This window comes from Saccharopolyspora sp. NPDC000995, from assembly GCF_053599315.1.
The window spans coordinates 1-54,869 of the sequence record NZ_JBSFLZ010000024.1 but is presented as its reverse complement, the minus strand read 5'-3'; the positions used below and the strand labels follow the sequence as shown (position 1 = coordinate 54,869).

56 protein-coding genes, 1 tRNA gene and 2 pseudogenes (1 of these 59 running past the window's edge) are annotated in these 54,869 nt (G+C 68.3%); 42 read left to right on the top strand and 17 right to left on the bottom strand.

The annotated features are described in order from the left end of the window. A protein-coding gene (locus ACWDKQ_RS11425) for a deoxyribonuclease IV (RefSeq protein WP_450138653.1) crosses the window boundary here: on the top strand, nt 1–573 show its 3' portion. It extends 195 nt beyond the left edge of the window; only the last 573 of its 768 coding nucleotides appear in the window; its start codon lies off the left edge, out of view; its stop codon occupies nt 571–573. 118 nt (nt 574–691) lie between these two features. Continuing rightward, a complete protein-coding gene (locus ACWDKQ_RS11420) occupies nt 692–2,053 on the top strand; it encodes a glycosyltransferase family 87 protein (protein WP_450138652.1) in 1,362 nt (453 codons plus the stop codon). Nucleotides 2,054–2,066: 13 nt separating this feature from the next. On the opposite strand, the gene ACWDKQ_RS11415 is transcribed toward ACWDKQ_RS11420, so the two are convergent. After that, a complete protein-coding gene (locus ACWDKQ_RS11415) occupies nt 2,067–2,270 on the bottom strand; it encodes a hypothetical protein (protein ID WP_450138651.1) in 204 nt (67 codons plus the stop codon). A 6-nt stretch (nt 2,271–2,276) separates the two neighbouring features. Between ACWDKQ_RS11415 and ACWDKQ_RS11410 the strand changes: the two genes are divergently transcribed. Next, the gene (locus tag ACWDKQ_RS11410; RefSeq protein ID WP_450138661.1) at nt 2,277–2,618 is read left to right on the top strand and encodes a DUF3224 domain-containing protein; all 342 of its coding nucleotides are present in this window, start codon (nt 2,277–2,279) and stop codon (nt 2,616–2,618) included. Nucleotides 2,619–2,685: 67 nt separating this feature from the next. Here ACWDKQ_RS11410 and ACWDKQ_RS11405 read toward each other — a convergent pair whose 3' ends face one another. Together ACWDKQ_RS11405 and ACWDKQ_RS11400 are read right to left on the bottom strand one after the other, a co-directional pair. Continuing rightward, the gene (locus ACWDKQ_RS11405) at nt 2,686–4,530 is read right to left on the bottom strand and encodes an acyl-CoA dehydrogenase (RefSeq protein WP_450138650.1); all 1,845 of its coding nucleotides are present in this window, start codon (nt 4,528–4,530) and stop codon (nt 2,686–2,688) included. A gap of 144 nt (nt 4,531–4,674) precedes the next feature. After that, complete coding sequence (locus ACWDKQ_RS11400; protein WP_450138649.1) at nt 4,675–5,631, bottom strand: nucleoside hydrolase; 957 nt, start codon at nt 5,629–5,631, stop codon at nt 4,675–4,677. 454 nt (nt 5,632–6,085) lie between these two features. On the opposite strand from ACWDKQ_RS11400, the gene ACWDKQ_RS11395 reads away from it, so the two are divergent. The 10 genes from ACWDKQ_RS11395 to ACWDKQ_RS11350 all read left to right on the top strand — a co-directional run bounded on the left by ACWDKQ_RS11395 (nt 6,086) and on the right by ACWDKQ_RS11350 (nt 13,835). Continuing rightward, complete coding sequence (locus tag ACWDKQ_RS11395) at nt 6,086–6,841, top strand: MerR family transcriptional regulator (RefSeq protein ID WP_450138648.1); 756 nt, start codon at nt 6,086–6,088, stop codon at nt 6,839–6,841. A gap of 107 nt (nt 6,842–6,948) precedes the next feature. Further along, entirely contained in the window at nt 6,949–7,386 is a 438-nt protein-coding gene (locus ACWDKQ_RS11390; RefSeq protein WP_450138647.1) for a fluoride efflux transporter FluC, read from the top strand. Next, nucleotides 7,386–7,727, top strand: coding sequence for a DUF190 domain-containing protein (locus tag ACWDKQ_RS11385; RefSeq protein ID WP_450138646.1), 342 nt, complete (start codon nt 7,386–7,388; stop codon nt 7,725–7,727). The genes ACWDKQ_RS11390 and ACWDKQ_RS11385 overlap by 1 nt, the downstream gene beginning before the upstream one ends. Then, nucleotides 7,724–8,098 carry a fluoride efflux transporter CrcB gene (gene crcB / locus ACWDKQ_RS11380; protein WP_450138645.1) on the top strand — a complete coding sequence of 125 codons (375 nt, stop codon included), beginning with the start codon at nt 7,724–7,726 and terminating at the stop codon, nt 8,096–8,098. The genes ACWDKQ_RS11385 and crcB overlap by 4 nt, the downstream gene beginning before the upstream one ends. 69 nt (nt 8,099–8,167) lie before the next feature. Next, nucleotides 8,168–8,506, top strand: a complete 339-nt coding sequence (locus tag ACWDKQ_RS11375; protein ID WP_450138644.1) for a cupin domain-containing protein — start codon at nt 8,168–8,170, stop codon at nt 8,504–8,506. 6 nt (nt 8,507–8,512) lie between these two features. Then, the gene (locus ACWDKQ_RS11370; RefSeq protein WP_450138643.1) at nt 8,513–9,868 is read left to right on the top strand and encodes a rhodanese-like domain-containing protein; all 1,356 of its coding nucleotides are present in this window, start codon (nt 8,513–8,515) and stop codon (nt 9,866–9,868) included. Nucleotides 9,869–9,924: 56 nt separating this feature from the next. Then, a complete protein-coding gene (locus ACWDKQ_RS11365) occupies nt 9,925–10,554 on the top strand; it encodes a LysE family translocator (RefSeq protein WP_450138642.1) in 630 nt (209 codons plus the stop codon). A gap of 50 nt (nt 10,555–10,604) precedes the next feature. After that, nucleotides 10,605–10,784: a hypothetical protein gene (locus ACWDKQ_RS11360; protein ID WP_450138641.1), complete on the top strand. Its 180-nt coding sequence runs from the start codon at nt 10,605–10,607 to the stop codon at nt 10,782–10,784. Nucleotides 10,785–10,800: 16 nt separating this feature from the next. Next, nucleotides 10,801–11,463 (top strand): hypothetical protein, encoded by a 663-nt coding sequence (locus tag ACWDKQ_RS11355; RefSeq protein WP_450138640.1) that lies wholly within the window; start codon nt 10,801–10,803, stop codon nt 11,461–11,463. A 71-nt stretch (nt 11,464–11,534) separates the two neighbouring features. Continuing rightward, nucleotides 11,535–13,835 (top strand): LuxR C-terminal-related transcriptional regulator, encoded by a 2,301-nt coding sequence (locus ACWDKQ_RS11350; RefSeq protein WP_450138639.1) that lies wholly within the window; start codon nt 11,535–11,537, stop codon nt 13,833–13,835. A gap of 275 nt (nt 13,836–14,110) precedes the next feature. Here ACWDKQ_RS11350 and ACWDKQ_RS11345 read toward each other — a convergent pair whose 3' ends face one another. Further along, nucleotides 14,111–14,518 (bottom strand): hypothetical protein, encoded by a 408-nt coding sequence (locus tag ACWDKQ_RS11345; RefSeq protein WP_450138638.1) that lies wholly within the window; start codon nt 14,516–14,518, stop codon nt 14,111–14,113. A gap of 587 nt (nt 14,519–15,105) precedes the next feature. Here ACWDKQ_RS11345 and ACWDKQ_RS11340 point away from each other — a divergent pair. After that, nucleotides 15,106–16,911: a HEAT repeat domain-containing protein gene (locus ACWDKQ_RS11340; RefSeq protein ID WP_450138637.1), complete on the top strand. Its 1,806-nt coding sequence runs from the start codon at nt 15,106–15,108 to the stop codon at nt 16,909–16,911. Nucleotides 16,912–17,276: 365 nt separating this feature from the next. Next, entirely contained in the window at nt 17,277–18,500 is a 1,224-nt protein-coding gene (locus ACWDKQ_RS11335) for an MFS transporter (RefSeq protein WP_450138636.1), read from the top strand. Between the two features lie 197 nt (nt 18,501–18,697). On the opposite strand, the gene ACWDKQ_RS11330 is transcribed toward ACWDKQ_RS11335, so the two are convergent. Continuing rightward, nucleotides 18,698–19,351 (bottom strand): class I SAM-dependent DNA methyltransferase, encoded by a 654-nt coding sequence (locus ACWDKQ_RS11330; RefSeq protein WP_450138635.1) that lies wholly within the window; start codon nt 19,349–19,351, stop codon nt 18,698–18,700. Between the two features lie 209 nt (nt 19,352–19,560). Here ACWDKQ_RS11330 and ACWDKQ_RS11325 point away from each other — a divergent pair, with 209 nt between their 5' ends. The 3 genes and pseudogenes from ACWDKQ_RS11325 to ACWDKQ_RS11315 form a co-directional block, all read left to right on the top strand. After that, nucleotides 19,561–20,490, top strand: a complete 930-nt coding sequence (locus tag ACWDKQ_RS11325; protein WP_450138634.1) for an LCP family protein — start codon at nt 19,561–19,563, stop codon at nt 20,488–20,490. 16 nt (nt 20,491–20,506) lie between these two features. Beyond that, nucleotides 20,507–20,827: a mycothiol transferase gene (locus ACWDKQ_RS11320; protein WP_450138633.1), complete on the top strand. Its 321-nt coding sequence runs from the start codon at nt 20,507–20,509 to the stop codon at nt 20,825–20,827. A gap of 493 nt (nt 20,828–21,320) precedes the next feature. Next, nucleotides 21,321–21,623: pseudogene (locus ACWDKQ_RS11315) on the top strand (helix-turn-helix domain-containing protein); the annotation flags it as partial. Nucleotides 21,624–21,872: 249 nt separating this feature from the next. Here the strand turns inward: ACWDKQ_RS11315 and ACWDKQ_RS11310 are convergent. After that, entirely contained in the window at nt 21,873–22,253 is a 381-nt protein-coding gene (locus ACWDKQ_RS11310; protein WP_450138632.1) for a hypothetical protein, read from the bottom strand. A 732-nt stretch (nt 22,254–22,985) separates the two neighbouring features. Between ACWDKQ_RS11310 and ACWDKQ_RS11305 the strand changes: the two genes are divergently transcribed. Together ACWDKQ_RS11305 and ACWDKQ_RS11300 are read left to right on the top strand one after the other, a co-directional pair. Further along, nucleotides 22,986–23,324 (top strand): tRNA-binding protein, encoded by a 339-nt coding sequence (locus ACWDKQ_RS11305; RefSeq protein WP_450138631.1) that lies wholly within the window; start codon nt 22,986–22,988, stop codon nt 23,322–23,324. 267 nt (nt 23,325–23,591) lie between these two features. Continuing rightward, a complete protein-coding gene (locus tag ACWDKQ_RS11300) occupies nt 23,592–23,996 on the top strand; it encodes an SSI family serine proteinase inhibitor (protein WP_450138630.1) in 405 nt (134 codons plus the stop codon). 555 nt (nt 23,997–24,551) lie between these two features. Here the strand turns inward: ACWDKQ_RS11300 and ACWDKQ_RS11295 are convergent. Beyond that, complete coding sequence (locus ACWDKQ_RS11295) at nt 24,552–24,737, bottom strand: NUDIX hydrolase (RefSeq protein ID WP_450138663.1); 186 nt, start codon at nt 24,735–24,737, stop codon at nt 24,552–24,554. 82 nt (nt 24,738–24,819) lie between these two features. Continuing rightward, nucleotides 24,820–25,035, bottom strand: a pseudogene (locus ACWDKQ_RS11290) (NUDIX domain-containing protein); the annotation flags it as partial. An 8-nt stretch (nt 25,036–25,043) separates the two neighbouring features. On the opposite strand from ACWDKQ_RS11290, the gene ACWDKQ_RS11285 reads away from it, so the two are divergent. Further along, entirely contained in the window at nt 25,044–25,247 is a 204-nt protein-coding gene (locus tag ACWDKQ_RS11285) for a hypothetical protein (RefSeq protein WP_450138629.1), read from the top strand. Between the two features lie 61 nt (nt 25,248–25,308). On the opposite strand, the gene ACWDKQ_RS11280 is transcribed toward ACWDKQ_RS11285, so the two are convergent. Then, nucleotides 25,309–25,382, bottom strand: a tRNA-Gly gene (locus ACWDKQ_RS11280). Between the two features lie 86 nt (nt 25,383–25,468). Between ACWDKQ_RS11280 and dcd the strand changes: the two genes are divergently transcribed. After that, nucleotides 25,469–26,050 carry a dCTP deaminase gene (gene dcd, locus ACWDKQ_RS11275; protein ID WP_093263946.1) on the top strand — a complete coding sequence of 194 codons (582 nt, stop codon included), beginning with the start codon at nt 25,469–25,471 and terminating at the stop codon, nt 26,048–26,050. Here dcd and ACWDKQ_RS11270 read toward each other — a convergent pair. Both ACWDKQ_RS11270 and ACWDKQ_RS11265 read right to left on the bottom strand, forming a co-directional pair. Then, entirely contained in the window at nt 26,019–26,279 is a 261-nt protein-coding gene (locus ACWDKQ_RS11270; RefSeq protein WP_450138628.1) for an isochorismatase family protein, read from the bottom strand. The two genes, dcd and ACWDKQ_RS11270, sit on opposite strands and share 32 nt — an antisense overlap. Further along, on the bottom strand, nt 26,252–26,740 hold the full coding sequence (locus ACWDKQ_RS11265; protein WP_450138627.1) for an isochorismatase family protein: 489 nt from the start codon (nt 26,738–26,740) through the stop codon (nt 26,252–26,254). Before ACWDKQ_RS11265 ends, ACWDKQ_RS11270 begins: the two co-directional genes overlap by 28 nt. Before the next feature lie 159 nt (nt 26,741–26,899). Between ACWDKQ_RS11265 and ACWDKQ_RS11260 the strand changes: the two genes are divergently transcribed. Further along, complete coding sequence (locus tag ACWDKQ_RS11260) at nt 26,900–28,048, top strand: epoxide hydrolase family protein (RefSeq protein ID WP_450138626.1); 1,149 nt, start codon at nt 26,900–26,902, stop codon at nt 28,046–28,048. A gap of 210 nt (nt 28,049–28,258) precedes the next feature. Here ACWDKQ_RS11260 and ACWDKQ_RS11255 read toward each other — a convergent pair whose 3' ends face one another. Beyond that, the gene (locus ACWDKQ_RS11255) at nt 28,259–30,481 is read right to left on the bottom strand and encodes a heterodisulfide reductase-related iron-sulfur binding cluster (RefSeq protein ID WP_450138625.1); all 2,223 of its coding nucleotides are present in this window, start codon (nt 30,479–30,481) and stop codon (nt 28,259–28,261) included. Between the two features lie 397 nt (nt 30,482–30,878). On the opposite strand from ACWDKQ_RS11255, the gene ACWDKQ_RS11250 reads away from it, so the two are divergent. From ACWDKQ_RS11250 to ACWDKQ_RS11200, 11 genes are all read left to right on the top strand, one after another. Continuing rightward, a complete protein-coding gene (locus ACWDKQ_RS11250; protein WP_450138624.1) occupies nt 30,879–31,322 on the top strand; it encodes a DUF1707 SHOCT-like domain-containing protein in 444 nt (147 codons plus the stop codon). A gap of 77 nt (nt 31,323–31,399) precedes the next feature. Further along, a complete protein-coding gene (locus ACWDKQ_RS11245; RefSeq protein ID WP_450138623.1) occupies nt 31,400–31,723 on the top strand; it encodes a DMT family transporter in 324 nt (107 codons plus the stop codon). Beyond that, a complete protein-coding gene (locus tag ACWDKQ_RS11240) occupies nt 31,723–32,334 on the top strand; it encodes a TetR/AcrR family transcriptional regulator (protein ID WP_450138622.1) in 612 nt (203 codons plus the stop codon). The genes ACWDKQ_RS11245 and ACWDKQ_RS11240 overlap by 1 nt, the downstream gene beginning before the upstream one ends. 85 nt (nt 32,335–32,419) lie before the next feature. Further along, nucleotides 32,420–32,941, top strand: coding sequence for an O-acetyl-ADP-ribose deacetylase (locus ACWDKQ_RS11235; protein WP_450138621.1), 522 nt, complete (start codon nt 32,420–32,422; stop codon nt 32,939–32,941). A gap of 521 nt (nt 32,942–33,462) precedes the next feature. Further along, a complete protein-coding gene (locus ACWDKQ_RS11230; protein WP_450138620.1) occupies nt 33,463–34,422 on the top strand; it encodes a DUF4097 family beta strand repeat-containing protein in 960 nt (319 codons plus the stop codon). A gap of 756 nt (nt 34,423–35,178) precedes the next feature. Continuing rightward, nucleotides 35,179–37,056, top strand: a complete 1,878-nt coding sequence (dnaK, locus tag ACWDKQ_RS11225) for a molecular chaperone DnaK (RefSeq protein WP_450138619.1) — start codon at nt 35,179–35,181, stop codon at nt 37,054–37,056. A 17-nt stretch (nt 37,057–37,073) separates the two neighbouring features. Next, entirely contained in the window at nt 37,074–37,760 is a 687-nt protein-coding gene (gene grpE, locus ACWDKQ_RS11220) for a nucleotide exchange factor GrpE (protein ID WP_450138618.1), read from the top strand. Nucleotides 37,761–37,785: 25 nt separating this feature from the next. Beyond that, a complete protein-coding gene (dnaJ, locus tag ACWDKQ_RS11215; protein WP_450138617.1) occupies nt 37,786–38,961 on the top strand; it encodes a molecular chaperone DnaJ in 1,176 nt (391 codons plus the stop codon). Between the two features lie 2 nt (nt 38,962–38,963). After that, nucleotides 38,964–39,416, top strand: coding sequence for a heat shock protein transcriptional repressor HspR (locus tag ACWDKQ_RS11210; protein ID WP_044576061.1), 453 nt, complete (start codon nt 38,964–38,966; stop codon nt 39,414–39,416). 33 nt (nt 39,417–39,449) lie between these two features. Further along, nucleotides 39,450–39,695, top strand: a complete 246-nt coding sequence (locus ACWDKQ_RS11205; protein WP_450138616.1) for a hypothetical protein — start codon at nt 39,450–39,452, stop codon at nt 39,693–39,695. Between the two features lie 57 nt (nt 39,696–39,752). Further along, nucleotides 39,753–39,878 (top strand): hypothetical protein, encoded by a 126-nt coding sequence (locus ACWDKQ_RS11200; protein ID WP_450138615.1) that lies wholly within the window; start codon nt 39,753–39,755, stop codon nt 39,876–39,878. Between the two features lie 62 nt (nt 39,879–39,940). Here the strand turns inward: ACWDKQ_RS11200 and ACWDKQ_RS11195 are convergent, their stop codons facing one another. Next, nucleotides 39,941–41,044, bottom strand: coding sequence for an FAD-binding oxidoreductase (locus ACWDKQ_RS11195; RefSeq protein WP_450138660.1), 1,104 nt, complete (start codon nt 41,042–41,044; stop codon nt 39,941–39,943). A 290-nt stretch (nt 41,045–41,334) separates the two neighbouring features. Here ACWDKQ_RS11195 and ACWDKQ_RS11190 point away from each other — a divergent pair, with 290 nt between their 5' ends. The 5 genes from ACWDKQ_RS11190 to ACWDKQ_RS11170 all read left to right on the top strand — a co-directional run bounded on the left by ACWDKQ_RS11190 (nt 41,335) and on the right by ACWDKQ_RS11170 (nt 47,164). Next, nucleotides 41,335–42,150, top strand: coding sequence for a pyridoxamine 5'-phosphate oxidase family protein (locus ACWDKQ_RS11190; RefSeq protein ID WP_450138614.1), 816 nt, complete (start codon nt 41,335–41,337; stop codon nt 42,148–42,150). Between the two features lie 247 nt (nt 42,151–42,397). Next, a complete protein-coding gene (locus tag ACWDKQ_RS11185; protein WP_450138613.1) occupies nt 42,398–42,880 on the top strand; it encodes a MarR family winged helix-turn-helix transcriptional regulator in 483 nt (160 codons plus the stop codon). A 190-nt stretch (nt 42,881–43,070) separates the two neighbouring features. Beyond that, nucleotides 43,071–43,565, top strand: coding sequence for a MarR family winged helix-turn-helix transcriptional regulator (locus tag ACWDKQ_RS11180; protein WP_450138612.1), 495 nt, complete (start codon nt 43,071–43,073; stop codon nt 43,563–43,565). Continuing rightward, complete coding sequence (locus tag ACWDKQ_RS11175; protein ID WP_450138611.1) at nt 43,562–46,180, top strand: MFS transporter; 2,619 nt, start codon at nt 43,562–43,564, stop codon at nt 46,178–46,180. Before ACWDKQ_RS11180 ends, ACWDKQ_RS11175 begins: the two co-directional genes overlap by 4 nt. A gap of 129 nt (nt 46,181–46,309) precedes the next feature. Beyond that, entirely contained in the window at nt 46,310–47,164 is an 855-nt protein-coding gene (locus tag ACWDKQ_RS11170) for a YceI family protein (RefSeq protein ID WP_450138610.1), read from the top strand. A gap of 28 nt (nt 47,165–47,192) precedes the next feature. Here the strand turns inward: ACWDKQ_RS11170 and ACWDKQ_RS11165 are convergent, their stop codons facing one another. Both ACWDKQ_RS11165 and ACWDKQ_RS11160 read right to left on the bottom strand, forming a co-directional pair. Beyond that, on the bottom strand, nt 47,193–47,534 hold the full coding sequence (locus tag ACWDKQ_RS11165) for a hypothetical protein (RefSeq protein WP_450138609.1): 342 nt from the start codon (nt 47,532–47,534) through the stop codon (nt 47,193–47,195). Then, nucleotides 47,531–47,842, bottom strand: a complete 312-nt coding sequence (locus tag ACWDKQ_RS11160; RefSeq protein ID WP_450138608.1) for an alanine:cation symporter family protein — start codon at nt 47,840–47,842, stop codon at nt 47,531–47,533. Before ACWDKQ_RS11160 ends, ACWDKQ_RS11165 begins: the two co-directional genes overlap by 4 nt. A 140-nt stretch (nt 47,843–47,982) precedes the next feature. Here ACWDKQ_RS11160 and clpB point away from each other — a divergent pair, with 140 nt between their 5' ends. Further along, entirely contained in the window at nt 47,983–50,565 is a 2,583-nt protein-coding gene (gene clpB / locus ACWDKQ_RS11155; protein WP_450138607.1) for an ATP-dependent chaperone ClpB, read from the top strand. A gap of 600 nt (nt 50,566–51,165) precedes the next feature. Here the strand turns inward: clpB and ACWDKQ_RS11150 are convergent. Then, nucleotides 51,166–52,392: an MFS transporter gene (locus ACWDKQ_RS11150; RefSeq protein WP_450138606.1), complete on the bottom strand. Its 1,227-nt coding sequence runs from the start codon at nt 52,390–52,392 to the stop codon at nt 51,166–51,168. A 127-nt stretch (nt 52,393–52,519) separates the two neighbouring features. Here ACWDKQ_RS11150 and ACWDKQ_RS11145 point away from each other — a divergent pair, with 127 nt between their 5' ends. Beyond that, on the top strand, nt 52,520–53,149 hold the full coding sequence (locus ACWDKQ_RS11145) for a TetR/AcrR family transcriptional regulator (protein ID WP_450138605.1): 630 nt from the start codon (nt 52,520–52,522) through the stop codon (nt 53,147–53,149). 9 nt (nt 53,150–53,158) lie between these two features. Here ACWDKQ_RS11145 and ACWDKQ_RS11140 read toward each other — a convergent pair whose 3' ends face one another. Beyond that, complete coding sequence (locus ACWDKQ_RS11140) at nt 53,159–53,479, bottom strand: hypothetical protein (RefSeq protein ID WP_450138604.1); 321 nt, start codon at nt 53,477–53,479, stop codon at nt 53,159–53,161. Between the two features lie 323 nt (nt 53,480–53,802). On the opposite strand from ACWDKQ_RS11140, the gene ACWDKQ_RS11135 reads away from it, so the two are divergent. Then, complete coding sequence (locus tag ACWDKQ_RS11135) at nt 53,803–54,591, top strand: hypothetical protein (RefSeq protein ID WP_450138603.1); 789 nt, start codon at nt 53,803–53,805, stop codon at nt 54,589–54,591. The last annotated feature ends 278 nt before the right edge of the window (nt 54,592–54,869 follow it).

Here is a 54,869-nt window from a genome sequence, read left to right as displayed (position 1 = left end):
CTGAACAACCGGATCCGGATTCCGTCCCGCAAGGCGGTGGGGCAGCAGGCGAAGGCGGCGGCCACGGTGGGCGCGCAGGGCCTGATCGTGCACGGCGGGCACGTGACGAAGGACGACGAGCCAGCCGAGGGCGTGTCGAACTGGCGAAAGTTGTTCGAGCGGCAGGCCGCGGAGGGCGGCTTCGATGTGCCGATCCTGATCGAGAACACCGCTGGCGGCGCGAATGCGATGGCTCGGCGGTTCGACGCGTTGGCAAGGCTGTGGGATGCGGTCGGCGAGTTCGGGGCGGGGTTCTGCCTGGACACCTGCCACGCGCACGCCGCTGGCGAGGAGCTGCTGGACGTCGTGGACCGGGTGAAGGCGATCACCGGACGGATCGATCTGGTGCACCTCAACGATTCGCGGGACGAGTTCGGTTCGTCGCGGGACCGGCACGCGAACATCGGCGCCGGCAACATCGACCCCGAGCTGCTGGTCGCGGTGTGCACGAATGCGGGGGCGCCGGTGGTGGTGGAGACCCCGGACGAGGGCCAGGCCGACGACATCGCGTTCCTCCGCGGCAAGGTCGCCTGAACACATTGACTTTTCCGAGGTGAGGGGCGCCCTTGGGTGACTATGGCACCCAAGGGCGCCCCTCACCCTGGTTCGAACGGGTGGAGTGATCGGCATCAGCGCTAGGACGACCCGCGGGTTGACGATCTCCGGTTTGGTGGCGCTGTGCATGTTTACCGCGTTGGCGTTGGCGTTGGGCTATGCGAACAAGGCGCGCTGCACCGGCCCGCTCTACGACGAGTGGGGGCGTTCGGAGCCCGCCTACCAGGAGCGGGCCTACGGCGATGTGTGTTACTCGGACATCCAGAATCTCTGGATCGGCCGGGACATCGATCGGCACGTCTTTCCCTACGTTAACGGTGGGATCGATGCCGACGGGACGTTGTACGGCGGGGTGGTCGAGTACCCGGTGCTGACCGGGGTGCTGATCTGGTTGGGCGCGATGTTCGCCCACACGGACGCGGGTTTCCTTGCCGCGTCGTCGTTGTTGATGGCGCCGTTCGGGTTGGCCGTCGCGTGGTGGCTGGGCAGGTTGAGCGGCTGGCGTGCGTTGTTGTGGGCGCTGAGCCCACCGCTGGTGCTTTATGCCTTCCACAACTGGGATTTGCCTGTCGTGGCGTGCGCGGTCGGCGCGGTGTTCGTCGTGCATCGGTGGACGTCGGCATCGTTGCGCCGTCGCGCGACGGCGGCCGCGGTGTTGTTGGGCATGGGTTTCGCGCTGAAGTTGTATCCGGCGCTTTTCGTGTTGCCGCTGGCGTTGTACGTGCTGACCGAGGGCCGGGGCGAGGCGCGGCGGTTCGATGTGCGCGGTGCGTTGCAGGTCGTGGGGGCGGCGGTCGCAACGGCGGTGCTGGCGAACCTGCCGTTCATGTTGGCCGGATTCGGCGGTTGGTTGGCGTCGTTCGACTTCCAGTCGCGCCGGAAGGTCGACATCAGCACGAACTCGGTCTGGTACTGGGGTTTTCGGCACTGGACCGGCTCCGATGGCTTCCAGTCGTCGATGGGCGTGGTGTCGCCGCTGCTGATCTTGTTGTCGTTCGCGGTCGCCTGCGCGGTGGGTTGGTTGCGGTACGAGCGCGCCGGGACCTATCCGTGGATCCAGGTGTCGGCGGCGATGCTGTGCGGTTTCCTGCTGCTGCACAAGGTGCATTCGCCGCAGTACACGTTGTGGCTGCTGCCGTTCTTCGTGCTGGTGTCGGTGCGCTGGGGCTGGATCGTGGCGTACCTGGTGGCGGACGTGGCGATGGGCATCAGCATCTTCCGCTGGTTCTACCTGAACATGTCGGGTGTGCCTAGCGGCATCCACGACGGTTTCACCGCGCAGGCGTTGGTGATCGGGGTTTGGGGTCGGGCGGCGCTGCTGGTCGGCCTGTTCGTGGCGTTCCTCGCCGCCCGTTCCACTGTGGACGAACGCTGCTCCGGTAGACCAAGCGGCGCAGCACGTGCTCTGCCGGGCCTCGCCGACCACGACGTTGCAGGCAGTACGCCCCGGCAACGGTGATCAGCTAGGCGCTCTACGACTGCCCGGACGTGGCCCGCGCACTACTGACCGGTGCTGATCGACGCACGCTCAGGAGGCGTAGCGGGCCGCCAGCGCGGTGACCGTCGGCGACCGCGGCACGGAGTTCTGGCGGGCTGAGGACTTCCGCTTCGTTGCCGAGGCGAAGCAGGTCGGTGACTGCGACGGCTTGCCGTTCGACGAGCAGCTCGACCTCCACCCAGCCGTGCTCGTCGGGCGGTCCGGCGTCGGTGGGCGCACGCCTCGATCAGCTACAAGTTCGCCTTCGGCATCGACGCCGCTGAGGTCGCCTGAGTACGTCCTCGCCTACGCCACCGAGCTGGGTGGGTCGTTCACCGGGATGCAGCTGATCAACGGGTTTCTCGACGGGCACCAGGGCGCTTTCGCGATCGATGAGCGCGGCTACTTCGGCGACGACGGAGCGATCCACGCCACGTTCGAGGTGGCGCCGGGTTCGGCCACCGGCGAGCTATCCGGGCTGTGCGGCAAGGGCCGCTACACGGCTAAGAGCGTGGGAGCGCGCCGTGCCCTACTCCTTCGAGTATGACCTGGACTGATGCGTGGGTGGCGGCGATTCCGGGCGAAATGGCCGCCACCCACGGACGTCAGAGACGTCAGAAGGCGGACTCGTCGAGGTCCATTAGGGAGTTGTCCGCCGCCGCGATGATCTTGCGGCGACCGGTTAGCTCCGGCAGCACGTTCTTGGCGAAGAACCGGGCCGCCGCCACCTTGCCCTGGTAGAACGGCTGGTCCTTGGCCGACGCGCCCGCGTCCAGCGCGGCGAGGGCAACCTCGGCCTGCCGCAGCAGCAGCCAGCCGACCAGCAGGTCACCCATGCTCAGCAGGAACGACACGGCGTGCTGGCCGACCTTGTAGATGTTCCTGACGTCCTCCTGCGAAGAGGTCAGGAACTCGATCAGCGTGCCGAGCATGCCCTGGGCGTCCTGCAACGCGCGGGCCACCAGTGCGCGCTCCTCCTTGAGCCGCTCGTCGGCGCCATCGGCCTCCAGCGTCGCCTGGATCTCCGCGGCGACGTGGCCGATGGCCGAGCCGTTGTTGCGGACGATCTTGCGGAAGAAGAAGTCCTGGGCCTGGATCGCGGTGGTGCCCTCGTACAGGCTGTCGATCTTGGAATCCCGGATGTACTGCTCGATCGGGTAGTCCTGCAGGAAGCCGGAGCCGCCCAGGGTCTGCAGCGACAGGGTCAGCATCTCGTAGCCGCGCTCCGAGCCGACGCCCTTGACGATGGGCAGCAGCAGGTCGTTGACTTGCTCGGCGGTGCGGAAGTCGGTGCCGTCGTGCTGGGCCTGCGCCACCTGGTCTTGGAAGGACGCGGTGTAGAGGTACACCGCGCGCAGGCCTTCGGCGTAGGTCTTCTGCAGCATCAGGATGCGGCGCACGTCCGGGTGGTTGGTGATGGACACGCGCGGCGCGGCCTTGTCGGCTGCCTCGGTCAGGTCGGCGCCCTGCACGCGCTCCTTGGCGTAGTCGAGCGCGTTGAGGTAGCCGGTGGAGAGGGTGCCGATGGCCTTGGTGCCGACCATCATCCGGGCGTACTCGATGACCTGGAACATCTGCGCGATGCCGTCGTGTACCTCGCCGAGCAGCCAGCCCTTGGCCGGGGTGCCGTGCTGGCCGAAGGTCAGCTCGCAGGTGGCCGAGGCGTTCAGGCCCATCTTGTGCTCGACGTTGGTGACGAACGCGCCGTTGCGCTCGCCGGGCTCACCGGTCTCCGGGTCAAAGTGGAACTTCGGCACCAGGAACAGGCTCAGGCCCTTCGTGCCGGGCTTGGACTCGATGCCGGGCCCCTCGGGGCGGGCCAGCACCAGGTGCATGATGTTCTCGGTCATGTCCTGGTCGGCGGAGGTGATGAACCGCTTCACGCCGTCCAGGTGCCAGGAGCCGTCCTCCTGTTTGATGGCCTTGGTGCGTCCGGCGCCGACGTCGGAGCCCGCGTCCGGCTCGGTGAGCACCATGGTGGAGCCCCAGCGGCGCTCGATCATCAACTGGGCCCAGCGGCGCTGCTCCTCGGTGCCGTTGCGCCAGAGGATCGTCGCGGAGCTAGGGCCCGACATGTACATGTAGATCGCCGGGTTCGCGCCGAGCATGAGTTCGGCGGCCGACCAGATGACGCTGGGTGGGGTGCCGTAGCCGCCGAGCTCGTCCGGCAGGCTGAGCCGCCACCACTCGCCGTCGACCACCTGCTGGTACGACTTCTTGACCGCCTCGGGCAGGGTTACCGAGTGGGTGGCCGGGTCGAACTTGGCGGGGGTGCGGTCGCCTTCGACGAAGGAGTCGGCCAGCGGGCCGGTCGCCAGTTCGTTGAGCTCGGTGAGCACGCCCCGCACGGTGTCCTCGTCGGACTGCTCGAAGGCACCCTTGCCCAGCCGCTTCTGAACCTTGAAGACCTCGAAGAGGTTGAATTCGAGGTCGCGGACGTTGCTCTTGTAGTGGCCCATCGAAAGGCTCCCTCTTGCGCGCTTCTGCGGGGCGGGCCCGACTAGGCCCTTACTCGTCGGTAACAAGAGAATATTACCTAACAGTAACTTCTGCCAAGACCGCCGTCCCCGCGCCACCGCCTACCCCGCCCGCGACCTGGGCGTTCACCGGAAAAATCCCGGCCCCGCTAGGCCCCCCAGTAGGCCGGCGAGGAATTCGGCGACGAGCCCGTCCCGGTCGATCTCGGTAGCCATGTCGATCAGTGGGACATTGTGCTCCGCGAACTCGCGACGGTCCACTACGAGCATGCCCCGGGTCTGCGCACCGCAGAGCTCCACCCGCACCGGCACCTTTTCCCGGCTCGCCAGGTCGGGACGCACCGCCAGCACCGCGGCGCTCGGGTCGTGCAGCGGGCAGCCGGGACGGGCGTGCCTGCCCCGGTAGAACCCCAGATAGTGCTGGAGGATCGAGTGCGCGAACTCGGCCTTGGGGCCGGGCGTTGCTGCGATTCGGTGCACGTCGGAGGCGTTAAGCCAGGTGCGCATCGTGACGTCCAGGCCGACCAGGGTCAGCGGCCAGCCCGCGCCGAGCACCAGCGCGGCGGCCTCCGGGTCGTGCCAGATGTTCGTCTCGGCGAACGGGCTGACGTTGCCGGGCTCCCGCATCGTGCCACCCATGACGACGACGTTTCGCACGAGCTCCGGCAGACGGGGTTCGAGCAGCAGCGCCAGCGCCAGGTTCGTCAGCGGCCCGGTGGCCACGACGGTGCATTCGCCGGCCTGCTCCCGGGCGATCCGCACGAGTTGCTCGGCGGCCGACACCGGCTGCGGGTGCAGCCCGGGCACCGGTCGCGCCTGCCCGCCGAGGCCGTCCTCGCCGTGCACGAGCGCGGAGATGTCCAACGGCTGGGCCAGCGGGCGTTGCGCACCGACCGCCACCGGGATGTCGCGCCGACCAGCGACATCGAGCACCTGCAGGGCGTTGGCACCGGCAGCGTCCGAGGGCGCGTTGCCGTGCACCGTGCCGACCGCGACGATCTCGGCGTCCTCCCGGCCGAGAAGGAACAGCGTCGCGAGCGCGTCATCGATCCCGTAGTCGCCGTCGAAAATGATCTTTGTCATTGCCGCCTCGTTCCGAAATGCCGTACGGCAACCGTTATCCGCACCTTCAGATCGTTCTGCCAGCTATTTCAGCGAAAAGCCAGCCAAATCCTTGGCCCTGGGCCGCCACTCGCCTAGGTTCTATGGAAATCGATTCCAGTCACTACGGGTGTGATCATGGTTTTGCCCGTCGTGGGATCGACCCGTTCGGCAACGTACCGAGGGCATCGGCATCGTGGCATTCGTGGTCGACGTCGGCGACTAAAAGGCGGCGCTGTGGACCTCGGTGGTCCAGACGACGCTGGCCCTGGTCGCGTCTTTCATGATCAAGTCCCCGCAGTCCGCCGAAGGCGAAAACATCTAACCCGCGGGTTCCCGCGGAATCGCCCACCGCTGTTGCCATGCTCATCGAGGAATTCCGGTTGACCCTAACGTCGCGTGAGGCCGCAAGCTCGGTTCCGAGGAGGTGACGGCCATGGGCTACTCGGTCGGTGAAGCCGCCCGGCTCGCCGGGGTGACGGTGCGGACGCTGCACCACTACGACGAGGTGGGACTGCTGAGCCCGAGAGGTCGGACGGCGGCGGGCTACCGCAGCTACTCCGGCGCGGACCTGGACCGGTTGCGCCGGATCCTGTTCTACCGGGAGCTGGACCTCGGCCTCGACGACATCGCGAGCATCCTCGCCGACGGTGACGCCAACGCGCACCTGAAGCGGCAGCACGAACTGCTGCTGACCCGCATCGAGCGGTTGCAGCGGATGGTCGCGGCGGTGGAACGCGAACTGGAGGCGAACACGATGGGCATCGACCTGACGCAGGAGGAGAAGTTCGAGCTGTTCGGGGACTTCGACCCGGACGACTACGCCGCCGAGGCCGAGCAGCGTTGGGGCAGCACCGACGCGTACCGGCAGTCCCAGCAGAAGATGTCCTCGTTCACCAAAGAGGACTGGAAGCGGTTCGTGGCCTCGCAGGAGGACATCGCCCGCCGCCTGGCCGAGGCGATGCGGGCCGGGTGCGCCCCGGACAGCGAGCAGGCGATGGACCTCGCCGAGGAGCACCGCCAGCACATCACGCGCTGGTGCTACGACTGCACCTACGAGATCCACCGCGGTCTCGGCGAGATGTACGTGGCGGACGAACGCTTCGCGGCGAACTACGAGAAGCTGCTGCCCGGCCTGGCCGAGTACATCCGGACGGCGATCAACGCCAACGCCACCAGGGCTGGGGCGTAACGAGACGTGGGTGCGAAAACCGGGGCTCACCGGGTTTCGCACCCACGACACTTCGCTCGCGGCAGCGGCCCGGCGGGGTAACGTGCTTCACCGAGATGGGAGGGTTCATGGCATTCCCGGTGGAGCTGCAACCGCGGCCCAAGCCCCGGGTCGGCGCCGCGTGGGACGTTCTCGCGGTGGTCGCCGTAGGTGGCACGCTGGGGTCGCTGCTGCGCTACGGCGCATCTCTGGCGTGGCCGGGACCGTGGTCGACGCTGCTGGTCAACGTGGTCGGTTGCGTGGCCATCGGGGTGCTGATGCACGTGATCACCGAGTTCGTCGTCGCGCACCGGCTGGTCCGGCCGTTCCTCGGCGTCGGTGTCCTGGGCGGGTTCACCACCTTCTCCACCTACGTCGCCGACGCGGTGCACCTGGTGTTCGACCGCCAGCCCGCGCTCGCCCTCACCTACCTGGTCGGCACCGTGCTGTGCTGCTTGCTCGCGGTGCTCGTCGGCGTTCTCGCGGCACGCTCGGCGGCGCGCCTGGTCTGGCGAGGTGATCGGTGATGCGGCTGAAGGGGCAGGCGTACCGGCTCACCGCGATCGTCGGCGAGACCGCCACCTACCAGCACAAACCGCTGTACCACGAGATCGTGCTGCGGGCCCGGCGCGCCGGTTTGGCGGGCGCTTCGGTGTTCCACGGCGTCGAGGGTTTCGGCGCGTCCTCCGCGATCCACACCGCTCGGCTGCTGTCGCTGAGCGAGGACCTACCGGTGGCGGTGGTGATCGTCGACGACGAGCAGCGGCTGCGGGACTTCCTACCGGAGCTCGACGAACTCGTCACCAAGGGCTTGGTGCTGCTCGACGAGGTCGAAGTGATCCGCTACGTCGGGCAGGAGCAGCGGTGACGATCGTCTTGGTCGCGCTCGGCGGGGCGCTGGGTGCGTGCATGCGGTTCCTCACCGACCGCTGGGTGCAGGCGCGGCACGACACCGGGTTCCCGTGGGGCACGGTGGCGGTCAACTCGATCGGCTCGTTGATTCTCGGGTTCATCACCGGTGCGGCGCTTTTCGGCGTGCCCATGCCGATGATCCAGTCGCTGGTCGGCGTCGGGTTCTGCGGCGCGCTCACCACTTTCAGCACGTTCAGCTACGAAACCGTCCGCCTGCTGCTCGACGGCGCACGGCTGTTCGCGGTGCTCAACGTCGTCGGCACGGTGCTCGCCGGGATCGGTTCGGGCGTGGTCGGCGTGGTGCTGGCCGCCTCGATCTGGGCTTGAGAAGTCGCGCTGCCCGACCGCCCGGGCGGCGGGAGAATCGAGGTGAAACGGGCACGAGGAGGGGATCCGATGAGTGACACCACGATCATCAAAGTGAACGGCGCGCACTCGCCGCGCGGTTCCCTCGGGCAGTACTACCTCGCCGAAGGAGTCGGCCTGGCGATGCGGCTGTGGCGCGAGGAGCCGCCGGGAATCGACAAGCCGACGGCGGCTCGGGACTACGAGACCGCTGGATACGTGATCAGCGGCCGCGCGGAACTGCACAGCGAAGGCCAGACGGTGCTGCTCGAGCCGGGCGACTCGTGGGTGATCCCCAAGGGTGCTCAACACTGCTACAAGATCCTGGAGACCTTCACGGCTGTCGAGGCCACGCACCCGCCGGCCCAGGTCCACGGCCGCGACGAATGACCGGCCATGGTCGCGGTCGAAGTCGTTGAGACCTCGTCGCTCGGCGACCTCAGCTACCTGGTCACCGACGGCGCGGTGGCGACCGTCGTGGATCCGCAGCGCGACGTCGACCGGATGCTCGCGCTCGCTGGTTACCATGACGTCCGCATCACACACGTGCTGGAGACGCACATCCACAACGACTACATCTCCGGAGGCCTGGAGCTGTCCCGGCTGACCGGCGCGGAATACGGGGTGGCTGCGGCGGATGTGGTGTCGTTCGCGCGGCGCCCGCTGACCGAGGGCGATGTGGTGGCGGTGTCGCCGGGGCTTCGGTTGCGCGTGCTGGCGACGCCCGGCCACACCTTCCACCACCTGTCCTACGTGCTCGAAGATCCCGAGGGCGCGGTCGGCGTGTTCACCGGCGGGTCGCTGCTGTTCGGTTCGACCGGGCGCACCGACCTGCTCGGCCAGCAGCACAGCGAGGAGCTCGCCCGGCACCAGTACGCGTCGGTCCGCAAGCTCGCCGATGTGCTGCCGGACGGCGCGGAGATCTGGCCGACGCACGGCTTCGGCAGCCACTGCTCGACCGGTGGCGTGTACGGCAGCTCCGCGACCGTCGGCCAGCAGAAGAAGGTCAACGCCGCGTTCCGGCTCAGTGAGGACGAATTCGTCGAGCACACCCTCTTGGCGTTGGACGTGTTCCCGGCCTACTACGCGCAGATTGGTCCACGGAATTTGGCCGGGCCGGAGCCGGTCGACCTGCGGGAACCGGCCCGGGTCCGGCCGGCGGAGCTGGCCCGGCGGTTGCGCGGAGGGGACTGGGTGGTCGACCTTCGGGCCCGCCAGGCGTTCTCGCAGGCCCACTTGGCGGGCACGATCAGCCTCGGTCTGGACGGCCCGCTGGCCTCCTGGGTCGGCTGGCTGATCGAGTGGGACACCCCGCTTACGTTGATCGGCGAGGCACCGGAGCAGGTGGCGGCGGCGCAGCGCGAGCTGGCGCGCATCCGGGTCGACCGCCCGACGGCTGCGGTCGGTCGCCCGCAGGAACTCGCCATGGACGCGAACCTGGTGCGCCGCTTGCCGTCCGCGACGTTCGGCGACCTCGCCGAGGCGGGCCCGGCAACCGTCGTGCTGGACGTGCGGATGCGCAGCGAATGGCGGGCCTGCCACTTGAACAACGCCGTGCACATCCCGCTCTTCGAGCTGCGGTACCGGACCCACGAGCTGCCCGACGGGGTGGTGTGGGTGCACTGCAGCGCTGGGTACCGCGCAGCCGCGGCTGCCTCGCTGCTGGCGCGGGAGGGCCGCGAGGTCGTGTTCGTCGACGAGGAGTTCGCCGCCGCGCACCGGGCCGGGCTGCCGCTGGCTTCCGACCGTTGAGCCGGAATCGCGCCACCCTTTGAAAACGCCTTGTCCGGCGGAAGTATCGTCGAAGCATGTCGTTGACGCTGCTGGGTTTCCTGACCGTGTTGGTCATCACCTACGTCGTTCCCGGTCCGGATTTCGCGGTGGTGCTCCGAAATGCGACCCGCAGCGCGAAAGCCGGGTACCTGGCGTCTGCCGGGGTGTTGACCGGGGTGTGCGTGCACATCACCGCCGCGGCGCTCGGGTTGTCCGCGCTGCTGGCGCAGTCCGCGGTAGCGTTCACGGTGGTGAAGGTCGTCGGCGCGGGCTACCTGGTGTTCCTCGGTGTCCAGGCGCTTTGGGCGTCGCGGAAGAAGACCGTCGCCGAGGCCCCCGCCGAGCCCGCCCGGACGTCCCGGTTGGCGTTCGTGCAGGGCTTCCTGAGCAACGTCTCGAACCCGAAGGCCGTGCTGTTCTTCGTCAGCCTCATGCCGCAGTTCATCGACCGCACGGCCCCAGTGCTGCCGCAGACCCTGCTGCTCGGGCTGCTCACCCTCGGCTTCGGGGTGGTGTGGTGGCCGCTGCTGGTCAGCGTCGCCAACCGGATTCGCGGGGTCTTCGCGAGGCCACGCGTGCGGCGGGTCCTGGACCGCTTGACCGGTGTGGTCTTCATCGGCTTGGGCATCCGCCTAATCCGCACCCCCATCGCCGCGGCCACCTGACCGCTCGGGGCCGGCGGGAACCAGCGTCTCTCCGGGGGAGTCTGAGCTGCGTGGATTTCGACTTCGGCGTGCTTCCCGTGCTGGTGCCCGTGGTGCTCGGCGCGGTCTTCCTGGCGGGCGGCCTCCGGCAGATCCGGCGGGACCGGCAGTTCGTCCGCGACGGCGGCCGGGCGCGGGGGATCGTGGTCGGTCAGGACAGCAGATGGTCGTCGTCGACGGCGGCGGCGTAGCTACCACCACGCGCCGGTGATCGAGTTCGTCACCGAGGACGGCCGGACCTGCCGGGCGAAATCAGCGGTCTCGAAGACCCACACCTCGTTCATCCCCGGCAGGCGCGTCTTGGTGCACTACGACCGCGCCGGCCCGTCCAAGATTTTCATACCCGGCCACGACGGCGGCCCGGCGCGGGTCTTCGCGCTGATCGGCGCCGTCGTGCTGGGCGTCGGCCTGGCGGGGCTATGGGCCTTCCGGCGGGGCCTCACCGCCGAGGACCTGATGGGCAGCGGCGCCCCGTTCGGCGCGGCGTTCCAGTGCGTCGGCGGCACCGTGCTGGCGGTCGGCGTGGCTGGCATCCTCGCCGCGCTGCGCATCAAGACCGGCCCGCGCTCCCGTGGCGTCGTGATCGGTGAGACCACCAGCCGGGGCTCGCAGGGCATGACCCGGCACCACGCGGTGGTCCGCTGGACCGCGCCCACCGGCGAGGTGCTGGAGGCGCCCAGCGGCCAGGGCCGGCTGCTCCGCCGCATCCCGGTGGGCATCGAGATCACCGTGCGCCAACACCCCCACGCCCCGTACCGGATCCTGCTGACCGGCGACTGGCCGGAGATGGTCAACTTCGCCCTCCTGCTGTTCGGCGCTCTCTGCAGCACCGTCGGAGCGCTCGTGACCTGGGCCGTCCTGAGCAACTGATGCGACTGTCCGGGTGTATCCGGGCATACACTCGGGTGCAACGAGGCGTTCGGAGAGTGCGGGTGGTCGGAATGACAACCCGGCGGGTGGGCAAACTCCCCGATGACCTGACGAGCTTCGTTGGCCGTCGCGGAGCGATCACGCAGGTCAAACGGCTGCTGTCCGCCTCTCGACTGGTGACCCTGACCGGTGTGGCTGGGGTCGGCAAGTCGCGGCTGGCCATCCGCGTCGCGCGCGATCTCCGACGCGCCTTCCCGGACGGCGTCTGGCTGGTTGAGCTGGCCCGCGTCCCGCCCCACGACGACGTCGCCCGGGTCCTGCTGACCAACCTCGGGCTCAGCGACCGGGCGGCGCTGCCAACTGCGCAGCAGCTCGCCGAGCAGCTCGCCGAAAAGCGGATGCTGATCGTGCTCGACGGCTGCGAGCACCTGCTGGAGGAGTGCGGACCGCTGGTCGGCGACCTGCTCGCCACCGCCCCCGAGCTGCGCATCCTGGCCACCTCCCGCGCTCCGCTCGCGATCGCCGCCGAGCAGGTGTGGCCGGTGCCGCCGATGGTCATGCCCCGGCTGGACCGGCAGGGCCGCGTGGTGCAGAAGGCCATCGGTTACGAGGCGCTGGAACTGTTCGCCGACCGGGCCGCCGCGGTGCTGCCGGGATTCGCCATCGGAGCGGGCAACGAGGCGCTGGTGGTCCGGGTGTGCGAGCAGCTGGACGGTCTGCCGCTGGCGATCGAGCTGGCTGCGGTGTGGATGCGGTCGCTATCGGTGGAGGAGATCCTGGACCGGCTCGCCGACCGGTACCGGCTGCTGACCCTGGGCGATCGCAGCGGCCTGCCGCACCACCGCACGCTGCGGGCGGCGATCGAGTGGAGCTTCGACCTGTGCTCGCCGACCGAACAGGTGGTTTGGGCGCGGCTGTCGGTGTTCTCCGGCGGTTTCGAGCTGGACGCGGCGGAGGAGGTCTGCGTCGGCGACGGCGTGACCTTGGAAGACGTGTTCGTCGGGGTCGCGGGCCTGGTGGAGAAATCGGTGCTGTTCAGAGAAGATCAACAAGATGCCCGTACCCGCTACCGGCTGTTGAAGACGATCCAGGAGTTCGGCCGGGAGCGGCTCGGCGGGGGCGCGCGGGAGCTCGCGCTGCGGCGGCGGCACCGCGATCACTTCCTGCTGCTCGCCGAGCTCGTCGACGCGGAATGGCTCGGCCCGCAGCAGTTGGACTGGCTGACCCGGATCCGGCAGGACCGGGCGAACCTGCGCGCCGCGCTGGACTTCTGCCGCACCGAGCCCGGCGAGGGGCCCGAAGGACTGCAGATGGCGACTGCTCTGCGGTTCTACTGGGTGGCCGACGGCGAGCTGCAGGAGGGCCGGTACTGGCTGGAGGAAATGCTCCGCGTGGTGTCGGACACCGACGAGCAGCGGGCCCGGGCGCTGGCGGTGAACGGGCTGATCAACTGCTTGCAGGGGGACGTCGACGCCGCCCGGTCGCTGCTGGCCGAGGCGCGGGATGTGGCGCGGCGGATCGCCTCCGCCGCGGTGCTGGCGCTGACCGGGCACATCACCGGGACCGTGGACCTGCTGCGCAACGAGCACGAGACCGCGGCGGTCCGGTTCGCCGAAGCGTTGGAGTACAAGGAGATGCTGCGGCACGACGGGATCGCGCTGATGAGCCTGCCGAGCCTGGCGTTGCTGGCGACCTTCCGGGGGGACTTCGAGCGAGCCGTCGAGCTTTGCGAGCAGTGCCAGGAGATCTGCGAGGAGCACGGCGAGCTGTGGGACCGCTCGTGGTGCGAGCTGGCGCTCGGGCTGGTGCGCTGGCGGCAGGGTGACTACCCGGCTGCGCAGGAGCACCTGCACGAAGGTCTGCGGATCAAGCAGCTGTTCAACGACTTCACCGGGATCCTGCTGGCGGTCGAGATGCAGGCGTGGGTATCCGCGGCGCAGGGGCGCGTGGACCGGGCGGCCCGGCTGAGCTCGGCGGTGGTGCACCTGTGGCGACCGCTAGGCCGCTACCTGTTCGGCATCGACCGCTACCTCGGCTGGCACGCGGAGACCGATGCGCGGATCCGGAACGCCCTGCCGACATCGGAACTCCGCGCGGAGCGGCGCCGCGGCTTGGAGTACACAGTGGACGAACTGGTCCAGTTCACGCTCGGGGTGCGCCGCCCGGAGCCGTCGGCCGACGCGCCGGTGCGGTTGACGCCGCGGGAGCGCGAGGTGGCGAAGCTGGTCGCACAGGGCCTGTCGAACCGGCAGATCGCGGAGCAGCTGGTGATCTCGAAGCGGACCTCGGACAGCCACATCGAGCACATCCTCGCCAAGCTCGGAGCCACCTCGCGCGCACAAATAGCGGTCTGGGTGGCCGAGCAGCCTTGACGCCCGTTTCCAGTCCCACCGCCAGTGGCGGTGCGGGTAGCGGAACCTCAGACGCCGTCTGGACTCCGGGATCTCCGACTCTTGAATGCCAATTCACCACGCCGGGGACTGGCCTCGCCAAGAACCCCGATGGGTTGGCACAGCCGGAGAACCCGCGGCGGTGCTTGCTGCAAGTGGGAGCTGAGCGCTGGCGCCGCTTCAAAGGCAAGGACAAACCCGTGAGTACTTTTGGGAGTTGTAACGCCCAAAAGTACTCACGGACCCTGGGGAGCGGGTCAGGCGGTGACGAGCGGTGGTGCTTCGGCCCTGGCGCGGCGGGCGGCCGAGAAGATGACCTGGCGGGACGGCGCCGGGCGGTCCGTGCGTGGCGGGGTGATCCAGCCCGGGGCGTCCAGCGGCGGCAGGTTTATCCGGCTGCCGGTGGGCACGGCGGTGACCTCGTCGAGGTCTTCCGGGAGGTCCCTGCGGCCATCGGGCTGGGCGAAGAGCACCCAGTCGTCGCCGTCGACCAGAGCGGGTCCGGCTTGGAGGTGGATCGCGAGCACTTGGTGCACGCGGGCTGCGATCGGAGCTGGCATTCGCAGCACACTGATGCGGCCGCCGATGATGAGCGTGGTGTGGTCGGAGTTCGGGTCGTTCTCGACCCACCAACCGTAGGAGCGGTATTCGGACGTGTTGTTCATCTCGGGTATTCGCGAGCCTTCGCGGGGTCGGGAGCGTGGGTCGGCGAGGTGGGCGTGGCGGCTCCTTTGCCGCCTTGTCGGACGGGTGGCACCCACCTCGCCGAATGGGAGGGCCGAACAACAGGCAGCTGGGGAAAGTAGCTGCTGTCCGGTCACGCAGTACCTCCTCCCTGTTGGGGAACGCCGCTGACGGATCCGGGGGTCGACCCAAGACCGGAACGACCGGGTGGGCCGCGGTCACCCCGGCGGTTTTCGCCGTTCGGCCACCGGGTCCGCCAGGCGGTGCGCTGGTACGTCCAAACCAGGACGTGCCAAAAGCATGGGACCAAAGCCCCTGGCGGCGAAGCGGGACAAGTACCGAAGGCCATACCGAGATGTCCGCATTTCCGGGTTCGATCGCCTGTTTGAGGGATCACGACACGCGGGCCTTGATCGCCTCGCTGCCCGGAACTTCCCCACGTGCTACCTACGCTGATCCGCATACCTTAGCGAAAGACATCCCAGGAGCCATGAGTGCTCACCTGCCGGCCGGCTACCGCCAGGAGTTTGCCGGATGGCTCACTCCCAGAACTGATTAGGAGCACGTGATGCGAACTGCCTTCATCCACGGCGAGGTCGACCGGTTCGAAGCGGCGCGCGAAGAGTTGATCGATGCGTTCGCCCGCAGCCGCCCGGAGCTGGATGCCGGGTGGCTGGCGGGGTGCCTGCTGGACGACAAGTTCACCAGGGACGGCCTGCTGGCCTGCTGGACCGAAGAGGATCTGGTGCGGTTCCTGGTCGAAGTGGTGCCCCGCAAGCTGATCGTGGCGCGGTGGTCACTGGTGCCGGATTTCCTGCACCAGTGGCTCGGTTTCCTCTCCGAGGAGGGGCTGCTGACTTCGCCGAGCCCGCTCGACGAGCTGCACGAGGTGGTTGAGCGGGCCGTGCCGGACTACCTGGCGGCGATGGCCGAGCCGACCGAGTGGGGTGTGGAGAAGTTCTGGGGCACGACGATGCGCGAGCTCGGTGTGGACGCCGAAGACCCGCAGGCCGTGTCCGCGTTCTTCGACGAGGTGGACGCCGAGGAGATCGACTTCGACAGCGAGGAGTTCGAGGAGATCGAGCGTCGGGACGCGTTGGAGTCGCCATCCCAGCCCGCGCTCTGGTTGCCGCCGATCGATCTCGTCCACGTCGAGCCGCACCGGGCCATCGCGGCGGAATCGCCGATCATGCAGCGCATCCGCACGGTCCTGGAGTGGGTTGGCGACGGTCGGGATCCGTCCGATGTGGACGAACTCGTCGCGGCCCTTGCGGAACGTTGCGGCGATGACGCCGAGGACGCCGACCTGCTGCTGGAGTGGGCTGAGCGGGCGGGCCTGGTCCGGTCGGCCGGGGACCTACTGGTGCCGACCGCGATCGCGGAACCCCTGCTGGCGGAACCGGAACTGCTGTGGACCCGGCTCTGGCAGCGGTTCGTGCTCATCGACGACGTCTTCCACACAGAGCTCGACGGGCTTTCCGAGGGCGAGGACGCGCTGCTGGAGATCGTCCAGGCCGCGTTGAGCGTGCTGTATTCGCGGACTGAGGCGGTGCCGGTGGAACTGATCGTCGTGATGGCCTGCGACCTCCTAGCCGCGGATGAGCCGGAAGATCGCGAGGCGGTACGCGGCGTCGTCCGCCGGATGCTCGCCCAGTGGGAGGCGATGCAGGCGGTCCGCTGTCACGTGACCACCGCGCCGGAGGAGATCGAGGCGCTGGAGGAATTCGTGCCCGACGGCGTCGACGCCGATCACACCGTGGTCGAGCTGCTGCCACCTGGTCTCTGGGCCGCGCGGGAGTCGTTGCGCGCCTTCGGCTTCCAGGTGCCCGCTGTGGACGATCTGGTTGGGTGCCCGGCGGAGCTGCTGGCACTGGTGGTGGCAGACGCCTCGGCGGACGTTGCGCGGGTGTTGATCCCGCAGTGGATCGAGCGGCTCGGCGCGGCGCGGGCCAGCGCCGAGCTGGCGGCCTTGCTGCGGCGGGTCGACGACCCGACGATCCGGCTGGCGGCGCTGGGCCTGCTGGAGCACACCGGCGAAGACGGCGTGTCGGCAGTGCGCGAGCTGACCGAGGATGCGGTCGCCGGGCCGGCGGCGCGGATGTGGCTGCAGGCCCGGCCGACCAGCACCGAGAACACGGCCCGCCCCGGCGATGAGCTGCTGTTCTCGCTCGACGGCATGGCGGCGGCCCTGGACGAGGACGTCGATCTGTTCCTCGCGGAGTTCGCCCAGCAGCCGGAGCCGGAGCAGGTCGAGTTGGTCAAGGAGATCGCCGCGACCGCACACCGCAGCGCTGGCGAAATCCTCGCGGTTCTCGCCGAGCACCACGCGGAGGAGGTGGTCGCGGCAGCCGCCCAAGCCGCACTTAGCCGCTGAAACCTGTTTCCAGGCTAGTTCTGCGTGGCGGTGTCAGCAGCGGAGCTTCAGACGCCGCTTGACCTCGGGGATCCCCGACTGTGTATGGGGCCCACGCAGCATCGGGCTGTCCTCGCCAGACGACGTCTGATAACCCGCGGCGGTGCGAGGGTGGGCTAAGAGTGGCGCAGCTTGGAAACAAAACCCCGCCCTTGCACACCACGGCGCAACCCCTTCCGCACCAGCCTCAGGACGGCATTGATCGCCACCCTTTCCGCCGGTCGGAGCAATTCCTCGTGAGTTCCCTCATGTCCGTTTGGCCTGCTAACCAAAAGTTTGTTAGCCTTGCGAACGACTTGCTTCCATCGATGAGGGGGTGGCGACCGATGAGCGCCGGGCACGACGTTCGGTTCCTCGACGTTTTCAAGGGACAACCGAAGGCGGTGTGGATCACCGCGTTCGCGGCCGTGATCGCCTTCATGGGCATCGGCTTGGTCGACCCGATCCTGCTCTCCATCGCCGAGGCGCTTCGCGCCGGGCCCGAGCAGGTCACCCTGCTGTTCTCGTCCTACCTGGGCGTCCAGGTCGTGGCGATGCTCATCACCGGCGCGTTCAGCGCTCGATTCGGCGCGAAGCGGACCGTGGTCACCGGCCTGGTGCTGATCGTGGTGGCGACCCTGGCGTGCGCGACGGCCAGCTCGATCGGCCAGCTCGTCGCGCTGCGGGCGGTGTGGGGCCTCGGCAACGCCTTTTTCATCGCCACCGCGCTGTCGGTGATCGTCGGCGCCGCCAGCGGCGGCCAACAGGCCGCCATCCTGCTCTACGAGGCGGCGCTGGGCATCGGTCTGTCCACCGGCCCGCTGCTGGGTGCCCTGCTGGGCAACATCTCCTGGCGCGGACCTTTCGCCGGCACCGCGGTGTTGATGGCGATCGCGCTGATCCTCTCCGCTGGCTTCCTGCCCAAGGACGGCAACCGCGCCGACCGGCCAAAGGTCCGGCTGCTCGACCCGATCCGCGCGCTCGGCCACAGCGGCCTGCTGCGGACCGCGCTCGGCTCAGCCTTCTACACCGCCGCGTTCTTCATCGTGCTGGCCTGGTCGCCGTTCGTCCTGGAATTCGACGCGATCTCGGTCGGGCTGGTGTTCTTCGGCTGGGGCCTGTGCGTCGCCCTCTCCGGTGTGTTCCTGGCCCCGAAGCTCGCGGCCCGATTCGGCGAGGTCGGCGGCACCATCATCGCGGTGCTGTTCTTCGCGGTCCTGCTCGCCGTCATGGCGATCGGCTCCAAGCCCGTCGTGGTCGTCGCAGTGATCGTCAGCGGCGTCGCCTCCGGCCTGCTCAACACCCTGTTCACGGGTACCGCGATGAGCATCAGCGACGCGCCGCGCCCGGTCGCGAGCGCCGGTTACAACTTCTGCCGCTGGCTCGGCGGCGCGGTCGCGGCCACCCTGGTCGGGCACGTGGCCACCTGGTTCGGTTCGCAGCACGCCCCGTTCGCGATCGGTGCGGTGCTGTGCGTGATAGCGGCGGGCCTGCTGTCCCTGGAACTGCGCACGAAAGCCGACGCCCACCAGGTCCCCACCGAAGCCGCTCTGGTCGGCGAGGAGTTCTGAGCCCAGCAGCCCCCAACCGGACGAACCCCATCGAGCAAACGCTCTGCGGGTATTCACCGAATTTGCGCAGAGCGTTTGCCATTTCAACGCCAGCGCGTAGGCGCCCAACTGGTTGAGGGCACGCACGCCCAACAACACCTTCACCGGCCGGGGCAACGACCTGTGGCCACCCTTGCGACCATGCCACCTGCCGGGGCTCAGCTCCGTAACTGCTCGCCGAGGCGCATGAGGAGGTGGCCTCGGCGGTGTCGTTCGTTCTCGCGTGGTTGGCGTAGCATCCGGCCGGTTTCGGTGAATCCGGCTTCGCTTGCTAGTCCTGCCAGGTCGTCGATCGGCCACCGGTAGGCGGTCGTGACTTTGTGGTCGAACGCGGTGACCGGTCCGTCCTCTGCTTCGAAGAAAGCGAGCAAGAGGTGGCCGCCAGGTGCGAGTACTCGCTGGAACTCGGTGATGTAGGAGGGCAGGTCCTGCGGTGGGGCGTGGATGACGGAGTACCAGGACACGATCCCGTCCAGCTTGTCGTCGGGGAGGTCCAGGGCGTCCATGGAGCCGACGTCGAATCGCAGATCGGGGTATGTCTTGCGGGCGAGATCGATCATCACCGGTGACAGGTCGATACCGAAGACGTCCAGCCCTAGGTCGCGCAGGTGCGCGGTCACGCGCCCGGAACCGCACCCGAGCTCGGCGACGTGCCCGGCGCCGGTGTTGCGTGCGAGTTCGGCGAACGCGGCGAGCACGGCGCGATCCAGCGCAAGTCCGTCGAGCTCGTTGCGGACGTACTCGGTGTAGCGGACGGCGACGGCATCGTAGGCATCCGCTGTCGCACCGAGCTGCGAAGAAAAGTCAGTCACAAGCCGAGACGATAAAGTCCTCCCCCACCGCGCCTGCAATCGCCGTTGCAGGCAGGCCTTGGGTTTGTCCCGACGCCTTTTTCCTGGGGCGTGAGCAACTTTCGGGCCTGCGGGACGTCTTCGCGGCTATGAATACCTATCAGTTCCGGAACGACTGGAGTGCTCCCGCCGCCGAGCGCCCCCCGCATCGTCGTTCCCGCAGGGGTTTGGTGCTGGTGCTGCTCGCGTTGGTGCTGCTGCCGGTGGTGTTCGCCGGGTGGCTTTGGTTCCACGTCGATTCCTCGATCCGGCGGATCGACGCCTTCCCGGACTACCCGGGCAGACCGGCCGCAGGGTCGGGCACGAACTGGCTGATCGTGGGTTCGGACAGCCGGGAGGGACTGGACCCGGAGGTAGCGGCCGGGCTGCACGTCGGCGACGCGGCCGGCCGTCGCACGGACACGATCATGATCGCGCACCTGCCGGACAACTCGACCGCCCCGACGCTGCTCAGCATCCCCCGCGACTCGCGGGTGCGGATCCCGGGGCACGGCAAGACAATGATCAACGCGGCCTTCACAAGCGGCGGGCCGCAGCTGCTGGCGCAGACCGTGGAGCAGGAGACGGGGATGCGCATCGACCACTACACGGAGGTCGGCTTCGGCGGATTCGCGGCGATCGTTGACGCGGTCGGCGGCGTCGAGATCTGCCTCGACGAGGAGATGCACGACACCAAGACGGGCCAGACGCTCCAGGCGGGCTGCCAGCAGATGGACGGCTCGAACGCCCTGACCTTCGTCCGCATGCGCTACAGCGAGTCGACGCCGCGATCGGACCTGGATCGCGTCGCGAACCAGCGCAAGTTCATCGGGGCCCTCGCTTCGGAAGCGTCGAGCTTCACGACGCTGGTCAACCCGTTCACCGACTACGCCCTAGCGGACACCGGCGCGAACGCCCTGACGATGCTCGACGAGGACGGCACGGGCGAACTGTTCTCCCTGACCTGGGCGATGCGCGGGATCTCCTCGGGCGGCGTGGTGACGACAACGGTCCCGGTCACCGACGGCACGGCGCACAACTGGGACGAGAAGAAGGGCGCGGAACTGTTCGAGGCAATGAACACGGACACCCAGGTTCCCGAGGGCCTGATCACGGAGTGACGGGGATACGCGCCGGATGCTCCCGTTCCCGGAACCGACGGTGTCCGCCTCGTCGCGTGGCGAGGTGTTCCTCGGCTACCTCGACTTCTTCCGCGCCACCTCGATCGAGAAGGTCGAGGCCCTGCCGGAGGCGGACCTGCGCCGCAACCGCCTGCCGTCCGGGTGGACGCCGCTGGAACTGCTCAAGCACTTGGCCCACGTCGAACTGCGCTGCATCGAATGGGGTTTCGAAGGTCGGCAGGTCGAAAACCCATGGGGCGACTGGAAGAACGATCGCTGGGAAGTCGCCCGGGGAAACCCGGGAGTCCCTGACGACGTGTCTTCGGACCCAGGGTGAACACACCAGCGAGGTCGTGCGGACCACGGACCTGGAGGCGGTGGGCCAGCCGGACCCCCTCTGGAGAGGAGCGAAACCGGCAACCCTGGAGAGGTTCCTGTTCCACCTGCTGCAGGAATACGCCCGCCGCCGGGAAACAGCCATTCCGAGTCAATGTTCGGCCCGGAGGCAGCGGCGCGATCGGCGAGCAACTCGTGGAGTAGGCCGGCCAGCGGGCTGGGTGCGGGTGTGGGTGGGTCGCCGACGCGGAGAAGAACCTCGTTGTCGCTGGTGGTCACGTCATGGATGGTCATCTGGACGACGCGGCTGAGGGGCTGGGCGTAGAGGAGCACGAGCAGTCCGGCGATGCGTTCCCGCAGCGGGATCGTCTGGTCTGCGACGAGGCGGCGGATAAGCGCGAGTCGCTGGTGCTGGGCTATCGGTGTGGGGTTGGTCGTGGGCTTCCATGTCCAGGTCAGCTTGGGCATATGCCCGGACCGCATGGCCCAGCGCAGGAACGCTTGCGCAGGTCGCCTGGTGCCTGTCCGTTGACATGCCCGCCAAGGAGTTCGGCCGAGTCCACCATCTGCCTGCCGCGCAGCTGACCGCGGTCATCGACGGCATGCGCGCCCGCGGTCTTGTCGGGACCGACGGCTGGCTAACCGCCGCCGGCCGGGCCACGAAGGAACGAGTCGAGGCGTTGACCGACCGGCTCGCGGAGGCGCCGTAAAACGCCCTGGGCCCCAGCGAGCTTGACCGCCTCGTCGCCGACCTCGAACCGATCTCAGCGGCCATCCGGACGGACTTCCCGTGGTAGCGGTTGACATCGTCGACAGGATGGGCGAACCCGTCACCTCGACGTCCCCGACGACGTCAGAATTGTCCGCTGCACCTCCAGATCGAACATCCTGCGCTTCGCTCCGGGCGCTCCACCTGGACTTAAGCCTTCGCTCCACCAGGGTGCGGCGACCCTCGGCGTCAGCATCATCTACTGGCGAGTTTCGGCTGGCCGAAAGATCGGTGACGCGGAGAATGCCGCATGGCCCCGGCCGCGTCGCGGTCGGGACTACTCGTTGAACCAGGAGGTGGCCTGGATGGTGCCGCTCTTGTTGCCGTTCCACCAATAGATCATCCGGTAGGTGTGCCAGTTGCCGATGTTGAAGCCCTGCTTGTCGCAGTCGTTGTCGCCACCGTCGTTGATGGTCATGACCGTCGAGATGCTGCCGTCGACCCCGGAACGGAGCTGGAGCTGCCCGGTGACGCCGTGGCCGTCGGCTTTGGTGTCGCAGATCTTGAAGACGTCACCGTCATCGATGAACGTGAACTGCCCGTGGGAGTCGACGAGGGTCTTGTTTTCAACCGCGGCGGCGGGGACCGCCGTCAGACCCACCAGGGCCAGCGCTGAGGCGCCAGCCACGATGAGGCGGGCGATCCAAGTCTTACGCATGGTTCTCCTCCTGCCTTTCAGATCATGATGACAGACGAACTCGATCAGATGCAGAGATTGACGAACTCCGCTGGCGCCAGGCCACGCTTCAGGCCCTCGACGACTGCTCCGAACAGGAGCGGCTGCATCGCCTGGAAGTACTCGTTCGACCGCGGCCCCGCTGAGCAGGGCTACTCCGGACGCATGGTGCCCGGGGTTCCCGCGTGATTCTTTCGTGTTCCCGAGCCAAGTCTTGTCGGCGTCGCCGGCCATGCCAGCTGGTTGTCAGCAACTCCTTGGCCGCCGCAACGGTGTTCCCGTCCACCCGCCGCGCACCGGAGGACGGCACCGCCCGCTCCGGGGAGTTCGACAAGGGCAGCCGACGGCGCCGGATGACCTACCGCACCGCCGAACGACACCTGCTACCGGAAGGCCGGTCTGGAGTACTTGGTTTTGTATGCGCTGGCGGAGGTCGGCTTCTTTGGTGATATCAGGGCCTGGTCGGGCTAATCGTCGGAGTGGGGGTCGTCTGCGGAGGGCGCCCACCGGCCCACCGGACCGACCCGAGCTCGGCGCGAACTTCCTTGTAATGCTCAGGGTCGATGCGCTCGCTGGGCAGCATGTACTGGTCGTGGGTGTCGAAGATGAGAAACCCGCCGGACGCTGGGGAGTGCGGAGTTGCGGAGTTGCCAACGCCTACGCGGGTACGCTGCTGAAGAAACCCACCGCAGCTAGCGGGATCTGGTCCAAACAGTGTCGGAAATCGAGTGGGCCGACTTCGAAAAAGTAGAGCTGCGCGTGGGGACGATCGTGCAGGCGGAGCCGAACGAGAAGGCGCGCAGGCCTGCTTACGTGCTGAAGGTCGGACCTGGGCGGAGACTCGGTACCAAGGCGTCGAGCGCGCAGATCACGGAGCACTACGAATCCGAGGGCCTGATCGGCCGTGAAGTTCTCTGCGTCTGCAACTTCGCCCCGAAGAGAATCGCGGGTGTGAAGTCCGAGGTCCTGGTGACCGGTGCCCACGAAGAGGGAAACAGCGTGGTCCTGGCGGGCTTCGACCACCCGATGCCCAACGGCGCCCGCCTCTTGTGACCGACTTCGGCAAAAGGATTCCGGCGTTACCCGTTTGGGCTAATGATCATCACGTCATGTAGTCCAGTACCGTTGCCCACGTTCGCTGCGGCGGACTTTCACCGGTAGGCGCGGAAAAACGCGGATTCTCCGGATTTCGCGGGCTCGCCGGTTGGGCCGAGTCAGCACGAGACACCGTTGGCGCGCATCGGGTGTCTTGTGCTGACGGTCCGCATCTCCAGAGACCAATGCTGCGCGTAGCTGCGCCCTTCGTTGGAATGAGGAATGGTGTTGGCGAAACCAATGCGTCGTGCCCTGCTCGCGTCGGCCCTGATCGCCGCAACGGTGATCGCCTCCGCATCGACGGTCGCGGCGGCCCCGGCCAACGGCCCCAGCGCGCTCCGGCTCTCGCTGGACACGAGCGCCGCTTTGGCGCGAAGCATCGCGGTCCTCGAATGCCATCCGGCCGGAGGCACGCACACGCACGCGGCGCAAGCGTGCACGGAACTCGAAGCGGTCCAAGCGGATTTCAGGCAGATGACGCCGGACCAGTCGAAGACCTGCACCTTCCAGTACCAACCGATCACGGCGAGGCTCGAAGGCAACTGGCACGGAAAGCCCGTGAGCTTCACGGAAACCTACCCGAACAGTTGTGTCCTGAAGTCCGAGACCGGAGTGGTCTTCGACCTCTGATCCGCGCCGACCCGGCGACCCGCTTCCAGTAGTACGGTCACGGCTGGTTGTGGCATGAACGTGCTGGCGGAATGTGCGGGGAGTTGGTGCGCAAGCTCTGCGTATCGCCGACGCTTACGCACCTGACGACGAGTTGCTGGTCTCTGTCCCTTGCCTACAACGACAACGGGTATGCGCCGGAGCTTGCGGTGACGGGGTTCCATCCGCTGGAGGGGGCCCGGTTCCTACGAGCGGCTGGTACAGATGAGCAGTTGTGCACGCTTGGGGCATCATTCGGGCGCTCGGGTTGAGGCGGCGATTCGTGGGCTGTCGGACGAGTTGGCGGAGTTCGCTGACGAGGCTGGGACCGTTGCGGGATGCGTTGTGGTACTGCGACATGACTACCGGGCCGGACGGGCAGCGGTTTGACGTTTGAGGAGCGGACCGCGGAGATCGAGCGGCGTTACGAGCCGGGGTCGGTGACGCGGTGGTTTCTGGCCGAGGCTATGACGAGTTGGAGGCCGCGGTGCAGCGGACGACTCGACGGCTTGTTGCTGCGGGCTTGGTCGCGGCTGATCAGCCGACGTAGGGCTTGGCGCGTTGCTGCAAGCCGTGTTCGATGCGGAGGCGGTTGGCGTGGCCGACGTTGCGCGAGGAGATGTCGGTGGGCGCTACCCAGTGGATCTCTTTGCTTTCGCTGTTGGTGCGGGGTGTGCCGCCGATGGGACGGGCGCGGAAGCAGAGGGAGAACTCCTGACGCACTTCGCCGTCGTCGTACGCGATGACGTGGCCAGGGTCGGGAGTAGACGCCGATTAGGCCGGTTATCTCGATGTCGATGCCGGTTTCTTCGGCAGTTTCGCGGATGGCTGCCTGGGCGACGGTTTCGCCGATGTCTTGTGCGCCTCCGGGGATGGAGTACTGGTCGTTGTCGGTTCGGCGGAGCGTGAAGAGGTCGAAACCGTCGCCGATCTCGGGGTGCCGGGTCTGCACTTTCACGGCCTGCGGCACACAAGGTAACCATTTCGCGGCACGGTCCGGAGCGTCCACAAAGGAACTCATGGCCGCGGATGGGTCATGACGACATGCGCGCCGCGCTGATCTACCAGCGGGTGACGAGTGATGCCGACCAGCAGATCGCGGACCGCGTGAGCGGACTGGTCACCGAGTACCGCGAGGGCCGGACAGGCGGACAGGATGAGGACGACGACGGCCCGGCCGGTCACCCATTCCGGTCGGCTAATGGCCCGTGTGTGGCCCGGCCGGACCACTGACGAGCAGAAAGGCCCCTCTCCAAGATCGGAAAGGGGCCTTTCTGACGTGCTAAAACTCTGTTGGAGCGGATGACGGGAATCGAACCCGCGTTCTCAGCTTGGGAAGCTGATGTTCTACCATTGAACTACATCCGCGTACCTCTTCAGCTTGCTTTGAGGCGTTATCAGCCTAACACGGTGGCGGGCGAAGATCGTAGCCGGGCTCCCGATACGCTTAGGGCGTGTTGCTGAGTGACCGAGACCTGCGCAAAGAGCTCGATGACGGTCGGCTCGAACTTGATCCGTTCGACGCCGCCATGATCCAGCCGTCGAGCATCGACGTCCGGCTGGATCGCTTCTTCCGGGTCTTCGACAACACCCGGTACACCCACATCGACCCGTCGAAGCAGCAGGACGAGCTGACGTCGTTGGTGGAGACGCCCGACGACGATCCGTTCGTGCTGCACCCGGGCGAGTTCGTGCTTGGGTCGACCTTCGAGTCGGTGCGGTTGCCGGACGACCTGGCCGGTCGGCTGGAGGGCAAGTCGTCGCTGGGGCGGCTGGGGTTGCTCACGCACTCCACCGCCGGATTCATCGACCCCGGGTTTACCGGTCACATCACCCTGGAACTTTCCAATGTGGCCAATCTGCCGATCACCTTGTGGCCGGGGATGAAGATCGGTCAGCTTTGCCTGTTCCGGTTGTCGAGCCCCGCGGACTTCCCGTACGGCTCGAAGGAGGCCGGGTCGCGCTACCAGGGGCAGCGCGGGCCGACTCCGTCGCGGGCCTACCTCAACTTCCGGCGCACCGACACCCGTCGCTGACTCCGGTTTCTTCGAGCATCGCCACCACCTCGGCCGTGGGGCAAACATCGCCGAATGATCGGTAGATGGTGTGCAGCGTGGCGTTGTGGTCCTCGTCGCGCCCGGCTGCGTTGCCGTCCGCGATCATGATCAGGCGGAAGCCCAGGGTGCTCGCGTCGCGGGCGGAGGATTCGAGGCCGACGTTCGTGACCGTTCCCGTGATCAGGACCGTGTCGATTCCGCGCCGCACCAGCAGTTCCGGTAGCGCGCACCGGCGGGGAAGAAAGCGCTGGGCGCGGACTTCTCGGCCAGCACGTCGCCGTGGATCGTGAACTCCCGCCACACGCGTTCCGCCAGCGGACCTGTGCCGCCCGCGGTGCGAAACGCCTCTGCCGCTTCCGGGCCGTAGAGTTCCTCTGCCAACGGCGTCCGGTCTGTGACCGCCGGAAGGGCCCAAGTCACTGTGCCGCCGGCCGCACGGAGGACCTGGGCCAGGCGGTCGATGTTGGGCACGATGCCGCGGCAGTAGGGGTTGCCGGTCACGAAGAACGGCACCATGTCGATGATCACCAGCGCGGTCCTGGCCGGGGCGAGGCTGGGGAACGCGAAGCGCCGGCCACGGCGCGCCTCGTGCCGGGCGTATTCGCGATCCTCGATCCGCCAGGCGTGCAGCTTCGCGGCCGAATCCTGCGGCGCTCCGATTTCCGGCATGATCGCCAGTCTCCCGCCTGGCCGATTGGGGCCGTTGACCTGGTCCGATGCACAAGGGTGTCCCCGCTTGAGGGTGCCCATCGAATTCTTTTCCCGCTTCGGGAACAACGCGGGCGCCTTGCGCGTATTACGTACCGTACAACGTACGAAGGAGTGTGCATGGCCTCTCGTGAGATCACCCCGTTCCGCCTCGACATCCCGCAGCACGACCTGGACGACCTCCGGGAACGGCTGGCCCGGGCCCGCTGGACCGATGAGGTGCCGGGGCTGGGCTGGAGCTACGGCCCGCCGCTGGGCTACCTGCGGGAGCTGGCGGAGTACTGGCGCAGCGGCTACGACTGGCGGGCGCAGGAGGCGTGGCTGAACGAATTCCCGCAGTACACCACCGAAATTGGCGGCGAGAACATCCACTTCCTGCACGTCCGCTCGCCCTGGCCGGACGCACTGCCGCTGATCCTCACGCACGGCTGGCCGAGTTCCATCACCGAATACCTGGACGTCGTCGGGCCGCTCAGCGAGTCGTTCCACCTGGTCATCCCGTCGCTGCCGGGCTACGGCCTGTCCGGGCCGACCCGCGCCACCGGTTGGGGCGCCAACCGGATCGCCCGGGCCTGGGCGGAACTGATGAACCGGCTCGGCTACGAACGCTATGGGGCGCAGGGCGGCGACTGGGGCACGTGGATCTCCCGCGAGCTCGCGATTCTCGCGCCGGACAACGTGATCGGCGTGCACACCAACGGGATGATCACCTTCCCGGGCGGCGACCCGGACGAGATGGCCGGGCTCAGCGACGCCGACCACGCTCGGATGGGCGCGTGGCAGCGCTACACCGACGAGCTGTACGGGTACAAGCTGATCCAGTCCACGAAGCCGCAGGCGTTGGCATATTCGCTGGCGGACTCACCGATCGGGCTGCTCGGCTGGATCGTCGGCGTGCTCAAGGAGTGGACCGACTGCGAGGACACGCCGGAAGACGCGATCGACCGCGACCGGATCCTGACCACGGTGATGCTGTACTGGCTCACCAACACGTCGGGCTCCGCCGCTCGGTCCTTTGTGGAGACTCCGGACAATTCCGCCAAGGCGGAGGAGGAAGGTGTCATCGCGGAGCTGCAGAACGGTATCGTCCCGCACGGTGTCGCGGTGTTCCCCAAGGATATCCTCGCGCCGGTCCGCCCGTTCGCGGAGCGCATCAACAACATCGTGCGCTGGACGGAGTACGACCGTGGCGGAACCTTCCCGGCGATGGAGGAACCCGACCTGTTCGCCAACGACGTCACGGCGTTCTTCGCGTCGTTGCGCGGGTGACAGGTTCGCCAGCTTGGGTGCGTGCTTGGTGGGGTGGAGCGAACGGCCTGCTGACTCCGTCTAGCGACGTGAACGGTCCGTTCGCTCCACCCCCGACCGGCGTCATGGCCAGATGAGGGTGAGGTCGAAGAGGGTGCCGAAGCGGGATTCGGCGCTGGCAAAGACGAGGGGCGCCTCCCGCGTGGGAGGCGCCCCTAGGTGTTTGCGGCGTCAGCTGCCCGCAGGTGCGGCTGTGTCCTCCGCGGACTTCTCGCCTCGCTTGACCGCCGACAGCAGCAGCTGGGCCACGTCGACGACCTCGACCGACTCCGAGGCGACCTTCTCGCTTTGGCGGGCCGTCAGGCCGTCGGAGAGCATGACCTTGCAGAACGGGCAACCGGTCGCGATCTTCGTTGGCGCCGTGCCCAGCGCCTCGTCGACGCGTTCGACGTTGATGCGCTTGCCGATTCGTTCTTCCATCCACATCCGCGCGCCACCCGCGCCACAGCACATCGAGCGGTCCGCGTGCCGCGGCATCTCCCGGAACGTCGCGCCCGAGGCCCCGACCAGGTCCCGCGGCGGGGTGTAGACCTTGTTGTGCCGACCCAGGTAGCAGGGGTCGTGGTAGGTCACGTCCTCCGCCACCGGGGCGACCGGGACCAGGCGCTTCTCCCGCACCAGCTTGTTCAGCAGCTGGGTGTGGTGCACCACCTCGAAGTCACCACCCAGCTGCGAGTACTCATTCGCCAGGCTGTTGAAGCAGTGCGCGCACGTCGCGACGATCTTGCGCTTGCCCGGTTCCCGGCCCTCGAAAACGCTGTTGAGGACCTCGACGTTGCGCTGGGCCAGCATCTGGAAGATGAACTCGTTGCCCGCGCGCCGCGCCGGGTCACCGGTGCAGGTCTCTTCCGGTCCCAGCACCGTGTACTTCACACCCGCCATGTGCAGCAGCTCCGCCACCGCGCGGGTCGTCTTCTTGGCCCGGTCCTCGAACGCGCCCGCACAACCGACCCAGAACAGGTACTCAACGTCGTCGGCGAGTTCGCCGTCGAAGACCGGTACTTCGAAGCCCAGGTCCTCGGTCCACGCCAGTCGGTCCTTGGCGTTCTGACCCCACGGGTTGCCCTTGTTCTCCAGGTTCTTGAACATCCCGCCCAGCTCGGTCGGGAAGTTCGACTCGATCATCACCTGGTACCGGCGCATGTCCACGATGTGGTCGACGTGCTCGATGTCAACCGGGCACTGCTCCACGCACGCACCGCACGACGTGCACGACCACAACACGTCCGGGTCGATGACACCCTCTTCCTCGGGTCCGCCGATCAGCGGCTTCTCCGCCTCCGCCAACGCCAGCACGTCGACCTTCGCCAACCGCGCTTCGGCGTCGTCACCGGTGATGCCGACCTCGTCACCGGTCATGTCCTTGCGGCCGCCCGCCAACAAGTACGGGGCCTTGGCGTAGGCGTGGTCGCGCAACGACGTGATCAGCAGCTTCGGTGACAACGGCTTGCCGGTGTTCCACGCCGGGCACTGCGACTGGCACCGACCGCACTCCGTGCACGTGGTGAAGTCCAGCCAGCCCTTCCACGAGAAGTCCTCGATCTTGCCCGCACCGAACACATCCGTGTCCGGATCCGCCTCCTCGAAGTCCAGCGGCTTGCCCGCCGACATCATCGGCTTCACCGCACCCAGCGCCACATCTCCATCAGCCTCGCGCTTGAAGTAGATGTTGAAGAACGCGCTGAACCGGTGCCACGCGATGCCCATCGTCATGGTCCTGGAGATCACGATCAGCCAGACCGTGGCGCTCATCAGCTTGACGAAGGCGAAGAACGACACCAGATTCGGGCTGGCCGGCAGCAGGGATCCGATGGGGCCGGAGGCGAACTCGGCCCACAGCGGCATCTCGTGGACGCCCAGCGCGGACTTCGCGGCGCGGACGCCGAGGATGCCCACGCCCTCGATGAGGACGACCGCCTCGATGAAGTAGGCCCAGGCGAAGTTGGACCCTTGGAAGCGCGAGACGCGGCCTGCGCGGCGCGGGTGGTTGCGCTGGCGGATCGCGATCAGGACCAGGATGCCGACGACCGTGCCGACGCCGAGAACCTCCATCAGGAGGTGGAAGATCGCCAGTTCGTCCAGGATCGGCCAACCCCAGGTCGGCGCGAAGACCTCGCCGTAGGCCTCGAACAGCGCCAGGGAGCCGATCAGGAAGCCCCACATGACCAGCCAGTGCCAGATTCCGACGCTGCGGAACTTGTTCATCCGCGTGTGCGCGGCGAATTCCTTGACCACGGTGGCCAGGCGGGCCAGGGCGGGGCCGTTGCGGGTACCGTCCGGCTGCCCGAGGCGGATGATGCGCACGAACTTGGCGATCGTCGCGGCGAACATGCCCCAAGCGACGATGCCGAGCACGACAGCGATCCCGCCGAGCGTGATCTGTACAGCGCCCATGGTTCGGGTGCCTTTCCTCCGGGTGCGGTGGTGCAAGCAGCGTACGCCGTGTTACTCGTCGGTAACCATGTGGGAGTCGCTGTTGCTGGGAACAGTCGGTGATTCTGCGAGACAGCTGGGCGAAAAACTAGTTGTGCAGTCGTACAAGTTTTTCCGTTATCCTGGCCTCCGCGGGCGGTTCGCTCACCGCCGGGGGACGTGGTGATGTTGCTGGGGTTTCGAGAGTTATTCCTGTTAAACGCGTGCGATGCGACGGCGGGTTTCTGCCGAGCGCCAAACGTTTCCGACGTCGATCACGGCAAAATCGGGATCGAGCGTGCGATTTTCGCCACGTATTCGTCGAGCGAACGGTCTGTTCAGTTATGTCATCAGGTGGGCGCGGATCAGGGGGTTTGGCATGGCCGAATCGGGCAGCGGATCGATGCGCGCGTCGGACGCGGACCGGGAGGCGATCGCGCAGCGGCTGCGCACGGCTCTGGACGAGGGCCGGCTCTCCATCGTCGAGTTCGACGAGCGCCTCCAGCGCGCTTACGCGTCGACGACGTTGGGCGAGCTGCAGCCATTGGTCGCCGATCTGCCGGAGCCGGTGCCCGCGAAGTCGTCCGAGGAGGTCGTCAAGCAGGATCGGCACACGAAGAAGATGGTCAAGGAGTGGCGGGACTGGGCGAGCGTCGCCTTCATCCTGGTCGCGATCTGGGCGGTGACCTCCGTCGCCTCCGGTGAACCGCACTTCTTCTGGCCGATGATCCCGATGGGCATCTGGGCGGCGATCAACGTGGCCTCGATGATCTCCGGCGGCAGCGGCGACAAGAAGGGCGAGAAGTCCCACTTCGACCACTAGGGACCCGCGTACCCGCGCCGTCTCATCCGTATCCTGAACAAGTAGGGCACTCGTTCAAGTTTCCGGGGGGAGGCAGTGTGGCCTACCTGCTGCTGGCGGTGGCGATCCTAAGCGAGGTACTCGGCACAGTGTCGCTGAAGCTGTCCGAAGGGTTCAGCAAGACCGTCCCGTCGATCCTGGTCTTGGTCGGATACGTGGTGGCCTTCAGCGCGCTCAGCGTCGTGCTCAAGCTCGGCCTGCCGGTCGGCGTCGCCTACGCGATCTGGGCCGGAGCCGGGGTCGCGCTGGTGGCGATCATCGGTGCGGTGTTGCTCGGAGAGGAGATCACCGCAGTGCAGATCGGCGGCATCGGGCTCATCATCGGCGGTGTCGTCGCGCTCGAACTGGGCGGCGCGCATTGATGGCGGCGCGACGAAACTCCGACGAGGCGGAAACCGACGGCCGCCGCGCCAAGGGCGAACGCCGCCGTCGCGCGATCATCGACGCGACGCTTCGGGTGGTCGCCCGCGACGGCGTGGGAGCGGTGAGCCACCGCAACATCGCCCGCGAGGCCGAGGTGCCGCCGGCGTCAATCGCCTACTACTTCGCGGGCATCGACGACCTGCTGGTGGCTACGCTGCTGGAGAGCTGCGAAACCCTGATCGTCGAGATCGACCGGCTGCGCGGGCAGGTCCGGGAGAAAACCGACTGGCCGCGGGTGATTGCCGAGGCGCTGGCGTCGATGGTGCGCGACCAGCGCGAACGCACCGTGGGCGAGTACGAGCTCTACCTGCTCGCCGCCCGCCGCCCGGCGCTGCGGCCGGCCGCCCGCCGCTGGATCGAGGTCGCCACCGGCTTCATCGACGACGGCGCGGCCGGGGACGAGCCGGTGATCCGGGCGCTGTTCGCCGCCATCGACGGGCTGCTCATTCAGGCGCTCATCGCCGACGAGCCGCCCAGCGCCGACGACCTCGAACCGACGCTGCGCTTGCTCATGCGACCCGTGGACTACCTGCGGGATTCGATCGGCTGATCAGCTGAAGGTCGCGGGTTTGCGCCGGACATTGTTATGCGGGTCGTATCGAGCGGGGCCGGGCGCGTGGGCGCACACTCCCCGCATGCGCGTCACGCTGGTCCAGGGCGACATCACCGAGCAGGAAGTCGACGCAGTCGTGAACGCGGCGAACTCCTCGCTGCTGGGTGGCGGTGGCGTGGACGGCGCTATCCACCGGCGCGGCGGGCCGACGATCCTCCAGGAATGCCGGCTGATCCGGTCCTGCGAGCTCCCGGAGGGGCTGCCGGCCGGGCGGGCGGTGGCGACCACCGCCGGCGAACTCCCGGCGCGCTGGGTGATCCACACCGTCGGCCCCACCTACGCCGCCTCCGAGGACCGGTCCGGGCTGCTGGCTTCCTGCTTCCGGGAGTCCCTGCGGATCGCCGACGAACTCGGCGCGAAAGTGGTCGCCTTCCCCGCCATCTCCACCGGCGTCTACCGGTATCCCCTCGACGAGGCGGCGCGGATCGCGATGCGCGTGGTGCGCGAGACCCCGGCCGATGTCGACGAGGTGCGCTTCGTCCTCTTCGACGCGAAGTCCCTGGCGGCGTTCGAAGCCGCCTACGACGACGTCTTCGGAGCGTGAAGCTCCCGGCTGCGGCGGGAAAACTCGACAGGTCCGAGGTGGATGGCTGTCCGCGCAGGTGAGTGCTCGTTAGTGCTTCGGGCTGCGGTAGAGGCGGTTTGGGAAGTGGCTGTCCGGGGTGGGGTCAACGACTGCCCGGTGAGCGTGGTGGCGGGGGTAGCGCAACCTCAGACGCCGCCCGGACTGCGGGTTCCCTGACTCGTGAATGCCAAATCACCACGACGACTCGATCCCCCGAGAATTCTTGAACTTTGGTGCAGCCCCTACCTCGCCTTCGCTGCGCCCGATCAAGAGACGCCCCGGCGAGAGCGGGGTTGGGTCGACTGGGGCACAAGCCGCGGCCTTCCCTCGGGCGCGGCGGAAATGCCGCCAGGTGGCTGAAGTCGAAGGCTGCGGGAACTACGCCGAAGGTCGGTTCCGGGGAAACTCCCGGGGTGTTTCGGGGGGTGTCCCTGAGGTGTGGGCCGGACGCGGTGCGTAACTTCGTCCGCGGGTGAAGTCGGCAAGCTTGGGGGATGGCGATGGCTCGGGTTGGGCTCGCGGTGGGCGGGGCGGCGCTGGTGCTGATCGGGGGAGCAGGGCTGTTCGGGTGGCCTTCGTCATCAGTGCAGGAGCGTTCCACCGGACTGGACGGGATCGACCGCGTCGAACTCGCCGGCGGCGCTGGCGACATCGAGGTGCGCCATGCGCCGGGCGCTCGCGCCGAGATCGTGCAGCGGGTCCACCGCTGGGAAAGCGCCTTCTTGGGCGGCGGGGGCGATGCCACCGAGATCAAGCACCGCGTCGAGGGCGGCGCGCTGGTGCTGCCCACCGGCTGCGGCTGGAACTGCACCGTCGACTACCAGGTCACGCTGCCGACCTCGGTGCCGGTTCGCGGCAACCTCGACTCCGGCGGGCTGGACGCAGTCGGAATGCAGTCGGTGCAGGCCGAGACGGGTTCCGGCGAGGTGCTGCTGAGCGAGATCGGTGGTCCGGTCGACGTCCGCACGGGTTCCGGCGGCGTGTCGGTGACTCGGGTCCGCGGTCCGGTCGACGCGGAAACCGGTTCCGGGGAAATCACGCTGGCCGAGATCGGCGGCGAAGTCAGGGCGCGCACCGGCTCCGGTGGCGTGTCGGTCAGCGACGTCGACGGTCCGGTCGATGCGAACACGGGTTCCGGGGAGATCACGCTGCACGAGATCGGCGGCCGGGTCGGGGTCGAGACCGGCAGCGGCGGGATCAGCGGGCGCGGCCTGCGCGGCCCGGGCGTCCTCGCCAAGGCCGAGTCCGGCGACGTCGAGTTGGAACTGGTCAGCCCGCAGACCGTCGAGGTGTCCACCGGGAGCGGCGGCATCGAATTGACCGTGCCCGGCGACCGCTACCGCGTCGACACGGACAGCGGCTCTGGCGGCGTCGACGTGGACGTGGCGCAGGACCCGGCCGCCGTGAAGCGGCTGACGTTGTCTAGCGGCAGCGGCGAGATTAGCGTTAAGCAGGCCTGACCCCGCTCCGACGCCGACATGTCGACAAGCCGACGTGTCGGCTTCCGGCCGCCGATTCGTCGCGTGAACGGTCCTGCTTAAAAGAAGAACTCAGTCGATCATTGTGTTGTTCTCCGCCGGCCTGGACCATGCCGATCTGGGCGAAATCGGCGTCCGAGGTGAACGTCGTGCAGGCCATGGCGTCGGTGAGCGGGAGGAACATCGACTCCTCGGAGGATTCCGGCGCAGCCGCCGCCGTTCTCGACCGGTGTCCCACCGGACTCGACCGAGCTGGAGCGAACCGGGCTGCGGGACGGAGGACCGGGCCGACTGCTGGGCTGTGCACGCTGTGGTCGCAGGGAGGAAGAGGTCCTGAAACGAAGATGCCGGCTCGAATTGGCCGGGAATTCTTGAACCTCGTGCTGCATCCTTCGCTGTTCGCTGCGTCTGATCAGCGACGCCCCGCTGCGGTCGAGGCTGATCGCAGTGTGCCACGTCACAACCGGTGGCGGCCGGGTGGCATTGTGCTAATCGGGAGCGTTGGCATCCGCGAAAGCGGTCCTGGCCGCGACCGACCGCCTGTTGGCCATGTCACTTCGCGCGTTGCCCCCGGAACTCCCATCGCTGGTCAACCGTTGTCTTGGCAGAAAGCTTGAGTGACCCGCGCTCAATGGCGGATTGACGATGATGATGAGCAGTGGGTAAAACTTGAGTGAGCAAGGCTCAAGGGCTTGGGATGGCCCTTGGGCACAGGCAACAAGTCGGGAGGAAAGCAGCATGGCGCGAGCGGTCGGTTTCGACCTGGGGACTACCAACTCCGTCGCTACCGTCCTGGAGGGCGGTGAATCGACGGTGGTCACCAACTCCGAGGGCTCGCGGACCACGCCGTCCGTCGTGGCCTTCGCGAAGAACGGCGAGATCCTCACCGGTCAGCCAGCGAAGAACCAGGCGGTCACGAACGTGGACCGCACCATCCGGTCGGTCAAGCGGCACATGGGCACCGACTGGAAGGTCCAGATCGACGACAAGACCTACACGCCGCAGGAGATCAGCGCCCGCGTGCTGATGAAGCTCAAGCGGGACGCCGAGGCGTACCTGGGCGAGGAGGTCACCGACGCGGTGATCACCGTCCCGGCCTACTTCGAGGACGCCCAGCGGCAGGCCACCAAGGAAGCCGGCCAGATCGCCGGCCTCAACGTGCTGCGCATCGTCAACGAGCCCACCGCCGCCGCGCTGGCGTACGGCCTCGACAAGGGCGAGAAGGAACAGACCATCCTGGTCTTCGACCTCGGTGGCGGCACCTTCGACGTCTCGCTGCTGGAGATCGGCGAGGGCGTCGTCGAGGTGCGGGCCACCAGCGGTGACAACCACCTCGGTGGTGACGACTGGGACGAGCGCATCGTCGAGTGGCTGGTCGACAAGTTCAAGTCCTCGTCGGGCATCGACCTGACCAAGGACCGGATGGCCATGCAGCGGATCAAGGAAGCCGCCGAGAAGGCCAAGATCGAGCTGTCCAGCTCCTCCACGGCGAACATCAACCTGCCGTACATCACCGTCGACGCGGACAAGAACCCGCTGTTCCTGGACGAGACGCTCTCCCGCGCCGAGTTCCAGCGGATCACCTCCGACCTGCTGGAGCGCTGCCGCAAGCCGTTCGAGGCGGCCATCCGCGACGCCGGTGTCAAGCTCGACGACATCGACCACGTGGTGCTGGTCGGCGGATCCACCCGCATGCCCGCGGTCAGCGACCTGGTCAAGGACCTGACCGGCGGCCGGGAGCCGAACAAGGGCGTCAACCCGGACGAGGTCGTCGCCGTCGGCGCCGCCCTGCAGGCCGGTGTGCTGCGCGGTGAGGTCAAGGACGTCCTGCTGCTGGACGTCACCCCGCTGTCCCTGGGCATCGAGACCAAGGGCGGCATCATGACCAAGCTCATCGAGCGCAACACCACGATCCCGACCAAGCGTTCCGAGACCTTCACCACCGCCGACGACAACCAGCCGTCGGTCCAGATCCAGGTCTTCCAGGGCGAGCGCGAGATCGCCGCGCATAACAAGAAGCTCGGCATGTTCGAGCTCACCGGTCTCCCGCCGGCGCCGCGCGGCATGCCGCAGATCGAGGTCACCTTCGACATCGACGCCAACGGCATCGTGCACGTCTCCGCCAAGGACCTGGGCACCGGCAAGGAGCAGTCGATGACCATCACCGGCGGCTCCGCGCTGCCGAAGGACGACATCGACCGGATGGTCAAGGACGCCGAGGCGCACGCCGACGAGGACAAGAAGCGTCGCGAGGAGGCCGAGGCCCGCAACCAGGCCGAGACGCTGGTCTATCAGACCGAGAAGATCCTCAAGGAGAACGACGAGAAGCTGCCGGCCGACGTCAAGGACAAGGTCAAGGCCGCCGTCGGCGAGGTGAACGAGGCGCTCAAGGGCGACGACGTGCCCGCCATCTCCGCAGCCGTGGAGAAGCTCGCCACCGAGTCGCAGGCCCTCGGCCAGGCGCTGTACGCCGACGCGGGTGTCAACGCCGCGGCCGGTGCGGGTGCCGCCGATGCTGGTGCCGCCGGTGCTGGTGCCGCCGGGGCGAGCTCGTCGAAGGAAGACGACGTGGTGGACGCGGAGATCGTCGACGACGAGGACGAGAAGAAGAAGTGACTGCGGACAGGCCGAAAATGTCGCGCAACGAAGGCGAGCAGGAGCCGGTGGTGGTCCGGGATCGGCGGCGCATCGACCCCGTGACCGGCCAGCGCCGGGTGCCTGCTCCGAACGGAGAAGAGGCGCAGGTGGCCGAAAGCATGTCCGGCACCCTCGATGAGGACATCGTCGGGAACGCCGAGCAGGAGGCCGCGCAGCCCGAGCCCGAGCAAGCTGTCGGCGACTCGGCCGGGCTGCAGCAGCAGGTTGACGAGCTCACCGCAGACCTAAAGCGGGTCACCGCGGAGTACGCGAACTACCGCAAGCGGGTGGAACGAGACCGCGAAGCGGTGATCGTCGGCGCGAAGGCGTCGGTGGCCGCCGACCTGCTGACGGTGCTCGACGACCTCGATCGCGCCGAGGCCCACGGCGACCTCAACGGCGCGTTCAAGGCAGTGGCGGACAAACTGGTCGCGACGTTGAACTCGGCCGGGCTGGAGCCCTTCGGCGCGGAAGGCGACGAGTTCGACCCGTCGGTGCACGAGGCGGTGCAGCACAGCACCTCGCCGGACGTGCAAGGGCCGACCGTGACGACTGTTCTGCGCCGCGGTTACCGGTTCGGCGACCGGGTGCTGCGTCCGGCGATGGTCGCGGTGACCGACCACGAGCCGGCCGCCGAGCCCGCCGAACCGGCGACCGGCGAGAACCAGTCCGAGCAGGGTTGATGAGCAACGGAGGGAGGAACGCCCGGTGAGCGCCAGGGAATGGCTTGAGAAGGATTTCTACGCCGAGCTGGGCGTCTCCTCCGCGGCTTCGGCCGAAGAGATCAAGAAGGCGTACCGGAAGCTGGCGCGGGAGAACCACCCCGACGCCAACCCCGGCAACGCCCAGGCTGAAGCCAAGTTCAAGGCCGTCTCCGAGGCCTACGGGGTGCTCTCCGACCCGGACAAACGAAAGCAGTACGACGAGGCCCGGAAGCTGTTCGGTGCTGGCGGTTTCGGCGGCGGCCAGGGCGGTTTCGGTGGTTTCGGCGGTCCGGGTGGCACCGGCGGCTTCGACATCGGTGATCTCTTCGGCAGTGCCGGGGGCGGTGGTGGCGGCGGGCTCGGCGACCTCTTCGGCGGCCTGTTCGGTGGTCGCCGCCCCGGTGCCACCACGGCGAACCGCCCGAAGCGCGGCGCCGACGTGGAGACCGAGGTGCGCATCGACTTCGCCGAGGCGGTGCGCGGGGCCACGGTTCCGCTGCGGTTGTCCAGCCCGGTGAGCTGCCCGACCTGCCACGGTTCGGGTGCCAAGCCGGGCACCCGGCCGCGTTCCTGCACGACCTGCTCTGGTTCCGGGCTGGTGACGCGCAACCAGGGTGCGTTCGCGTTCAGCGAGCCGTGCCCGGACTGCCGGGGTCGCGGCCAGCTGATCGACGCCCCGTGCCCGGACTGCCGCGGCGAAGGGGTCAGCACCCGCAGCCGGACGCTGACGGTGCGGATCCCGGCCGGGGTTTCCAACGGGCAGCGGATCAGGTTGGCGGGACAGGGCGAACCCGGTCGGCAGGGCGCCGCCGCGGGCGATCTGTACGTGGTGGTGCACGTCAGCCCGCACCGGGTGTTCGGACGTTCCGGTGACGACCTGACGATCACGGTTCCCGTCACCTTTCCCGAGCTGGCGCTGGGCACTACGTTGACCGTGCCGACCCTGGACGGAAAGGTGTCGCTGAAGGTCCCGGCTGGGACCGGCAGCGGCCGCACCTTCCGGGTGCGCGGCAAGGGCGTGGGCAAGAAGGACGGCAGCAGCGGGGATCTCCTGGTGACGTTGCAGGTCGCGGTTCCGTCCAAATTGGACGACAAGGCGGCCGAGGCGCTGACGGACTACGCGAAGGCGACCGCCGACCACGATCCGCGCCGCGACCTGAACGAGCTGCTCGGGAGGTAGTCATGGCCGGTCGCCCAATGGATCCGGGCTTCGGGTTCCCGCCGGGGGCCAACGAGGACACGCCGATGTTCGTGATCTCGGTGGCCGCGCAGCTGTCCGGGCTGCACGCGCAGACCCTGCGCAGCTACGACCGACTGGGTCTGGTCTCGCCCGGGCGCACCCCTGCGGGCGGCCGCCGCTACTCCCTGCGAGACATCGCCCTGCTCCGCGAGGTGCAGCGCCTCTCCCAGGAGGAGGGTGTGAACCTGGCGGGCATCAAGCGGATCATCGATCTTGAGAACGAGGTCGATGCGCTCCGCGCCAAGGTCCAGGAACTGGCCGAAGAGGTGGCGGCGGCCCATGCGGCGGCCGAACAGGCGGCGGCCGCGGTGCACGCCTCCTACCGCCGGGACCTGGTCCCCATCCGCCAGGAAACGGCCCTGGTCGTCTGGAAACCAGACCGCAAACGGCGCTGACCGCTGGCGATAGCAACGCTGGAAGGGCGCCTGATGACCGCGAGGCGACCATCAGGCGCCCTTCGCGTTCGTGCCTCCTGCCAGCGGCTCCCAGCCCGCGTCCTGGCGCGTTACCTGGCTGAAGGCGGAGCCGCGCGGACCAAGATCTGGCGGGCGGGCATGCTCACCGTCTTCGACGACCGCCTGCTACCGATCGACCTCGCGGTCGGAGACTGGGCGCGGTGGGACGAAACCGTCGCCGAGCGCCTCCGCCGCGTCGACGACAAGCGCCTGGCCTAACCGCGGGAGCTGTTCGGCAGCTAATGCTCGGATCCCGAGGAGGTCGAAACCCGCAGCATGCTGCTGTTCTGCTTGGTGACCGGCCACCACTACCTCGTCGTGGACCACGGCGAGCGCACCCGACGCGAGGTCCTGGCCCGAGCTGCCGAATTCCTGCTCGAACGGCGCGTTGCCCACGAGTGAGGGGGCGCCTTCGGCCAGGTCGGTCGAAGGCGCCCCTCACTTGCTCGGTCCTCGGGCGGTGATCAGTCCAGGGTGAACGGGTCGTAGCGGATGTGGTCGAGGGGCGTGCCCGCGACGAGCATCCGGGAGACCGTGGCCCGGATCATCCCCGGCGAGCCGCTGACCAGGACGTCCCAGTCCTGCCACGCGCCGTAGCGGGTCACCGCCTCGGCGAGCGTGCCGTGCTCCGCGCCCGAGACGCCCGGGTCGTCCTCCACTACCGGCGTGATCGTCAGCCACGGGTTGTGCATCGCGATGCGCTGGAGGTTCTCCAGGTCGTAGAGGTCCTCGCGGGTCCGGCCGCCGTAGAACAGCTGCACGCGCGGGTTCTCCCCGTACTGCGCGAGGTCGTCGATGATCGCACGTATCGGGGTCACTCCCGTACCGCCGGCGATCATCAGGGCGTCCGGCGAGGTCGCCCGGTCCACGGTCAGCCTCCCCATCGGCGAGCCGATCCGCCACTGGTCGCCGGGGCGGGCGTGCCCGACCAGCGCGCGGCTGACCCAGCCGCGTTCCACTGACCGGACGTGGAACTCCATGATCCCGTCCTCGCTCGGCGCGTTGGCGGGGCTCAGGTAGCGCCACAGCCGGGGCCGCTGCGGCACCTCCACGCTCACGTACTGGCCAGGCTGGTACGGCACCGGGTGGTCGGGCTGGACGCGGATCACCGCGACGTCCCAGCTGAGCCGCTCGTGGTGCACGATCTGGCCGGTGTACCAGGCGGGGCCGTCGTCGGCGGCGGCCGCCTCGGTCATCGCGGAGGCCATCACGGTGTAGGCCTCGGCCCAGGCGCGCTCCACGTTGTCGGTCCAGGCGTCGCCGGCGTACTTCTTGATCGAGGCGAGCAGCGCGGTGCCCACCGCCTCGTAGTGCGCCGTGACCACGCCGAACTTGCGGTGGTCGCGGCCGAGTTGGTGCAAGAACGGCAGCAGCTCGTCCGGCCTGTCGACCATCTGGATCACGTGCACGAGCGCCCGCAGCAGTCTGCTGCGCTGCACTTCCATGTTCACCGCGAACAGGTCGCGGGTGGCCGGTGAGAGGCTGAAGAGCATGCCGTAGAAGAACCTCGTCACATCGTCGGTTCGCGGCTCGACGACTGCGAAGCTCTCGCGGATGAGGCGAACCATCTTGCTCACACCGGAGTTCGACGGCTCGTGGTTCGGGGGTCCAGGGCTCAGTACGGCGTTCGCTGTCATGGTTCGGGGCAGTCTTCTCCACGTTGGCGGTCGTACCCAGGCAGGCACACCACTACTTGCAAGCGTCCCCCGACACAGGGTGGACCCTAACTTGTGCCTCGTGACGCGTCTGCCTTGATGCCACTTTTGAGTGCTTCTTAACTACTTCACGTAGATAATGCACGGACCTGTCGAGGGAACCTAGGATCCAGCGTTGTTAGCAGAGAGGTGTACGTGACACGGTGACGCTCGTGATCCCCGACCACCTAGCCCCGACCGGTACTGCCGACGCGGCACTGTTGGAGCTGGAGCTCTCAGGCCCGCCCACCCCGAACGAGTCCTGGCAGGTCGCGTCCCCGATCCAGCAGCGCGGCCAGGAGCTCGACGCGCCACCGCGCGACCCGTTCGTCGAGGACGGTCCGGTTCGGCCGCCCGGTTCGGCGGGTGAACACCTGCTGCAGCGCGCCTACGGCACCGAGAAGCGCGCCCGGAAGTTCTACGACGACCAGGTGCTGGACCACCTGAATCCGCTGATGAAGGAGTTCATCGGGCGGATGGAGATGGCGTTCGTGGCCACCTCCGACCGGCACGGCGAGTGCGACTCCAGCCTGCGCGTCGGCCCGGCCGGGTTCATGGTGGTCCTCGACGACCGGCACCTCTGCTACCCGGAGTACCGGGGCAACGGTGTGCTGGCCAGCTTGGGAAACATCAGTGAGAACCCGCACATCGGGATCCTGTTGGTGGACTTCGTGACCGACCTGATTGGCCTGCACGTCAACGGCAAGGCCCGCATCGTCGACGATGCCGGCCTGCGCGCCATCCACCCCGCGTTGCCCGCCGAGTTCGACCGCAGCCGCACACCCGAGCGCTGGGTCGTGGTGCAGATCGAGGAGGCCTACATCCACTGCCGAAAGCACATCCCGCGGATGGTGCCGGTGCTGCGCCAGCGCAGCTGGGGCACCGACGACGTCAAGCGCAAGGGCGGCGACTACTTCGAGTCCAAGGGCATGCCGCGGCCGTGGCACCGGCCCGAACCGGTGGGCGGCCAGGACTGCTGAGCCCATCCTCGCAACCGGCATCGCTGCGGGCGGCGTCTGGCGACGGACAGCTTCGGTGCCGAGTATTGGTCGATACGCAAGTTGGGGATCCCGCAGCCCAGGGGCGTCTGAGGTTCCGCGACCCGCGCCGCCACGCAAATTGAGTTCGAGACAGGCGCTTCTTAGAGTGGGGCGAAACGGACTAGCGTTGACTTGCGGGTCGGCGGTTGGTGCCGCCGTGGTCGTCGGCGGTGCGGGTGGGAGAGCTGTGATCGAGGACGAGGCGCCGAGCTCGACCGGCGGGGTGCGCGCGGAAGGCGTCGACCGGCGTTGCGCGGCTGAGTCCGTCGAGCGCGAGTTGGTGCTGATGTTCCGCCGTGCCCGGAACCTGTCGACCGCCGTGGCCGCGCACGTGCACCCGGACCTGGATCCCGCCTCTTACAGCCTGTTGCTGATGGTCGACGACGCGGGACCGCTGCGCGGCATGGACGTCGCGGACCGTACCGGGCTGGACAAGTCCACGGTGAGCAGGCAGATCGCGACCCTGGTGGACCTGGATCTGCTGGAGCGGGTGCCGGATCCCGACGACGGCAGGGCTCGCCGCATCCAGCTCTCCGACCTCGGGCGCGAGCGGCTGGCGCAGATGCGCGCTGAGCGCCGCAAGCACCTGCACGGCCAGTTCGCCAGCTGGTCCACCCAGGACCTCAAGGATCTGGCCCGACTCCTGGGCAAGCTCAACGCCATGATGTGAGCACGTTTCACGAGGTGCGGGGCATCCGTGACCCGGTAACTGGGGCGCGGGTGCCCCTCTCGCATTTTCCGACCGGGTGCCCTTCTCCTGGGTTCTTGATCCTTCCGGTGCGTGGCATCACATTCTGACAAGTTGCGGCGCGCAACTAAATGAGCTTATAGTTGCGTGCAGCAACTAAAGGATTGAGCTCATGGGACCGACACACGAGACCTGCGCCGAGCTGCTCCGACCGCTTCGGGCGATGCTCGGGCTCAAACAGGTGGCCATGCAGCGGGGGCAGTTCACGGCAGAGCACGTGCCGTACGCGGCCGCCGGGTTGCTCACCGAACTCGTCTTCCGCGGCGAATGCCGGGCCTCCGACCTCGCTCACCACCGGATCGTTGACGCGTCCGTGGTGAGCCGCCAGGTGGCCCAGCTCGAACACGCCGGCCTCATCACCCGCCGGCCCGACCCGGCGGACCGGCGAGTAGCCCTGCTGCGCGCCACGCCCGGCGGCGAGCGCGCCGTGGCCGAGCTCGAACGCCGGAAGGCGGAGTGGATCGGCGAGGCCCTGGCCCACTGGGACGACGACAAGGTCCGCGAACTCGCCGGACTGCTGGGGGACGCGATGGACGACATCCGTCGCTACACGATCAACGACGGAGTCTGCGCTGCCGACTCCGTGACCAAGGAAGGAACTCGATGACCAGCTCGACGGAGACGGCGCCGGACGCGATAGCGCCGGCCCGCCGGGACGGGCGCGACGAGCCCGCTGCGGGATCGTCGATGACGCATCGGCAGATCCTTGAGGCGATGTCGGGTCTGATGTTGGCGCTGTTGGTCGCCATCCTCAGCTCGACGATCGTCTCGAACGCGCTGCCCCGGATCATCGCCGACCTGGGCGGCACCCAGAACCAGTACACCTGGGTGGTCACGGCGATGCTGCTCACCTCGACCGCATCCACCCCGATCTGGGGCAAGCTCTCCGACCTGTTCAGCAAGAAGCTGCTCTACCAGCTGGCCATCACGATCTTCAGCGTCGGCTCGGTGCTCGGCGGGTTCGCGCAGTCGATGGAGACGCTCATCGGCTTCCGCGCCCTGCAGGGCATCGGCATGGGCGGCCTGCAGGCGCTGATCCAGGTCGTGATCGCGGCGATGGTCTCGCCGCGCGACCGCGGTCGCTACAGCGGCTACATCGGCGCCACCTTCGCGGTCGCCACGGTCAGCGGGCCGCTCGTCGGCGGCCTGATCGTGGACACCCCGTGGCTGGGTTGGCGCTGGTGCTTCTGGGTGACCGTGCCGATCGCGGTGATCGCCTTCATCGTGCTGGGCCGGACGCTGAAGCTGCCGGTGATCAAGCGCCCCGTCAAGATCGACTGGTTTGGCGCGCTGTTCCTGGTCGGCGGCGTGAGCCTGCTGCTGGTCTGGGTCTCGCTGGCCGGCAAGCAGTTCGAATGGTGGTCGGTGGAGACCGCGTCCTACGTCGGCGGCGGCCTGCTCGCGCTGATCATCGCGGTGGTCATCGAGACCAAGGTCAGCGAGCCGATCGTGCCGCTGCGGATGTTCCGCAACGCGACGGTCGCGCTGGCCACCATCGGCACCGTTGCGGTCGGCACCGCGATGTTCGGTGGTGCGGTGTTCCTGGGCCAGTACTTCCAGATCGCGCGGAGCTTCACCCCGACCACCGCGGGGCTGATGACGCTTCCGATGGTCGGCGGCCTGTTCATCTCCTCGACCGTGTCCGGCCAGATCATTTCCCGGGTCACCGGAAAGATCAAACCGTTCCTGGTGATCGGCTCGATCGTGATGATCGCGTCGATGTGGCTGCTGAGCACCATCGACCACGAAACGGACCTGGTGCTCGTCGGGGTCTACCTGTTCCTGATGGGTGTCGGCCTCGGCATGCTGATGCAGAACCTGGTGCTGGCGGTGCAGAATTCCACCAGCGGCAAGGACATGGGGTCGGTGACCTCGGTAGTGACGTTCTTCCGGACCCTGGGTGGTTCGGCCGGTGTCTCGGTCCTTGGCGCGGTGCTGGCTACCCAGGTCTCGGACTACATCATGCGCGGCCTGTCGAAGATCCCCGGCGCGGCGCAGGCAGCAGGCTCGGGCGGCGGTGGCTCGCTGGACGTCAACCACCTGCCGGAACCGGTGCAGACCATCGTGCGGGCGGCCTACGGCGACGCGATCGGCGACATTTTCTTCGTCGCCGCGTGCATCGCGTTGGTAACCTTCCTCGCGGTGATCTTCATCCGCGAGACGCCGCTGCGCACCTCGATCGACAGTCATGAGCAAAGGGAGGCGGCTGCCGTGGCCGCGCACGACGACGCTGTGGACAACCTCACCCGGCCTGTGGACAACTCGGCCGTGGCCCGTCCCGCTGAGAACGGCTATGCCCAGCTTGGGGGCGTGGGGGCGCACTCGGCGCGACTGGCATCCGAACCTGTGGACAACTCTGTGGATGATCGCTCGGATGCCTGGTCAGCGCCGGTAGCGCCGCGTCGCTACGCGACCAACGGCAAGCACTTGGCCGGCGACCTGGCAGCCCCGGGCGACGGTGGCGGGCTGTTCGTGCACGGCACCGTCGCGGACTCCGTCGGCACCCCGGTCTCCGGGGTGGTGCTCACCCTGACCGACGCCAACGGCCGGCAGGTCGAGCGCGCCCGGACCGTCCACGACGGGCAGTTCAAGCTCATGGTCGGCCACGGCGGCACCTACGTGCTGATCGTCTCCGGCGGCAGCTACCAGCCGACCGCGTCGATGGTCGTGGTCGGCGACCACCCGGTGCGTCACGACGTTCAGCTGCTCGGCGCCGGGCGGCTCACCGGGCTGGTGCACGCTGGCGGGCAGGGCGTTGCCGGGGCGATGGTGGTGCTCACCGACGTCCGCGGCGAGGTCGTGGCCAGCGTTGGTACCGGACCGGACGGGCACTACCTGTGCGCCGACCTGGTCGGTGGGGCCTACGCGCTGACCGTCACCGCGCCCGGCTACCGGCCGGTGGCGAACTCGGTCACAGTCGCCGACGGCGACCAGTCCACCCTGGACGTCGCGTTGCAGTCCGGCGCGCAGCTGCGCGGCGTGGTCCGGTCGGCCCACCTCGGGGTCGCGGTGCCGGATGCGCGGGTGACGCTGCTGGACACCGGCGGCGCGGTCGTCGGCGCGACGACCACCGACATCGACGGCAGCTACACCTTCACCGACCTGCCGGACGGCGAGTACACGGTGATCGCGACCGGATACCCGCCGGTCGCCACCTCGCTGCGGCTCTCGGGTGAGCAGAGCACGCACGACGTCGAACTCGGTTACCCGCAGGCCGACTGAGCAGCGGCAGCGGGCGGGTGGAGCGAACGGACCGTTCGCGTCGTTGACGAGTCTCAACGGTCCGTTCGCCACACCGCTCGGGCGGACGCCGCCCACCAAGACCTTCAACTCGCAGAGGGGATGTTCGAAATGGATCTCGGCCAACGGCAGGCCGTGGCGACCGGGGCAGCATCGGCCGGTTCGGGGGCGGTCACCGCGACGGTGCGCGGCGGCGACGGCTGGCCGGTGCCGGAAGCGGTGCTGACCGTCATCGACGGCACCGGCACCCAGGTCGCCAGGGTGCAGGGCGACGCGCAGGGCTCGGTGGTCGCCGCCGGGCTGAACTCCGGTGCCTACACCTCCATCGTCACGGCGGTCGGGTACGAGCCGGTCGCCCGGACAACGCTGGTGCACGACGGGACGGCGGCCACCCTCGGCGAGGTCGAGTTGCGCAGGGTCGGCGGGGCCGACCTGCCGGCGCCCGGGCTGTGGCGGATCGACCCGGTGCACTCGTCGATCCAGGTCACCGCCAAGCACCTGGGGATCAGCAGCATCCACGGCCGGTTCAACGAGTTCGCCGGTGAGGTCCGCATCGGCAACCCGGTGGAATCGTCCGCGGTGGATGTCCAGATCGTGGCGGCCAGCATCGACACGGCCAACGGGATGCGCGACGACCACCTGCGGAACGTGGACTTCCTGGACGTCGAGCGGCACCCCGAGATCACCTTCCGGTCCACGGGTCTGCGCCCGCGCGGCAGCGACCGCTGGGACCTGGACGGCGAGCTGACGCTGTGCGGGCTGACCCGACCGGTGCGGCTGGACACCCGGTTCGCCGGGGTCGGCCCGGACCCGTGGGGCGGCACCCGGGCGTCGGCGACGGCGACGACGCAGCTGCGTCGCGAGGACTTCGCGATGACGTTCAATCAGGCCCTGCAAACGGGTATAGCCGCGATCGGCACGACGCTGAAGGTGGAGATCGACATACAAGCCGTCCGCGAGGACTGAGGTTTCCCGCAATTTCAATGATCGTTGTTCAACCTCTTCCTTGCGTTGCGGTGCGGGTGGTCGGCACCGAGCCGACCACGGTGGACAGGCAGAACACCACGTTGTAGATGCGCTCGCTGGTCTTGCCCCCACCGAAGACAGCCACGCGTGCTGGCCGTAGTAGCCCAGGCGATGATCTGTAGGAGGCGAACACCGCGACTGCCAGCGTGAGGACGTCGGGCAACCACGGCAGCACCGTGGCGAAGGACTCCGAGCTGACCGTGACGTCGTGCGGGGTATCGCAGCCGGCCAGCACCTGCGGCTGCGCGTCCATCCAAAACTGCGTCTTGGTGATGACGACGGTCAGCGCCGTCACGGTGCAGGTGATCATCGTGGCCGATCAACGGCTCCAGCAGGGCGACCAGGACCTCGGTCGCCGGGTGCTTGGTACACCGCGGAGTGCGCGATGGGCGCCGAGCCGAGCCCGGCCTCGTTGGAGAAAGCAGCGCGCTGGAAGCCGACGATCAGCATGCCGATCATGCCGCCGAATCCTGCTTCCGGCGTGAACGCGCCGGAGATGATCTCGCCGAGCGCGGCGGGCGCGGGGTCGAAGTTCACGCAATGCCCCGGCCGGCCGTCATCATCGGCGGCATCAAGACCACCGGCACCGCCACCAGCCGCCTGGTCCCGGACGCCCAAATCGGCACCTCTCCCGACCCGTGCCTGAACTCACTCGCCTTGAGTGGAACTCGCTCAACTTTCCTCACGTTAACGATGTATAAGATGGTTGGTGCGAGAGATGACGGACTCGCACCAGCCACCCGGCGACGAGGTGAGGAATGGACGCGTTCAACCCGACGACCAAGACCCAGCAGGCGATCTCGTCCGCGGTGCAGGCCGCGACCGTGGCCGGCAACCCGGACGTCGACCCCGGACAGCTACTCGGCGCTCTGCTCGCCCAGGGCGACGGGCTGACCGCGCCGCTGCTGACCGCCGTCGGCGCCGACCCGACGGAAGTGCGCCGCGAGCTGGAGCGGCTCATCAACAAGCTGCCGACGGCCAGCGGCAGCACGGTGTCCGCGCCGCAGCTCTCCCGCGACGCGGTCAGGGCGCTGACGCACAGCCAACGGCTCGCCACCGAGATGGGCGACGAGTACGTCTCCACCGAGCACTTGCTGGTCGGGCTCGCCGCCGAAGGCGGCCGGGTCGCCGACCTGCTGCGAAAGCACGGCGCGACGCCGGAAGCGCTGACCGAGGCCTTCAGCAAGGTGCGCGGGTCGGCGCGGGTGACCAGCCCGGATCCCGAAGGCACCTACAAGGCGCTGGAAAAGTACGGCCAAGACCTCACCGACCGCGCCCGGAAGGGCGAGCTCGACCCAGTGATCGGCCGCGACGCCGAGATCCGGCGCGTCGTGCAGGTGCTGTCCCGCCGCACCAAGAACAACCCGGTGCTCATCGGTGAGCCCGGCGTCGGCAAGACCGCCATCGTGGAGGGCCTGGCCCAGCGCATCGTCGCCGGAGACGTGCCGGAATCGTTGCGCGGTAAGCGCGTCGTGGCGCTGGACCTCGGCTCGATGGTGGCCGGCGCGAAGTACCGCGGCGAGTTCGAGGAGCGACTCAAGGCGGTGCTCAAGGAGATCACCGAATCGGCCGGTCAGGTCATCACCTTCATCGATGAGCTGCACACCATCGTCGGTGCCGGTGCCTCTGGCGAGGGCGCGATGGACGCCGGCAACATGATCAAGCCGATGCTGGCGCGCGGCGAGCTGCGCATGGTCGGCGCGACAACGCTCGATGAGTACCGCGAGCACATCGAGACCGACGCCGCGCTGGAGCGCCGCTTCCAGCAGGTGCTGGTCGGCGAGCCGAGCCCGGAGGACACCGTCGCGATCCTGCGCGGCCTCAAGGAGCGCTATGAGGTGCACCACGGCGTGCGGATCACCGACGGCGCGCTGGTCGCCGCGGCCACCCTGTCTGACCGCTACATCACCGCCCGGTTCCTGCCGGACAAGGCCATCGACCTGGTCGACGAGGCCGCGTCGCGGCTGCGCATGGAGATCGACTCCCGACCGGTGGAGATCGACGAGGTCGAACGCGCCGTACGGCGGCTGGAGATCGAGGAGATGGCGCTGTCCAAAGAGGACGACCCGGCCTCGCTGGAGCGGCTGGCCGCACTGCGCGCCGAACTCGCCGACCGACGCGAGAAGCTGTCCGAGCTGACCGCGCGGTGGCATCAGGAGAAGGAATCCATCGAAACGGTCCGCGGCCTGAAGACCCAGCTGGAGCAGCTGCGCGGCGAGTCCGAGCGCGCCGAGCGCGACGGCGACCTCGGCAAGGCCGCCGAGCTGCGCTACGGCCGCATCCCAGCGCTGGAGAAGGAACTCGAAGCGGCCGCGCAGACGCAATCCGAGCGCAAGGCGATGCTGCAGGAAGAGGTCACCGCGGACGACGTCGCGGATGTGGTCAGCGCGTGGACCGGCATCCCAGCTGGCCGCTTGCTGGAGGGCGAAACCGCCAAGCTGCTGCGGATGGAGGACGAGCTGGAGAGGCACGTCGTCGGGCAGTCCGAGGCGGTGCGGGCGGTGTCCGACGCGGTGCGCCGGACGCGTGCCGGGGTCGCCGACCCGGACAAGCCGACCGGCTCGTTCCTGTTCCTCGGGCCGACCGGCGTCGGCAAGACCGAGCTGGCCAAGGCGCTGGCCGGGTTCCTGTTCGACGACGAGCGGGCGATGATCCGCATCGACATGAGCGAGTACGCCGAGAAGCACTCGGTGGCCCGGCTGGTCGGTGCCCCGCCCGGCTACGTCGGCTACGACCAGGGCGGGCAGCTGACCGAATCGGTGCGGCGGCGGCCGTACTCGGTGGTGCTGTTCGACGAGGTGGAGAAGGCCCATTCGGACGTCTTCGACGTGCTGCTGCAGGTGCTCGACGACGGGCGGCTCACCGACGGCCAGGGCCGCACGGTGGACTTCCGCAACACGATCCTGGTGCTGACCTCGAACCTCGGCTCGCAGGCGATCGCGGACCCGAACCTCAGCGAGCAGGAGCGCGAGGAGGCGGTGCGTTCGGTGGTTCGCAGGCACTTCAAGCCGGAGTTCCTGAACCGGCTGGACGACGTGGTGGTGTTCCACTCGCTGTCCACGGACGAGCTGACGTCCATCGTGGACATCCAGGTGGAGCGCCTGGCCCAGCGCCTGGCGCAGCGCCGGCTGACCCTCGATGTGCAACCGGCGGCCCGGGACTGGTTGGCGCTCAACGGTTTCGACCCGGTCTACGGGGCCCGACCGCTGCGCCGCCTGGTCCAGTCGGCGATAGGCGACCAATTGGCCCGGAAGCTCCTGGCGGGAGAAATCCGGGAGGGCGACAAGGTCCGGGTCGACACCACGGACGACAACGAATCCCTCGTGGTCACCCCGACCTGACAGGGGAAGGCGAGGGGCACCCGCGACCCGGCGAACCGAGCCACGGGCGCCCCTTGTCCGGCATTCGCTTAGGGAGATCTGATCTCCAGCGTGGTCGCGGTGGCGGTTAGCAGGACCCGGAGCAGGTAATGCGGGAATTGGTCCTCCGCATCGGCTGCCGGTTTCACGCGAGTGCCGTAGAAGTCCGCCTCGGGCTCGGGTTCTTAGGGGGCCGCGCAGGTTGCCTGCCGGGTCCCGGTACCAGGCCACGTTCCGACCGCGGAAGTCCGCGCGCTCAGGCCATCGCAGCCGCGCGGCCAGTAACCGTTGCACTGCTGCGGGCTTGGAATTGCCACCTGGCGATGATTGTGCGCCTATGAGCCCCGATCAGCCCAGGTGATCGCAGGTCACAACCGACCCCGGCGATTGCCAGGTGCGGCCGGCGGGCACAAGATCCGCGCCCCGCTCGACCCGCGACTGCGCCAACGGTGCAGGCAACTCTCGCATCCCACCCCCTCAAGGTGTCCACAGTGGAGGTCTGCAGGTGAAGGGCACCTTTGCCGACCAAGTCGGTCAAGGCGCCCTGCACGAGCGACTGCGGCGGACGCGCCGGGTTGGCGGTCAGTGACGGGCGAAGGTGGAGAGGGCCGCCGTCGTCACGAAGACGGCCGCCGTCGCGGTGAAGGCCAGCGTTGCCGTGGTCAGGCCGAAGGCCGTGCTGAGCAATCCCAGGGCGACGCTGGGGACGCTGGCCGACAGGTATGCCACGACGTAGATCAGCGCCGCGGTTCCCGCTCGGTGTTCCGGGGCCGCCAGGCCAGTCAGCATCCGGAGACCGCCCATGAACACCAGGCCCCAGCCCGTGCCGAGCACCGCCGAGCTGAAGAAGAACACCGCGGCGTCCTGCTCCAGCGCGGCGGCTGCCACCCCGGCGAGCCCGACGAGCATCAGCGGCGCGCCGAACCGAACCGCGCGCCGGGCCTCCCACCGGGACAGCAGCAGCTGCGCCAGCCCGCCGAACCCGGCCAGCACCGCGACCGCCAAACCACCCACCAGGTAGGGGTTTCCGCTGACCAGGCCCTTGGCCACCGACGGCCCGAGGGACATGAACATCCCGCCGACGATCCACGAGGCGAGCAGCGTCGTCGCCATCAGCACGAACGTCCCGGCCTTGCCCGCTGGCACCGTCGGCCGCTGCGGGCGCAGCACCTCGCGCAGCGCGCCGCGTCGCGCGACCGGTTCGGGCATCAGCAGCACACCGGGGATCACGAGCACGAAACCGAGGATGAGCAGCAGGTAGCTGGTCAGCGTCGGCCCCGGCACGAACTGCACCAGGGCACCCGCCAGCAACGAGCCGAGCGCCATGCCCAGGCCCGCGGAAACTCCGTTGATCAGCGATCCGTGGTTCGAGCCCGGGCGCTGGAAGTCGAGCAGGGCGCCGCTGATCGCGCTGGTCGCCAACCCAGTGGCCAGGCCCTGCAGCGCCCGACCCGCCAGCAGCCAGCCGACGCCTGGCGCGACCGCGAGCACCAGCATCGAGGCGATCTCCAGCACGAGCCCGGCCAGCAGCACCGGCTTTCGGCCTATGTGGTCGGACAGGGATCCGAACAGCACCAGCGTGAGCAGGATGACCACCGCGTAGACGGCGAAGACCTCGGTGAGAACCGTGGTCGTGAAGTGCCAGCGCTGCTGGTAGATCGAGTACATCGGGGATGGCGCGGTGGAGGCCATCAGGAACAGGGCGTACAGCGCGCCGATGAACCAGAACGAGGCTGGCCGGGACAGGGTGCGGCGGCGGAGGAGCGCTCGGGTGCCGCTGCGGGGCTGGACGAGCTCCGTGGTGGTCATGTCTATCCCCTGCTTCCAACAGCCGCGGCGGCCTGCTCGTGCAGTCAGCCGGAACGGAACGGATGATTCCGGTCCGGTTCAACTCAGCAGCGGAATGGATCATTCCGGTCCGGCGTATGCTGTGGCAATGGCCACAGCGAACAGATCCACGCGGTACGACGACCAGGTCATCGCCGCAGCTCGCGAGGTGTTCGCCGAGCAGAGCTTCGCGGCGCCGATGGCCGAGGTCGCCAAGCGCGCGGGGGTCGGCGTGGCGAGCGTGTACCGGCGCTACCCGAGCAAGCAGGAGCTGATCGAGCAGGTCCGCATCACCGCGTTCCGGCGGATCGTCGACGAGGCGGAGTCGGCCCGCGCCGAGGAAGCCGATCCGTGGCAGGCCCTCGTCCGGTTCATGCGCCGCTGCCTGCGGGAAGGCGCCGGGATCGGCACCGTGCTGCCGCCGATGGACCACCAGTACACCTACTCGGCGGAGTTCCGGGAGCTGCAGCAGCGCGTCGCGAAGGAGATCGAGCTCCTGGTCGATGCCGCCAAGCGGGCCGGCGAGCTTCGCTCGGACGTGGGCTGGACGGACATCCTGATGCTGTTCAAGCACCTCAACCCGGCGTTGCCGGCCAGCGAGTTCCGCCGCGCCGAGCTCCGCGCCCGCTACCTGGGGCTGGTACTCGAAGGCCTGCGCTCGGGAGGCGCGGAGCTGCCCGGGCCCGCCCCGGACCGGGCCGAGTGGCAAACCCTCTGCGACAACTTCGCCCCTTCCTGACCGGCCGACCTAGGACTGGATTTCACAGGTCAACACCGTCGGCGGCGAGGAGCGCAGGATCGCCGAGAGGTCCTGCACCCGCAGTACCGGAAGGGATTCCTGGCGCAGTACGACTTCGCGCCGCTGGAACTCGGTCGGCCCGTCGACCTGCCGTCGGTGCGGATCGCGGAATCCGCCCAGGTGCCCGGCAAGGACGCCTGGGTGATCGGCTGGGTCGCGAGTGCAGCGGTCCGAATGCGGGGGATGCCGGTGTTCCCGCGCGAACTGGAGCAGTTCGACACCCCGAGGTGCCGACGCGAAGTGCGCCAAGACCGACGGCAGCGTCGACATCTGCCTGCGCGGCCGGCGGTGACCAGGTGTCAGCCTGCCAGGGCGACTCCGGCGGTCCGGCGCTGATCCCTGACTCGGCCGGGCGCTGAGAGCAGATCGGCGAAACTAGCACTTCGGCGGCGCCGAGGACGTCCATTTGCGGCGACGAGCCCGACACCTTCGCCGACCCGGTGGCGGTCCGGGACCGGATCGGCCAGACGATCGGCGGTTGAACCACCTGATCGGAGGTGCGGTCGGAGCACATCGCCCCGACCGCACCTCTCCGTGATGCGTTTTCCCAGTTCAGGTTCAACCGATGGGGCGTTTCCGCACCGGATGTCCAGGTGATCTTCGTGTTCGGCGATGATCGGACTACCCTGCGCAGTGTGGGCATACCTGCGTGGCTCTGGTTCGTCATCGCCGTCGTCGCCATCGGTGCGGGCGTCGCGCTGCTGATCGCCGACCGATCCCAGCGCGCGTCGAACAACCGGGAGCGACGCCGCTGGGCCGCATTGCGCGGCTGGCAGTTCGCCGAGGCCGATCAGGTCCTGCCGAACAGGTGGGAGCGCGGCGTGCTCGCCCAGTACAACGGCGTGACGGCCACCGACGTGGTGGCCGGCTCGACCTTCACCACCGACGGACGCCGCCAGGTGTACGTCCTCGACCTCGACGTAAACGGCAAGGTCGCCGCGGTGCTGGTCGCCATCCGCTGCCGGCGGAGCTACCCGGCCACCATCGAGCTGTGGCTGCCCGACGTGCCGGTGCCGCAGGATTCCGGGCTGGACCTGCTCGGCCCGGTCGGCTCGCGGTACGCCTTCGTAACCGAGGTGGCGGCGGCCCGGCCGCTGGTGACGCCGGACCTGGTGGACGCGACCGAGGAGATCGGGCACGACGTCACGGTGGTGTGGCTGGAGAACGACTGGGTGCTCGCGGCCCTGCACCCCGACGACGCCGACCCGGCGCGCCTGGAGCGCCTCCTGCGCGACCTCGGCGACCTCGCCGATCTGATCGACCCGTTCGACACCGACCCGAACGAGACCGACTCGAACGAGATCGACGGAGCGAACGACGCGGCCGAGGTCGCCGAACTCGTCGACGCCGAGGCGGAGCCGTCGGCAGACCGCTCGCGCTGACCCCCTCGGAATCCGAAATTTCAACCGGAAAATCGGACCTTCGGTTTCAATGGAACTTGCGGATCCGGCGGGTCGGTCACCGACACGCCGGAGGCTGTGGACAACCCCCGCAACTTCCATTTGAAATCGCGGTGCCCCCGGCAGGTGGGCGGGGCGGGCGAACTCTTCGGTAGGTTCGGCTCATGTTGCGTCCTGGAAGCTGGACCAGGCCAGCGGGTGAGAGTCCCGTCCGGGTAGGCACCGGAGCGCCCGGTAGCAGGCCCCAGTCTGTCGGGGAG

Bases quoted from the DNA above. Each gene is read 5' to 3' on its own strand.
- ACWDKQ_RS11405 (WP_450138650.1), bottom strand. From the start codon at position 4,530: ATGGGCCACTACAAGAGCAACGTCCGCGACCTCGAATTCAACCTCTTC.
- ACWDKQ_RS11400 (WP_450138649.1), bottom strand. From the start codon at position 5,631: ATGACAAAGATCATTTTCGACGGCGACTACGGGATCGATGACGCGCTC.
- ACWDKQ_RS11395 (WP_450138648.1), top strand. From the start codon at position 6,086: ATGGGCTACTCGGTCGGTGAAGCCGCCCGGCTCGCCGGGGTGACGGTG.
- ACWDKQ_RS11390 (WP_450138647.1), top strand. From the start codon at position 6,949: ATGGCATTCCCGGTGGAGCTGCAACCGCGGCCCAAGCCCCGGGTCGGC.
- ACWDKQ_RS11385 (WP_450138646.1), top strand. From the start codon at position 7,386: ATGCGGCTGAAGGGGCAGGCGTACCGGCTCACCGCGATCGTCGGCGAG.
- ACWDKQ_RS11375 (WP_450138644.1), top strand. From the start codon at position 8,168: ATGAGTGACACCACGATCATCAAAGTGAACGGCGCGCACTCGCCGCGC.
- ACWDKQ_RS11370 (WP_450138643.1), top strand. From the start codon at position 8,513: ATGGTCGCGGTCGAAGTCGTTGAGACCTCGTCGCTCGGCGACCTCAGC.
- ACWDKQ_RS11365 (WP_450138642.1), top strand. From the start codon at position 9,925: ATGTCGTTGACGCTGCTGGGTTTCCTGACCGTGTTGGTCATCACCTAC.
- ACWDKQ_RS11350 (WP_450138639.1), top strand. From the start codon at position 11,535: ATGACAACCCGGCGGGTGGGCAAACTCCCCGATGACCTGACGAGCTTC.
- ACWDKQ_RS11345 (WP_450138638.1), bottom strand. From the start codon at position 14,518: ATGAACAACACGTCCGAATACCGCTCCTACGGTTGGTGGGTCGAGAAC.
- ACWDKQ_RS11340 (WP_450138637.1), top strand. From the start codon at position 15,106: ATGCGAACTGCCTTCATCCACGGCGAGGTCGACCGGTTCGAAGCGGCG.
- ACWDKQ_RS11335 (WP_450138636.1), top strand. From the start codon at position 17,277: ATGAGCGCCGGGCACGACGTTCGGTTCCTCGACGTTTTCAAGGGACAA.
- ACWDKQ_RS11320 (WP_450138633.1), top strand. From the start codon at position 20,507: ATGCTCCCGTTCCCGGAACCGACGGTGTCCGCCTCGTCGCGTGGCGAG.
- ACWDKQ_RS11310 (WP_450138632.1), bottom strand. From the start codon at position 22,253: ATGCGTAAGACTTGGATCGCCCGCCTCATCGTGGCTGGCGCCTCAGCG.
- ACWDKQ_RS11285 (WP_450138629.1), top strand. From the start codon at position 25,044: ATGGGTCATGACGACATGCGCGCCGCGCTGATCTACCAGCGGGTGACG.
- ACWDKQ_RS11265 (WP_450138627.1), bottom strand. From the start codon at position 26,740: ATGCCGGAAATCGGAGCGCCGCAGGATTCGGCCGCGAAGCTGCACGCC.
- ACWDKQ_RS11260 (WP_450138626.1), top strand. From the start codon at position 26,900: ATGGCCTCTCGTGAGATCACCCCGTTCCGCCTCGACATCCCGCAGCAC.
- ACWDKQ_RS11255 (WP_450138625.1), bottom strand. From the start codon at position 30,481: ATGGGCGCTGTACAGATCACGCTCGGCGGGATCGCTGTCGTGCTCGGC.
- ACWDKQ_RS11250 (WP_450138624.1), top strand. From the start codon at position 30,879: ATGGCCGAATCGGGCAGCGGATCGATGCGCGCGTCGGACGCGGACCGG.
- ACWDKQ_RS11240 (WP_450138622.1), top strand. From the start codon at position 31,723: ATGGCGGCGCGACGAAACTCCGACGAGGCGGAAACCGACGGCCGCCGC.
- ACWDKQ_RS11235 (WP_450138621.1), top strand. From the start codon at position 32,420: ATGCGCGTCACGCTGGTCCAGGGCGACATCACCGAGCAGGAAGTCGAC.
- ACWDKQ_RS11230 (WP_450138620.1), top strand. From the start codon at position 33,463: ATGGCTCGGGTTGGGCTCGCGGTGGGCGGGGCGGCGCTGGTGCTGATC.
- dnaK (WP_450138619.1), top strand. From the start codon at position 35,179: ATGGCGCGAGCGGTCGGTTTCGACCTGGGGACTACCAACTCCGTCGCT.
- grpE (WP_450138618.1), top strand. From the start codon at position 37,074: ATGTCGCGCAACGAAGGCGAGCAGGAGCCGGTGGTGGTCCGGGATCGG.
- ACWDKQ_RS11210 (WP_044576061.1), top strand. From the start codon at position 38,964: ATGGCCGGTCGCCCAATGGATCCGGGCTTCGGGTTCCCGCCGGGGGCC.
- ACWDKQ_RS11205 (WP_450138616.1), top strand. From the start codon at position 39,450: ATGACCGCGAGGCGACCATCAGGCGCCCTTCGCGTTCGTGCCTCCTGC.
- ACWDKQ_RS11200 (WP_450138615.1), top strand. From the start codon at position 39,753: ATGCTGCTGTTCTGCTTGGTGACCGGCCACCACTACCTCGTCGTGGAC.
- ACWDKQ_RS11195 (WP_450138660.1), bottom strand. From the start codon at position 41,044: ATGGTTCGCCTCATCCGCGAGAGCTTCGCAGTCGTCGAGCCGCGAACC.
- ACWDKQ_RS11180 (WP_450138612.1), top strand. From the start codon at position 43,071: ATGGGACCGACACACGAGACCTGCGCCGAGCTGCTCCGACCGCTTCGG.
- ACWDKQ_RS11175 (WP_450138611.1), top strand. From the start codon at position 43,562: ATGACCAGCTCGACGGAGACGGCGCCGGACGCGATAGCGCCGGCCCGC.
- ACWDKQ_RS11170 (WP_450138610.1), top strand. From the start codon at position 46,310: ATGGATCTCGGCCAACGGCAGGCCGTGGCGACCGGGGCAGCATCGGCC.
- ACWDKQ_RS11165 (WP_450138609.1), bottom strand. From the start codon at position 47,534: ATGATCACCTGCACCGTGACGGCGCTGACCGTCGTCATCACCAAGACG.
- clpB (WP_450138607.1), top strand. From the start codon at position 47,983: ATGGACGCGTTCAACCCGACGACCAAGACCCAGCAGGCGATCTCGTCC.
- ACWDKQ_RS11150 (WP_450138606.1), bottom strand. From the start codon at position 52,392: ATGACCACCACGGAGCTCGTCCAGCCCCGCAGCGGCACCCGAGCGCTC.
- ACWDKQ_RS11145 (WP_450138605.1), top strand. From the start codon at position 52,520: ATGGCCACAGCGAACAGATCCACGCGGTACGACGACCAGGTCATCGCC.
- ACWDKQ_RS11140 (WP_450138604.1), bottom strand. From the start codon at position 53,479: ATGTCGACGCTGCCGTCGGTCTTGGCGCACTTCGCGTCGGCACCTCGG.